Source organism: Novosphingobium sp. ST904, from assembly GCF_001298105.1.
Lineage (GTDB): Bacteria > Pseudomonadota > Alphaproteobacteria > Sphingomonadales > Sphingomonadaceae > Novosphingobium.
The window spans coordinates 109,762-151,356 of sequence record NZ_LGJH01000156.1; the positions used below are offsets into that span (position 1 = coordinate 109,762).

Here is a 41,595-nt window from a genome sequence, read left to right on the forward strand (position 1 = left end):
GCCTGCGTGACCAGATCGCGGCGCTCGAATGGGTGCGGGACAATATTACGGCGTTCGGCGGCGATCCGGGGCGGGTTACGATCTGCGGACAATCGGCGGGGTCGATGTCGGTCTCGCTGCTGATGGTCTCACCGCGGGCGAGGGGGCTGTTCCACGGCGCGGTGATGCAATCCGGTGCGGTGAGCCTCATTCACGATCGCGCGCGTTCGATCCGCGACGCGCAGCGTTTCGCGGCAGTTCTCGGGCTGGACCAGTCGAGCCTCGAACGTTTGCGGACGATGGACCTTGCGGAACTGATCGGCGCGCAGGCTACCGTGAGCGGGCAACTCAGCAACGCCATTCCGGCGGCGCCCTGGTACGACGGCGACGTGCTGCCGGCCTCCTTCGAGGAAACCCTGTCGGCCCCCACCGCGCCGGTGCCGCTGCTTGCGGGTGCTGCGCGGGACGAGATTCGCCTGTTCGACCTCATGCCCGGCAATATCCTGCCGTCGAAGTGGCCCGATCTCGAAGCCCTGCTGCGCGAGCAGCTGGGCGAGGCCCATGCCGCCCGCGTGCTTGCGGCCTATCCGCGCAACCGCAAGGGGCGGATCGCGCTGGGATCGGACCTGACTTTCATCATGCCGACGCGGCATTTCGCCGAGCGCCATTCCGCCGCCCAGCCGACCTGGTTCTATCGTTTCGACTATGCGCACCCGATTGCCGGGGCCACGCACGGACTGGACCTGACGGTGTTCTGGCCGTTCAAGGGCTTCAAGATGGCGCTTGCCCGCGGCGGGCCGGATGCCGGGCGCCGGGCGGAACTGGGCCGCCGGATGCGCGCGCATGTCGCCCATTTCGTGCGCCATGGCGATCCGGGCGACATCTGGCCGCGCTATGACCGCGCGAGCCGGAAACTGCGGGTCTACGATCTGGCCGACCGGATCGAAGCCGACCCCCTGGCCGCGCGCTACGCCGCCTGGGAAGGACGGGACGTGCAGCCGGGGCTCGGGAAGTAGATCAGCCCAGCCCGAGGAACAGGCCGGCCAGCGCGGCGCTCATCAGGTTTGACAGGCTGCCCGCGCAGAGCGCGCGCACGCCGAGGCGGGCGATGATCGGGCGCTGGTTGGGGGCGAGTCCGCCGGTTACCGCCATCTGGATGGCGATCGAGGAGAAGTTGGCGAAGCCGCAGAGCGCGAAAGTGACGACGGCCACGGTGCGCGGGCTGAGCGCCGACATCTGTCCGAGGTCGATGAAGGCGACGAATTCGTTGAGGACGATCTTGCTGCCGAACAGGCTGCCGGCCTGCATCGCCTCATGCCAGTCGGGCGTGGCGAGCAGGTAGAAGATCGGCGCGAAGAGGTAGCCCAGCAGGCCCTGGAAGGTCACGCCGGAGAAACCGAACAGCGCGCCGATCCAGCCGACGATGCCGTTGGCGAGCGCGATCAGGGCGACGAAGGCCAGCACCATGGCGCCGACGGCCACGGCCAGCTTCACGCCGGTCTGCGCGCCCTGCGAGGCGGCCATGATGATGTTGGCGGGCTTTTCCTCGTCGTGCTCGACCGCTTCGGGTTCGTCGACGTGGACGCCCGGCAGGTGAGTCACGTCGGCGCGGTTGAGCGCGGCGGCGGCGGCGCCGGCGGGCGGCAGCGTGCCCTCATGGACTTCAACTTCGCCGGACGCGGGGTCGACCGGGGCGGGGCGCGGGTCGGGCATGATCATCTTGGCCATGAAGATGCCCCCCGGCGCCGACATGAAGGCAGCGGCGACGAGATAGTCGATGCGGATGCCCATCGAGGCATAGGCGGCCAGGATCGTGCCTGCCACGCCGGCAAGGCCCACGCTCATCACGCAGAACAGCTGCGAGGGGTTGAGCGAGGCGAGGTAGGGGCGGATCACCAGCGGGGCCTCGCTCTGGCCGACGAAAATGTTCGAGGCGGCGCAAAGGCTTTCGACCTTGCTGATCCCCGTGAGCTTTTCAAGCCCGCCGCCGATCCAGCGGACCACCAGCGGCATGATCTTCAGGTAATAGAGGATCGAGATCAGCGAGGCGAAGAAGATGATGACCGGCAGGGCCGAGATCGCGAAGCTGTGTCCGCCGATTTCCGGGCTGGCGAGGGGGCCGAACAGGAAATCGACACCGGCATGGGCATAGCCGAGCAGGCTTTCGACGCCCGAAGCGGCCCCGCCGAGCAGGTCTTTTCCGAAAGGCACATAGAGCACGAGCGCAGCCAGACCGGCCTGCAGCGCGAATGCCGCTCCCACCACGCGCAGGCGGATCGCGCGGCGATTGGTGGACAGAAGAAAGGCGGCAGCCATGATGAGGACGATGCCGAGCAGGCTGTAGGCGACGTGCATCGTCCCCATTTCTCCGAAAAACGTGCTGAATCTGTGCGCAAACCTAGAGGCGCGCATTCGTGACGGCTAGTGCAATTGTTTCGCGCCCGTTAGAGCATCGTCATGGAACCGCAAGCCCCTGCAAGCGCGCAATCCCGCGCCGTCGCCATTCCCCGCTCGATGTTCGTGTTCTCGACGCTCTATGGCGGGCTGGTCGTGCTGGCGGGCGTGCTGGGCATCAAGATCGCCTCGCTGGGCGAGTGGCCCGTCGTCGGCAATCTTGCCGTCGAGTCGGGAATCTTCGCTTTCCTGCTGCTCGTCGTCCTTTCGAGCGCGGTGGCCGAGCTGCACGGAACCGCCGTGGCCAACCGGCTGGTGCGCTTCGGCTTCATCCCGCTCATCGTTTCGATGAGCCTGCTGACACTGGTGATCCACGCCGTGCCGCCGGCGCCGTTCTGGCAGGATCAGGAGGCCTTCGCCCGCCTCCTCGGTCAGGGCGCGCGGATGCAGTTCGCCGGCCTTGTCTCCTACGGCGTGTCGCAGACGCTCAACGTCACCGTGTTCTCACGGCTTGCCGCCGGGCGCGAGGGCGGAATGCTGCTGCTGCGCGCATGGATCGCCAGCCTGCTTTCGCAAGTGGTGGACACGCTGATCTTCATCACGATCTCGTTTGCCGGTGTGCTGCCGCTCTGGGGCATCATGGAGGGCCAGATCATCTCCAAGCTGCTGCTTTCCACGATCATGGTGCCGCCGTTCATCTGGCTTTTCGTGAAGCTCGGTCGCAAACTGGACGGCGAATGAAATATTCGGCCGTCAGGGGCCGAAAACTGGGTTTTAATTCTGCGCAAGGGGTCTAAAGCGCGCCCATGCCGATTCCGCACGATCCCGCCATGCTCTCGAAGGCCGAGACGCTCGTCGATGCGCTGCCCTACCTGCAGCGTTATGCCGGTCGCACGTTCGTTGTGAAATACGGCGGCCACGCGATGGGCGATCCCGAACTGGCGCGAGATTTCGCGGAAGACGTGGTCCTGCTCAAGGCCGTGGGCATCAATCCGGTGGTCGTCCATGGCGGCGGTCCGCAGATCGGCGCCATGCTCAAGACCATGGGCGTCGAATCGCGCTTCATCGACGGGCTGCGCGTAACCGACAAGCAGACCGCGCAAGTCGCCGAGATGGTGCTGTCGGGCGTCATCAACAAGGAAATCGTCGGCTGGATCGCGCAGGCGGGCGGCAAGGCCATGGGGATTTCCGGCAAGGACGGCGGTCTCGTCACCGCCGCCAAGGTGCAGCGCACCGCCAAGGACCCGGACAGCAATATCGAGCGCGTTGTCGACCTCGGCTTCGTGGGCGAGCCTGCGACGATCGATATCGGCGTGATCGAGACGATCTCGTCCGCGGGCATGATCCCGGTGATCGCGCCGATCGCACCGGGAGAGGACGGGCAGACCTACAATATCAACGCAGACACCATGGCCGGCGCCGTTGCCGCCGCGCTGGGTGCCTCGCGCCTGTTCCTGCTGACCGACGTGCGCGGCGTGCTGGACAAGCAGGGCGAACTGCTGACGGACCTCACCCCTTCCGACATCGTGAAGCTCCAGCAGGACGGCACGATTTCGGGCGGCATGATCCCCAAGCTCGAAACCTGCATTCACGCGGTAGAAGCGGGCTGCGAAGCCGCCGTCGTGCTTGACGGGCGGGTTTCCCATGCCATGTTGCTGGAAATATTCACGCAGGAAGGTGCCGGCACGCTGATCCGCGCCGGCTAAGCCGAACTGCCCGGGGGAACTTTCCTGCTGAAAGGCAATTCGACCCACATGCGTAATACCCTCGTTCTCGCCAGTGCCGTTTCGGCCATCACGCTCCTGCTTGCCGCGTGCAACAAGGAGCCTGCAGCCGAGCCCGGCAATGGCGCGACGACGGAAGCGAGCGAGGCAGCCGTCACGACTGACGGACCTTCGGCGGAAGCCACGGGCGCTGCCAGTGCCGGTGTCGGTGCCGGTGTCGCCAGCCCGCTCGATCAGGGTGCGCTCACCGAACGGCGCGACCCCGAGCGCCTGCTGCGTTACTACACCAACGCGCTGCGCATGGGTGCATGGGACGAGGCTGTGAAGGCCTGGACCCTGGACGCGCAGATGACCTCGGAGCGACTGGCTAGGGAATTCGGCGGCGATGCCGGTCCAAAGATCGCGGTCGGCAAGGGCGACTTGGCCAATGCGGCCGGTTCGCTCTATTACGAGGCCCCGCTGGTGATCGACTTTGCCGATGGCCGTCCGTCACGCCGGGGCACCATTGTCCTGCGGCGCGTCAACGATGTGCCGGGCGCCAGCCAGCAGCAGCTCAACTGGCGGATCGAGCGGACCTCCACGCTGCCTCAATAAGGCAGTTCACGACCTGAGAGCGCACGGTGTGTAACCGCGCGTTGCTCGCAAGCGGGCCGCGCTTGCCCCGCCTGCCCTGCCTCGGCTATCAGGCGGGCGCTTCATTCCTCAGAAAGGCCCCACGCCCATGCTCGGCGGTGTGATCAACGCCCTTATCTATCTCGTACAGATCCTTACCACGCTGGTGCTTGTCCAGTTCGTGCTGGGTCTGCTGATCTCCTTCAACGTGGTGAACCTGCATAACCGGTTCGTCGAGGCGATCTGGCGGGCGCTCAATGCGTTGCTCGATCCGATCCTCAGCCCGATCCGGCGGATCATGCCCAATACGGGCGGGATCGACTTCTCGCCGATGGTGCTGATCATCGGCCTGAACGTGCTCATCATGATCCTCCAGCCGATGGCCTACTGACATGACCACCGAGAACCAGATCATCGACGGCAAGGCGTTTGCCGAGGGCCTGCGCAGCCGCATCGCGGTTGCCGCCGCGGCATTCGAACGGCAGGCCGCCCGCAAGGCAGGCCTCGCGGTCGTGCTGGTGGGCGAAGACCCGGCAAGCCAGGTCTATGTCCGCAACAAGGGCAAGCAGACCGTGGCCTGCGGCATGGAGAGCTTCGAGCACAAGCTGCCCGCCGACACGTCCGAGGACGATCTGCTGGCGGTTGTCGAGCAGCTCAATGCCGATCCCGCCGTGGACGGCATTCTCGTCCAGCTTCCCCTGCCTTCGCATATGAACGAGCAGAAGGTCATCGCCACGATCAACCCCGACAAGGACGTTGACGGCTTCCATGTCGTCACGTCGGGCGCCTCGCCACCGGGCTGCCGGGCTTCGTGCCGTGCACGCCGCTGGGCTGCGTGATGTTGCTCAAGGACCGGCTGGGCTCGCTTTCCGGGCTGAACGCGGTGGTGATCGGCCGTTCGAACATCGTCGGCAAGCCGATGGCGCAGCTCCTCATCGCGGAAAGCTGCACCGTCACCGTGGCGCACAGCCGCACCAGGGACCTGCCCGAAGTCGTGCGCGGCGCCGATATCGTGATTGCGGCCGTCGGCCGCCCCGAGATGGTGAAGGGCGATTGGCTCAAGCCCGGCGCGACCGTGATCGACGTGGGCATCAATCGCGTGCCGGCGGCCGAAGAGGGCAAGAGCAAGCTGGTGGGCGACGTGGACTTCGCCTCGGCCGCGCAAGTTGCGGGCGCTATCACCCCGGTTCCGGGCGGGGTCGGCCCCATGACCATCGCCGTCCTGCTGCGTAACACGATCGTCGCCGCGCATCGCAATGCGGGTCTGTCGCTGGACGAGAGCGCGCTTTGAACCGCGCGCTGCTCGGCGCCCTTGGCGGGGTCGCGGCGCTTCTGCTGATCGCCGCTCCCGCCGTGGCCGAGCGGCGCCCGCCGCGCGCTCCCGGCGTAGGCACCGCCAATCCCAGTGCACTGATCGCGTCCGAGATCGCCTTTGCGCGCATGGCGCGCGAGAAAGGCCAGTGGAAGGCCTTCGACGAATTCGCGGATGACGCGGCAGTGATGTTCGTGCCGCAGCCGGTCCGTGCCAAAGAGTGGCTGAGCGGCCGAAAGGAACCGGCCGCCGCCGTGCAGTGGCAGGCTCACCAGGTCTGGATGAGCTGCGATGGTACGATGGGCGTGACCAGGGGTGCCTGGCAGCAACCGGACGGTTCGGTCGGCTATTTCACCACGATCTGGCAGCAGCGCAAGAAGGGCGATTTTCGCTGGGTGCTCGACCAGGGCGATACGCTCGACCAGCCGATGCAGGAGCCGGAGATGCTGTCTGCCTCCGTGGCGGACTGCGCGCGGGGCGGGAACGGCGCCTCGCCCGGCGATGAGCTGCTGGTCGAGCGGGATTCGGCCAAGGCGGCGCCGGGCATGGATGGCAAGGGGCGTTCGAAGGACGGCACTTTGACCTGGAGCTATCACGTGAACGCCGACCATTCGCGCTCGCTGGTCGTCTCGCTGATGAAGAATGGGGGCATGGCCGAAGTTCTGCGCAGCGATGTAGCCGCCCCGAAGGGACAATAACCGGCATGTACGAGCTTTTTCTCAGCGCTTTCGTCACCCTCTTCGTGGTGATCGATCCGCCGGGCTGCGCACCGATCTATGCCGGGCTCTCGGCCGATGCCAGCCGGTCTCAGGCGATCTCCATGGCCGCGCGTGCCTGCGTGATCGCGACCGCCATTCTGGTGGTCTTCGCGCTTTTCGGCGCGCGGCTTCTGGGGGCGCTGCATATCGAACTGAATGCCTTCCGCATCGCGGGCGGCATCATGCTGTTCATGATCGCCATCGACATGGTGTTCGAGAAGCGCACCCAGCGCCGCGAGGAGCGGGCGGAGAAGATCATCGCCCATAATGCCGAAACGCCCGAGGTGGACGATGTTTCGGTGTTCCCCATGGCCATGCCGATGCTGGCGGGGCCGGGCTCGATCGCGACGATCATGCTGCTCACCTCGCGCGCGCACGGCGCGGAGCAGACCATGGCGATCCTCGCGGCGATGGTCGCGGTCATGGTGCTCAGCTTTGCCGCTCTGGCGGCTGCCGGCCCCCTGATGCGCATTCTGGGCGACAAGGTGGAGGCGGTTATCACGCGGCTTCTCGGCGTGTTGCTGGCGGCGCTCGCGGCGCAATACGTGATCGACGGCGTCAAGGCCGTGCTGCTGAACTGACCTTCCCGCAGCAAGCCGTGAGCAGGCAATGAAAAGGCCCGCCGGATCGCTCCGGCGGGCCTTTTTTGTCGAAGCCCCTAAGCCTCAGCGCAGGCGCAGCGGTACGAAGGCGGCGGGCTGACCACGCGGCTGCACGCGCAGCAGGATCGCCGAGCGGCCATCGGCCTTGGCGGCCTTGATGGCATTTTCGAGGTCGGCCTGCGTCGAAACCGGCGCATTGTTGGCCGAGAGGATTATGAACCCGCGGGCAAAGCCCTTCTGGCCGGCATCCGAGCTCGGATCGACGGCGACGATGACGAGGCCCTTGGTGCCTTCCGAGGCCCCGAGCTGCCGCGCGATCTGCGAAGTCAGCGGCGTTACCGAGAGACCCAGCGACTTTTCGACAACGCTCTGGCCCTGTTCCTTGGGCGGATTGTTGAACGGATCGCTGTCCTGATCGGTGCTGGGATCGAAGGTCTGCTGGAGTTCGTCCTCGCTCGGGCGCTTGTCTACCGTGGCGGTCAGCGTCATGCGGCGGCCGTTGCGGATCAGCTCGATCGGGATGCGCGTTCCCGGCGCGGTGTTGGCGACGAGGAACGAGAGGTTCTGGTCGCGCGTCACTTCCTTGCCATCAACCTTCACCACGACGTCGCCCGCCTGGATTCCGGCCTTGGCCGCGGCACCGTCCGGCACGACGGCCTGGATGAATTCGCCCTTGTTGTGTTCGAGGCCCATCGAATCGGCAAGATCCTCATTGAGGGCCTGGATGGTCACGCCAAGGTAGCCGCGCTCGATCGCCTGGCCCTTCATCAGCTTCTGCACGATGGGAGCGGCGGTTTCGGCGGGAATCGCGAAGCCGATGCCGACGCTGCCGCCGGTGGGCGAGAAGATCGCGTTGTTGATGCCGATGACCTGGCCGTTCATGTCGAACATCGGCCCGCCCGAGTTGCCGCGGTTGATCGCCGCGTCGGTCTGGAGGTAGCGGTCATAGGCGCCCGAGCCCGAGCCGGTGTTGCGGTAGACGGCCGAGATGATGCCCGCCGTCACCGTTCCGCCAAGGCCGAACGGATTGCCGATGGCGATGATCCAGTCACCCACGCGGGCCTTCGAGCTGTCGCCGAACTTCACGTAGGGCAGCGGCTTGCTGGAAGTGATCTTGAGCACCGCGAGATCGGATGCGGCGTCCTTGCCGATCAGCTTGGCGGGATACTCGGTGCCGTCCGGCATGGTCACGGTGATCGATTCGACCTGACCCTTGCCTTCCGCGGTGATGACGTGGTTGTTCGTCACGACATAGCCGTCGGCCGAGACGATGAAGCCCGAGCCGAGCGACTGGGCTTCGCGGGTTTGCGGGCTGGCGCCGCCACCGCCGCCGCCGCCGAACAGACCCTCGAACGGGGTTCCGGCGAAGGGATTGCCGCCGCCCTGCACCTGGACGCGCTGGCGCGTCGAGATGTTGACGACCGCAGGCTGAAGCTGCTCGGTCAGGTCCGCAAAGCCGCTGGGCGCGCCGGCGCGGGGCACCACGTTGGCCATCTGGCTGGCTTCGTTCTGGGCAACCTGGGCCCCTGCGGGATAGCCGGTCACCAGCGTGGCGGTGGCGCCTCCCAGCAGGAGCGCTGTGGTCAGTCCATAAGCGTATCGCACGGGCTTCACGTCCTTTGATTCCTCCGTCTTGGCGGTGCAGCGTCACCATCCGCCGACTGATGCCGATTGAAGCTCTGGGAGCTTAACCGGATTTGAATAGGCGGCCTTTCAAGCGCTTCGCGCCGGTCACGGTTCCCTGAAGTGGTTGAGATAGGCATTGTCGGGCGAAAGCAGGATGGTCTTCCCGGCCTCTCCCTTGGCGAACGAAATTCCATAGCTCTGCATGGAGCGGTAGAAATCGTAGAACTGCGGGTCCTTGCCGAAGGCGGCGGCATAGATCTTCGAGGCCTGCGCTTCCGCGTCGGCCTGAATGATCTGCGCGTCCTTCTGGCCCTGCGCGGTGATCGTCTTGGCTTCCTCGTCGCGCGAGGCCTGCATGCGGGTGAAGGCGCTTTCGAGCGCGCCTTCGGGAAGATCCGCGCGCTTGATCCGCACGTCGACGACTTGCGCACCATATTCGCGCGCCTCGCGGTCGAGCCCGTCGCGGATGTTCTCCATCGCCTTGCCGCGTTCGGCGGTCAGCAGCGACTGGAACGTGCGCTTGCCCAGTTCCTGGCGAAGCACCGAGGAAAGGATCGGTTCGAGCTGTTCGGTCACGCGTTCGCTGGTGCCCGCGGTTTCGACCATCTTGACCGGATCGATGATGCGATAGCGCGCATAGGCATCGACGTTCAGGCGAAGCTGGTCGGTCGAGAGGACCTGCTGCTGCTGCATGTCCACGGACAGCAGGCGCTTGTCGATGCGGATCACGCGGTCCACCATCGGGATGCGGAAGTGAACGCCCGCGCCGGTCTGGCCGTAGTCGGCCTTGGGCACATAGGGGTTGTACACCGCAATGGGCCTGCCGGTGCGAACGATGACCGCCTGCTCCGTTTCCGGCACCACGATCATGCTGAGCATCAGCCCGACAACGGCGGCCCCGCCCAGGAACCAGGCGGCCTTGTAGTCCTGCCAGAGGCGATTCATCACTGGCCTCCCTTGGATGCGTCGACGGTGGCGGCCGGCGCGGGCGCGGCAACCACGGTTTCCTCGGCGGCCGGGGCCCGGCGCTTCATCTCGGAAAGGGGGAGGTACGTGTTCATGTTCTTGGCTTCGGCGACGACGGTGTCGTTGTCGCGCAGCACCCGCTCCATCGTTTCGTAGTACATGCGGCGCTTGGTCACTTCGGGCGCGAGCTTGTACTGTTCATAGACCTTGTCGAACGAGGCGGCCTCGCCCTGGGCGCGGGCAAGCGTCTGCTGCGCCCAGGCACGAGCCTTGGAGCGATCGCGGTCCGCTTCCTGCTGGGAGACGTTGACCTGGTCGAACGCTTCCTTGGTCTTGGCCGGGGGATCGGCCTTCTTGATTTCCACGCCCTGGATCGAGACGCCCGAGCGATAGTAATCGAGAATGCGCTGGGTCCGGTCGCGCACGTCCTGTTCGACCACGGCGCGGCCGGCGCCGGACAGCGTCTCGTTCAGCGTGATCTGGCCGATAGACGCGCGCATGGCCGCTTCCGCCACTTCGCGCACCGTTTCGTCAGGATCGGCGAGGCGGTAGGTGTAGTCTTTCAGGTTCTTGATGTTCCAGCGCACCAGATAGCTGAGATCGACAAGGTTCTTGTCGCCCGTCAGCATCAGCTTTTCGCCTTCGCCCTCGGGGATCGTGTAGACGGTGAACGAACGCACGTCCTTCACGTCGACCTGTTCGATCGGCCAGGGAAGGGTGAGCGAAAGGCCGGAATCGATCGTGCGGGAATACTGGCCCAGCCGCGAAACGATGCCCTGCTCCTTGGGGCCGAGCATGTGGACCATGGAGATGCCAAGCATCGCGGCAACCGCGATGCCGATGCCGAGCGGCAGCCACGACTTGCCGTCGGGGCGGCGCGGCAGATTGGGGAATCCGCCGCCGGGTCCGAAGCCGCCGCCTCCGCCGCCGGGGCGGCGCGGATCGCGCGGGCGGAAGATGTCCTCGATGCCGGCGGCGCGGCGCGGCGGGGTTTCACTGCCGCTGGGAAGCCACGGGTTGCGAGGGCCCTTGCGATCGTCGGGACGGCTTTCCGGCGGCTTGCCCTGTTCGCCCCTGCTGCCGGGGGCTTCGCCTGAAGGCTCGTCGTTACGGCCTTCGTCCTGACCCTCGGGCACGCCTTCGTTGCCGCCTTCGCCGGGTTCTCCCGCAGGACCATTGCCGTCATTTCCGCCGCCACCCCAAGGGCTTTGACGTCCGGTCATGGCGAGGCCTGCGCGCGTGATTGCACCACCAATAGCTTTCATAGGCTTATCTATAGGTGCGCTATTCGCACAAAAACAGTGCCTCTCTTGCCCTTTTTCCTCGACTGCTCCACCTGAGCGGCAAATTCACCATCATGTGAAAGGACGAAATGACAAGCCCGGATGCCGATCGACTGAAAGCGCTCCTGCCGCCGGAGGTGGCTCGAAGAGTGCAGTCGTTGCGGCTCGCCGACGGCAGGGCGAGCGTCGTGATCGATGCCACCGGCCTTTCCGTGCAGGACCGCGCCGGGCTTGAGCAGATCGTATCCGGTGCGCTGGAAGGCAAGCCGGGCGTCGCCAACGTGCGCGTGGCGATCACGGCCGAAAAGCCGGTGCAGCGCATTCTCGCGGTGGGCTCGGGCAAGGGCGGGGTCGGCAAGTCGACGCTGGCCGCAAACCTGGCGGTCGCGCTTTCGCGCATGGGGCGCAAGGTGGGGCTGGTCGATGCGGACATCTACGGGCCGTCGCAGGCGCGGTTGCTCGGCATCGAGGGGCAGCGTCCGGTGGCGCACGAAAGCCGGCTGGTCCCGGTCGCCAGCGCCTTTGGGGTGCCGGTGCTGTCGATGGCCAATCTGCTGGAGCCGGGACAGGCGATCGCCTGGCGCGGGCCGATGGTTGCAGGTGCGCTGACCCAACTGCTCGAAGGGCACTGGGACAACGCCGAAATCATCGTCGTCGACCTGCCGCCCGGTACCGGCGACGTCCAGTTGACCATGCTCCAGAAGTTCAAGCCGGCGGGCGCGGTCATCGTGTCCACGCCGCAGGACCTTGCCCTCATGGACGCGACCCGCGCCATCGAACTGTTCGAGAAGAGCGGGGTGCCGATCGTCGGCGTGGTGGAGAACATGGCCGGCTATGCCTGCCCCCACTGCGGCGAAGTGAGCGACCCCTTCGGCGCTGGCGGGGCCGAGGCTGCTGCCGCGGAGATGGGCAAGGCCTTCCTCGGCCGTATCCCGCTGGATATCGCGATCCGGCGTGAAAGCGACGCAGGCACGCCTCCGGCCGCCGGACAGGGGCCGCAAGCGGAGGCTTTCGCGGGGCTTGCGCTCAAGGTCGCCGATTGGCTGGACCGCCCCTGATGGCGGTCACGCGCCGGGGTATCCTGATCGGCGCGCTGGCAGGCGGCGGGCTGGCAGTGGGATATCTCCTGCGCCCGCGCCGCTTTCCGATGCCCTTGGAACCGGGCCGGGACGAATATGCGTTCGGGGCCTGGATCAAGATCGCCGCTGACGGGGTGGTGAGCGTGGCCGTGCCCCAGGTGGAAATGGGGCAGGGAATAACCACGCTGTTGCCGCAAGTGGTGGCCTACGAACTCGGCGCCGACTGGCGGCAGGTGGCCGTCGAGCCCGCGCCTGTAAGCGCGATCTACGCCAATGCCGTGCTCGCCGCGAAATGGGCGCCGCTCTGGCTCCCGTTGTTGCCGGAGATCGCCGAGAATCCCGATGGCTTCGCCGCGCGCCGCTTTGCGCAGGACCATCGTTTCAACGTCACGGCCGACGGCACCTCGCTGGCCGCATACGAGGGTCCGGCCCGCGCCGCCGCCGCTTCGGCCCGCGCGCTGCTCGTGCAGGCGGCGGCTGCCCGCTGGGGCGTTGCCCCGGAACAATGCGAAGCGGCGAACGGCCTTGTCCTGCATGAGGGCAAGCGCTTGCCCTTTGGCCCGCTCGCCGCCGAGGCAGCAGGGTTCTCCCCGCCCGATCCGCCGCCCCTGCGCGCGGATGCCATGGCGGAGAAGCCCGGAGAGTTTCCGCCCGGTGCTCCTTTGCGCTGGCCCCGCCTCGACCTGCCGTCCAAGGTCGATGGATCGTGGACTTTTGCCGGAGACGTGCGCCTGCCGGACATGTTGCGCGCGGCGATCCGCCAAGCGCCCATCGGCAAGGCGGAACTCTCGGGTTTTGACGAAAGCGCGGGGAAGGGCCTCAAGGGTTTCAGCCGTTTCGTGCGCGGGCCTGACTGGATCGCCGCGCTGGCGGGCGACTGGTGGACTGCCGAAGCCGCGCTAGACCGCGCCAGGCCGCGCTTTCGCGTCGCCCGCGGAAGTGACAGCAGCGAGGCCGACAATGCGCTGGACGAGGCCATGCGCATGGGCACGCCCACCCGCCTTCACGCAGAGGGCGACATGGCGGCGATCGAGGGGGGCTTGCCGGTCCAGATCCGCTACGAGGTCGCCCCGGCCGTCCATGCTGCGATCGAGACCGGGAGCGCCACCGCGCGCTTCGAGAATGGCCGCCTCGAACTCTGGATCGGGACCCAGGCGCCCGAGGCGGCGCGCGAAGCCGCCGCTACCGCGCTGGGACTGCGTGCGGCGGATGTCGTCCTTTATCCGATGCCGATCGGTGGCAGCTTCGACCGGCGGCTGGAATGCGCCCACGCCGCACAAGTCGCGCTGCTGGCGAAGGAGGCCGGCCGCCCGGTGCAACTCACACTCTCGCGGCGGCAGGACCATTTCGCGGCTTATCCGCGCACGCCGGCCGTGGCGGTCATGGCGGCGCGAACCGACGCGGAAGGGGGCGTGGCAGGCTGGCGCGCCCGCATCGCCGTGCCCGCTACCGCGCGGGAGTTCGGGCGTCGGTTCTTCTCCGGCGAAGCCTCGTTCGGTGCACTCGACGCGGTGGCCGATGTCGCCGATCCGATGGCGCTGGAAGGTGCGGTCCCGGCCTATGCAGTGCCCAGCCTGGCTGTCGACCATGTGCCCGCCAATATCGGTCTTCCGACCGGGCGGATGCGCGGCAATGCCCATGGCTATACCGCCTTCTTCAACGAGAGCTTCGTGGATGAACTGGCGCACCGCGCCGGACGCGAGCCCCTGGCCTATCGCATGGCCATGCTGGGGCACGACCCGCGCCTTGCCGAATGCCTTCAGCGCGCGGCGGGGCTTGCGCAATGGGGCGGCGGCGGGGACAGCAGCGGGCAAGGCATCGCGTGCCACCTGATCGGGGAGGGGCGCATCGCCGTGGTCGCCTCGGCCCGGCGTGACGAGAACGGGGTGCGGGTGGAGAAACTCAGCGCCGTTGCCGACATCGGCCGCATCGTGAACCTCGATATTGCCCGTCAACAGATCGAGGGCGGGCTGGTCTTCGGTCTCGGCCTCGCGCTGGGATGCAGTCCAAACTATACGGGAGGCAGGCCTGACAGCGAACGGCTGGCCGAACTTTCCCTGCCGACGCTGGCTGACTGCCCTGCCATAGAGGTGGACTTCATCGAAAGCACCGACGATCCTGCCGATCCGGGGGAACTGGGCGTAGCCGTGGTCGCCCCGGCTGTCGCCAACGCACTCTATTCGGCTACGGGATTGCGATTCCGCCGCCTTCCGCTTTTTGCCGAGGACATGTGATGCCCCCCAAAGACAGAACTTCCGCCGCCGCGGGCGAGATCGGCGTGCTGCTGGTCAACCTCGGCACGCCCGACGCTGCCACCCCTGCCGCAGTCCGTCGCTATCTCGCGGAATTCCTCTCCGATCCGCGCGTCGTGGAGATTCCGGCCATCGCCTGGAAGCCGATCCTGCACGGTGTGATCCTGCGGACCCGGCCTGCCAAGTCCGCTCATGCCTATCGTCAGGTCTGGACCGAAAAGGGCTCGCCGCTCGCTGCGATCACCGCCGCGCAGGCGGCAGGGCTTCAGGCCTTGCTGGGGACTCGCGCGAAGGTCGACTGGGCGATGCGGTACGGCAATCCTGCCATTCCCGCGCGTCTGCAGGCGATGAAGGATGCAGGCTGCGACCGGATACTCGTCGCGCCGCTCTATCCCCAATACTCGGGGGCGACGACGGCCTCGGTGATGGACAGGCTGGGCGAGGCGCTGCGCGCCATGCGTTGGCAGCCCGCGATCCGCACCCTGCCGCCCTATTTCGGCGATGCCGTCTATATCGGCGCGCTGGAGGATGATCTGGTCCGTCAGATCGGGGGGCTGGACTTCGTGCCGGAAGTGCTTCTGCTGTCGTACCACGGAATGCCCCAGCGAACCGCGGATCTCGGCGATCCCTATCACTGGCACTGCCGCGAGACCTCGCGCCTGTTGACCGAACGCCTGAATCTGCGCGTTCCGGGATTACGGATTGAAACGAGCTTCCAGTCGCGCTTCGGCAGGGCAAAGTGGCTGGAGCCGTCCACCGAAGACGTGCTGGCGGCAGAGGCGAAAGCGGGCACGACCCGCATCGCCGTAGCGGCGCCGGGCTTCTCGGCAGACTGCGTGGAAACGCTGGAGGAACTGGCGATTCGGGGTAGGGAGGTCTTCGAGGAGGCCGGAGGCCGCGAGATGGCCGTACTGTCCTGCCTGAATGATGGCGCGTCGGGCATGGAGATGCTGCAAGCGCTTGTTAATCGGGAACTTTCCGGTTGGTGACAAGGATTTAACAGCCGCGTTTCTTGACTATCGATGGCTTCGTTCTACTCCTGTTCCTGATTGTTGGAATGGGGCGAACGGTCATGTGGAACACCGATGCCACCGATTTTTCCTATGGAACGTCGCAAGACGTGTCCGGAGGAAGATCGGTTTCACTATCAATCTTTGCGGATCGGGCACACTTGCGCTCGACCATGCAGGAAGATGCCGCGGGTGCCGGCCTCCACGTCGCTTTCGCTGGATCACTCGGCGATCTACCTGCCGCGGAGGGGCGCTCGCTCGGCGATGTCGTCATGCTTGATTGCCCCGTCATCGATGCTGCAACCCTGGCGGCGCTTGCACGGCTGGACCTGCGTGCAGCGGGCGGTGACACGCGGTTGATCGTATCCACCAGCGTCGAGATGCTGGATGAGGTATTCGCCTGCATGGACATGTCGATGCCGGTGCTGCTGGTCGATCCCAACCGCGCGGAGCGGGTGATCGCATTGGGGCAGGTCATGGCCGGTTTCCCCGCTGCCCGGCTGCGTGAATTGTCTGAAGACGATCGCTTGATGCTGCTTCGTCTGAGCGAGCAGGTCGGGCAGATCGCCGGCCATATGGACAGGCTGGCGCCTGCAGGACCGGCGCGGGCAGGGCGATCGGGCGCTTCTGCCGAGGCCCCGGATTTCGCGGGCAATGGCCCTCCTTACGCGGCGAAGGACCCTTCCTTCCTGTCCGACGCGCGCATGCTGCGCAGGATCATCCGGCAGCGCCAGTTGCGCGCTCGCTTCATCGAGGGAGACCTGTTCGCAGACCCTGCCTGGGATATGCTTCTGGATCTTGCCGCCGCGCGGGCCGAAGGCAAACAGGTGTCGGTCACCTCGCTCTGCATCGCTTCGGCCGTCCCGCCCACTACCGCGCTGCGCTGGATCGGCCAACTGGTGGAGGCGGGCCTGTTCCAGCGTGTTTGTGACGAGAACGATCGCAGACGAGCGTTCATCGAACTGACGGACCAGGCGGTTGACCGGCTTGCCCGCTACTTCGGGGAAATCGCGCTTACCCAGCCGGTCCCGGTCTGAACCGGCGCTTCAAACGGCCATCTTGCGCGGGGCATGCGTGGCCGGCGGAAGGTGCTCGCAGTCATCGACGAGGCGTGTGGCGAGCACGATCTGCAAGGGCAGCGGTTCGAAGAACGCAATGCCGCAATGGTTTGAGCGACACCAGATCACTTCCCCGAATCCTTCATGGCCCGGCGCGTCATGGCCGAGGATATGATGCTTCGCCCATTCGACGACCACTTCGCATCCGGTCCTGAGTTGAGCCTGGACGTGCAGTCTGGCGCCTGAGGCCGACAGGTCGAGCAGCACCGCCTGATGTGTACTCCCGAGCGTGACGAGCCTTGCGGGGAGTCGTACATGAAGGCGGCTCTGCCGGCGCGCCCATAAGCGGTCAGATTGCATGGCGGCGGTTCATCCTGCGGGAGTTCGTGGCTTTCCATGGGCACGATCTTCCGCAACCGATGCTAGCGCAGGGTTTCGAACGTCTAGCGACTTCAACCTAGGCCCGTCTGAAGGAAGTGGCTGCCTGTTCTCCTCCTGCCGGACAAGCTTCGCCACCAGACCCGTCAGACCACCACACTGCCGCCGGGATCGATCCGGTTCAGGCGGGTTTCAGGCCCGGCTTCTCCAGGTTCCGCGCTTGATCCGCCGAATGCCGGTGCCGCAGTGAAGGCACTCGCTTTCATACTCGATTCCCGTCCAACGGGTCTTGTTGCCTCGGCTGTGCCGGTCGAAAATGCAGAAAATTCGCTTAATGCGAGAAATCATGAAGGCCCCCCTCCACCCCCCAATGGATGGCGGCCGGACTATATGTTCACTTTTCACACTTCCCAGCCCCGATTTTCTATATGTTATATAATCGGACATACTGAAAAACGATATCGCTGTGGCGGTGCAGAGCGGGGAGCCGAATTACCAGGCGGGACACTGGTTGTCCGCTTCGAAAGCCGCGGCCAGAGGGCCCTTCGCGGAAAAGATCAATTCGGCTCTTATTTTGGTCAAACTTCGCAGAAAACCTTCGATCCGGCGCAAATTGTAGTTAAATTGTTGCAATGGGTTGGTAGCTTGGCGATACCGCGGGAAAGGGGAGCGACTGGCGATATCTGCCTGACCCCTTTTTTCTCGCAGGGGTGCCCGAGCAGAATGCGCAAGTATTACAACGCCATAGATTTGATCCGGTTCGTTGCGGCCTGCCTGGTTCTGATCCACCACATGGCGACGAAGGCCTGGTTCCGGCCCGAGGAGTTTCCGGCCAAAATTGCGCATATGTCCGGCCCCGTTTCCTTTTTCACTCAATATGGCGGACCGGGCTGGGTCGGCGTGGAAATCTTCTTCGTCATATCCGGCATCGTGATCGCCAATTCTGCATTCGGACGTGGGCCTGCGAAGTTCGTGATCGGGCGCGCCTCGCGCCTTTATCCTGCGGCTATCCTGTGTGCGCCGCTTGCCGCGGTCCTTCTCTATCTGACCGGGGCATTACCGGCGGGTTGGCCATTGATGGTCATCAAATCGATGGTGCTGCTGCCGAAAGGTCAGTGGATCGACCCGGTCTTCTGGACCCTGGGCGTAGAGATCGTGTTCTATGGCCTGGTCGCGCTCTGGACGATGCAGAAGCGCGTTTCCCTTGAGCAGGTGGCGGTGGGGCTGACGCTGTGGTCCACGATCTGGACCATACTGGCGCTTGGCGGCGTGGAATTCTACGTTCCCGTGGAACGGGCGCTGCTTCTGCGCTTCGGCTCGTTCTTCTCTCTTGGCATTTTCATGTGGTTGCGCTCGGAACAGCGCGCGACGCTGGCAACTCGGATTTTCATGCCGCTCGCGGTATCGCTGGGCGCCATCGAGATCGTCCTCAACAGCAAGACCTTGACCGTTGTGAGCTACAACAGCGTTGCTCCGCTGTGCCTTTGGGGGGCTGCGGTTTGGGTCATGGCAGATTCGCTGGCAAACGCATCCACCGCGCGTTCCGGATGGATGACCGGGCTCGGTAAGCTGACTTATCCGCTCTATCTCAGCCATACTACGGTCGTGGGTGCGGCCATGTACGGCCTCGGGTTGATCGGCTTCAACGCGACGTGGGCGTTCCTGATTGGCTCCGGCGTCGCGATCTTCGTGGCCTGGGTCATTGCGAACTACTGGGAGCCGCCGGTTTGCGCGGCAATCAAGGCAGCGCTGACAAACTGGCGCGGCCGGTTGTCGCGGTCGATAGCGTAGGCTGCGCAAGGCATGCGAGCCGGAAGATGTCCGGTTCGCATGTGCCTGGCAAGTTCGGCGGATATTTCAGCAACGGAAGAAGCCTGCAGCGCCGGCAGTGATTGGCTCTGCAGAGGGCAGGGGAAAAAGCCATTGCCGCGCCCGAAATCGTCGGCTGCGGTTGGATATTCCGAGAGCGCTTTCGACCTAGTATCGGGCAGATCGACGCCGCGCTCGGGGATTTGCCCATTCACAACACCCGCAAGAAACGGTGGTGTCCGCTTTGGACATGAGGCCGGCGATATCTGAATTCTACTATATTTGAGATGGTCGCGCGCGATTGGCCATCCTTGCGGCAAAGTAGAGCTGCATTGCCGATGTGCGGACAACCCCGCTGATATCTCAGGGATAACCCCGATCCCTCTCCCCCCCGGTGATGCCTTAGCACATGGGGCCTGATGTTCAGCATTTCACGAGACCGATTCTATTCTCATGGGAAGCCCGTTTTCAGACCACGCGTGAGTTGGAAATTATGGCAAAGCGTCCCAATATCCTTGTCATCTGGGGTGACGACATTGGCTGGCAAAATGTCAGCGCCTACGGCCTGGGAACAATGGGATACACCACGCCCAACATCGACAGCATCGGCTATGGCGGTATCCGTTTTACCGACCACTATGCCCAGCAGTCCTGCACGGCGGGCCGTGCGGCCTTCATCACCGGCCAGTACCCGATCCGCTCGGGCATGGTGACGGTGGGGCAACCGGGAGACCCGCTCGGCCTGCAGAAAACCTCGCCATGCCTTGCCGAAGTGCTCAAGGCCGCGGGTTACCGCACCGGCCACTTCGGCAAATCCCATCTCGGCGATCGCAACGAGCATCTGCCGACCAATCACGGCTTCGAGGAATTCTTCGGCAACCTCTACCACCTCAACGTGTCGGAAGAGGACGAGCAGCGCGACTATCAGGCCTTCGCCAAGGCTTACGCGGGTAGCCTCGAGGAATACGAGAAGAAGTTCGGCGCGCGCGGCGTAATCCACTCGTGGGCGACCGAGGAAGACGATCCCACCGAAGACCCCCGCTTCGGCAAGGTGGGCAAACAGAAGATCGTCGACACCGGGCCGCTTCACCAGGAGCGCATGCACGAGATCGACGAGAAGGAGTTCATTCCTCCCGCGCTCGAATTCATGAAGAAGGCGAAGGACAGCGATGAGCCGTTCTTCGTCTGGCTCAACACCAGCCGCATGCACCTCTACACGCGCCTCAACGACAAGTGGCGCTATGCGGCCGAGAAATACACCTCGGAAGCCGACCTCCATGGCTCGGGCATGCTGCAGCACGACCATGACGTGGGCATCGTGCTTGATTGGCTGAAGGAAAACGGGCTCGATGAAGATACCATCGTCTGGTACTCGACAGACAACGGCCCCGAGCATTCCTCATGGCCGCACGGCGCGACGACGCCCTGGCGCGGCGAGAAGATGACCACTTACGAAGGCGGCGTGCGCGTCATCTCGATGCTCAAGTGGCCCGGCGTGATCGAGCCGCTGCAGCTCAAGAACGGCATCCAGTGCCACCAGGACATGTTCACCACACTCGCCGCCGCAGCCGGGGTAGAGAACGTGGCCGAGAAGGTCATGGAAGAGAAGCAACAGTACATCGACGGCGTGAACAACCTACCCTACTGGAAGGGCGAGGCTGAGGACTCGGCGCGCAACCACGTGTTCCACTACAATGAATCCAAGCTCACCTCGATGCGCATGGGCCCGTGGAAGTGGCACTTCTCGACCAACGAGGACTACTACGGGAACATGGTCGGCCGCTCGAAGCCGCTGGTCTTCAACATCCGCATGGACCCCTTCGAGAGCTACGACAACTCGGACAGCTACGGGCACCTCATCCAGAAGGTCTCCTGGCAGACCGGGCCTATGGGCGAAATGATGAAGGACCACCTCATGACGCTCGCCAAGTACCCGCCGGTACAGGGCGGCAAGAGCTTCGACATGTCCAACGTGGTCGAACAGTTCATGAGCAAGGGCCACGACTGACGACTCCACCACGGGCGACATCATTCGCGCCTGCATCTTTCCATTTGATCCGGATTCAGGGTTTCCCGCAGTGGGACAAACCCTGGATCCGGAAATTCTGGCAGTGTGAATGGAGCGGTGGGCAGCCGCGCCTGTGCATCCATTGAGGCAAGGGGATACCCATGAATCACGAAGACGAGGCTGGATTGAACAGGGTCGATAATGGGATGGAGGCTGGTGCCGACAGCCGCGTCTCACGCCGCAAGCTGCTGCTGGGATCGAGCATGCTGGCCGCGACTCCGGCACTATCCTCGTTGATCGGTTCGAACCCGGCCCAGGCACAGACGGTTTCCGGCAGGCGCCCGAACATCCTCGTTATATGGGGCGATGACATCGGGTGGCAGAACGTTTCGGCCTACGGCATGGGGACCATGGGTTACCGCACCCCCAATATCGATCGGATCGGCAAGGAAGGGATCAAGTTTACTGACCACTACGCGCAACCTTCCTGCACTGCAGGACGCGCGGCCTTCATTACCGGTCAGTATCCGATCCGCTCAGGCATGACGACAGTGGGCCAGCCGGGTGCTGCGCTCGGCCTCCAGGCGGCTTCGCCCTGCCTTGCCGAGGTCATGAAGTCGGCGGGATACCGCACTGGCCAGTTTGGCAAGAACCATCTCGGCGACCGTAACGAGCACCTGCCTACCGTTCACGGCTTCGACGAGTTCTTTGGCAACCTCTACCATCTTAACACCCAGGAGGAGTCCGAGCAGCGCGATTATGAGCGTTTCGGCAAGGATTTCTCGGGCGATCTGGAAACATATGAAAAACGCTTCGGCACACGAGGCGTCCTCCACTGCCGTGCCACAACCAAGGACGATGCCGCAGTCGATCCGCGCTTCGGAAAGGTGGGCAAGCAGACCATTGAAGACACCGGCCCGCTCACGCAGGAACGCATGAAGAACTTCGATGCGGGAGAGGTAATCCCCAAGGCGTTGGCATTCATGGGCGCTGCAAAGGCGGAAAACGAGCCGTTCTTTGTCTGGCTCAATACCAGCCGCATGCACCTGTACACGCGCCTCAACGACGAATGGCGCTACGCCGCCGAAGAGGACACCAGCGAAGCCGACTTCCACGGCTCGGGCATGAAGCAACACGACCACGACATCGGCCTCGTACTGCAATGGCTTGAACAGCAGGGCATGCTCGACAACACGCTGGTCTGGTATTCGACCGACAACGGCCCGGAACATTCCTCTTGGCCCTATGGCGGTACCACGCCCTTCCGTGGCGAGAAAATGACCACCTATGAAGGAGGTGTGCGTGTAATCTCGATGGTGCGCTGGCCGCAAGGCCTCCCGCAGGGTGTCGAACTCAACGGCATCCAGGGGCACCAGGACATGTTCACCACCCTTTCAGCGGTTGCCGGGGTGCCTGATGTCGCAAGCAGAATGCTGAGCCAGAAGAAGCAGTACATCGACGGAGTCAACAACCTCCCGTACTGGACCGGACAAACCAAGAAATCGGCGCGCAGCCACATCTTTCATTACTACGAAAGCAAGCTCACAGCGGTGCGTATGGGGGTGTGGAAAATGCATTTCTCTACGAAAGAGGACTACTACGCCAACGTCATTCCGCGCACCGTGCCGCTCTTCTTCAACATCCGCATGGACCCCTTCGAGAGTTATGACAACTCGGACAGCTACGGACATCTCCTGCAGAAAGTCAGTTGGCTGATCCAGCCGATGAGCGCGCTCATGCAAGAGCACCTGAAAACACTTTCCGCCTATCCGCCAGTCCAAGGCGGCGCCTCGTTCGACATGTCGAACATCGTCAAGGAATATCTCGAAGCCGGCAACCAGTAGCTGTTCGGTGCGGCAAGTGCCTGCATGACCAATGCGGTGCTTATCAAGCTGAAGGTCAGCCTAGGCGGCGTGGACAAGTTCGACAGACCAACCCCTTCGGGGCCGTAGCCAAAAGCCATCCCTTCGGCGTCGGCTCGGTTGGAAATATCGACATATTCCGTCGCCTCGCCTTCTTGAATTGACGGCTCTTGGCTGCGGCCGTGGCTACACCGAACTTGTCCACGCCGCCTAACCCCGGAAGCGATTGACCGCTCGCTTCCACACTGGCTCATCCGGCATGGGAAGGCTGATCGTCGGCGTAGCGCGTCACATCAACTCGCGCCCTGGCGCTTCGCCAGCACGGTCGCGCAGGCGATGGCACCGGTCATCTAGGGGCCACCTGGGGCAATGTTGGGAAAAGTGAGTGGTGCCGGCTGGAGGGTTCGAACCCCCGACCCCCTGATTACAAATCAGGTGCTCTACCAACTGAGCTAAGCCGGCCCGGCGCGTCGGCGATGTGCGATGCGCGAAACAAGTCGCGCCCTTACCGCGAGGGAGGGGCGCCGGTCCAGTGCTTTTGTATCTATCTGCGTTCAGGCTCAGAATACCGCGTGCGGCGCGGCTTCCTTCATCATTGCCTGACGGACGAGCGGGACCGGTGGGCCGCCGTAGCTCAGGAATTCGTCATGGAATGGCTTCCACGCAGTGCGGCCGCCACGCGTGGCTGTCCAGTCTTCGCGCAACTTGCGAATCATCAGCTTGCCGAGCGTGTAGTTGAGGTAGGCCGGGTCGTATGTGCCGCGCGCGGCCTGCTGTTCGGCCGTGCCTTCGTCCTGATAGCATTCGTCCATGAACATGCGCTTGGATTGTTCCTGTGTCATGCCCCGCGCATGCAGGCCGATGGCCGACAGATAGCGGCAGTTGCGCAGCAGGGCATTGGAAAGCTGGCCGACGTGGACCCCCGCGTCTCCGTTTCCGAGCCCGGCGTCCCACATCATTTCCTCGGCATAGTGCGCCCAGCCCTCCGCGAAGGCGTAGCCGACCCACAGGCGCCCTACCCAGGAAGGCGAGCGGTTCGAATGCAGGAATTGCAGGAAATGGCCGGGCATCACCTCGTGGACTGAGGTGAACAGCAGGTCGTCCTTACCGGGGATATAGTCCTGCTGCATCTGCTGGGACCACGATGGGTCGGGCGGCGAGATGTAATAGACGGAGGGGATGCCCTTTTCCAGCGGACCGGCCGGATCGATATAGGCGGAGTTCTGGCGGTTGTAGGGCGGGCTTTCCTCGACGAGGGCCTGTTCGGTGCCGGGTATAGTGGCGATGTCGTGCTGCCGCACGAAGGCGGTCAGTTCAGGAATCTGCAGGCGCGCTGCGGCAACGGGGCCACCTTCCGGCTTGTCGGCGCGCATCTTGTCGAAGCAGCCCTGGATGTCCTTGCCCGGCGCATATTCCGCGCAGGCGGCCTTGAGGAGATCCTGGTTGCGTTTGAGATCGGCGCGCCCCACCGCCTCCAGTTCATCCAGTGACGCGTCCACCGCCTCGGTGGCGGCCACCATCCGGGAAAAGCGGGCCGCGCCCAATGCGAAGTCCTGCGTCGGCTTTGCCTTGCCGAGCCAATCTGCCAGATCCTGCATGGATTTCGCGGCCGCTTCGGAACTGGTCCTGAATTCCGCCTGCAGCCTTGCGTCCTTCACGTCGGCGAAGGCGGTTCGGGCATCGCCGCGATAGTACTCCGCAAAACCGCCGAAGCCTGCGACCCCGAGCTTGATGAAGCTGGCGGGCATCTGCGTCTTCAGGTTGCCGCGAATCTGGGCAGCAGCCTTGGGTACGGCCTTGAAGAAGGCGATCATGGCTTTCATGCGGGTAGGCTTGTCGGCATAGCCGCGGCTCACGTAGACGTTCGGGTCGAGGCCGTTCTCGATGTAGTAACCGGGATTGGTATGGGGCTTGTCGGCGTCTTCCAGCCAGAACAACTGCCCTTGGCCACCTGCACCAGATAATCGCGCTCGAACCGGTCTTCGGCGGAAAGGGCGTTGAAAGCGCCGGCCTGCGCGATCACCTTGCGAAGGAAATCCCCTCTAGCCTTGAGGCCCGCGGGGCTCCAGTCAGGAAGCCTGCCGTCGAACTGGTGAGCGCCCTGATAGACCGCGAAAGAAGGGTCCTGGGCCATCCAGGCCTCGATGGTGCGGTTGACGAAGGCCTTCCACGGCGTTGCCGGCTTACCGAGTTCGGCGGCCACCGATGTGGCTGCGGGTGCGGCGAAGGCGGAAGGCATTTGCGCGCCGAGGCCGAGGGCAAGGCAGGCAATGCCTGCCAGTAGCGTGTTCTTCATAGCGGGGCAGTCCCTGTCAGTCATGTTGGGGGCCATGGCGTTCGAAATCTCGCCGGGTCCCGATGGCGCAGGTTGTGAGCTAAGGCGCGCCGAAGGTCCAGCCCTCGGTACGGGCCAGTTCCTCCGTAAGATCAGTGGGTTTCCACAAGTCCGCGCGCGGGGCGGCGATGCGTAGCCAGGCGGCGGTGAGGAGTGCATCGGCGCTGTGATCGTCTATCGGGCCATCGCCCTCGACCGGCGGAGAGCCAAGTCCCGCAAGGGCGCCGTTCAGCGCATCATGGTCGGTCATCTTGGCCCGGCCTGCTGGGCGTCCTGCGGCGACGGCAGCGAGGGTCGTGTAGATTTCGGTGACCACCGATCCCGCCTTCGGGAGCGGATCGACCGGCCATACCGGCAGGGATCTGCCAAGGCGGTGCAGCAGCCGCATGCCGGTGAGGCTGGACTTACCGACTTGCGCGGCTCCGACCAGGTTGAAGTTGGAGTAGGGCCGGCAGCCGGCACGTGCCTGCGCCCGTTCGGTCACGCGCATGCGCCCTCTTCGATCCGGCGCATCCGGCAGATGGAAGTGCACGCCTTCCCGGCCGCCGTGACGGCGGAAGAATGCGCTGAGTTCCGGGTGATCGACGAAACTGGTCGCCGCGAGATGGCCGTCAGTCGCGCAGATGGCATCGACCAGCGCCCATAGCGCGCGGGCATCGGGAGGGCTTGCCGGCCAGCCGGGAAAGAATGAGCCGGCATCGGCGAAGGGAAGTGAGATGCCAAGGTCCAGGCCGATGAGCGTGTTTTCCGGCAGGCCCCGTTGCAGGAGGTCAAGCGCATCCTCGCGGGACCAGTGGACATGACCTTGCGGACGCAGCAGGACGGGCGGACCTTCCGGTCCGCAGAGGGCCACCGCGATGCCCTTTTGCCGCGGTCCCAGTGCACCGGACCAGTCGATTGCCATGAAATGCCGGAAGCGCGGCATGAGTTTGCCCTATTCCGCGCGGCGTTCGGCGCGCTTTCGGTCCCACCATTCCAGGCGCTTGAGGATTTCCCGTTCGAACCCGCGTTCCACCGGCTGGTAATAGGTCTGCGGTGCCATGTCTTCGGGCCAGTAGTCGTCGCCCGAAAAACCGTCAGGCGCGTCATGGTCGTAGGCATAGTCCTTGCCGTAGCCGATGTCCTTCATCAGCTTGGTCGGCGCGTTGAGGATATTGGCGGGCGGGGCGAGGGAGCCGGTTTCGCGGGCGCTCTTGAACGAGGATTTGAACGCGGTGTAGGCCGCGTTCGATTTCGGCGCCGTGGCGAGGTAGAGGCAGGCCTGCACGATCGCCAGTTCGCCTTCGGGAGAGCCGAGGAATTCGTAGGCATCCTTGGCCGCAAGGCATTGGACCAGCGCCTGCGGATCGGCCAGTCCCACGTCCTCGCTGGCGAAGCGCACGAGGCGGCGCAGCACGTAAAGAGGCTCTTCGCCCGCCGTCAGCATTCGCGCCATGTAGTAGAGCGCGGCTTGCGGATCGGAGCCGCGCAGCGACTTGTGAAGCGCGGAGATGAGGTTGTAGTGCCCGTCCCGGTCCTTGTCGTAAACCGCCACGCGGCGTTGCAGGAACTGGCCCAGTCCGGCCGGATCGAGCGGCTCGGGGATTTTCGCGGAATAGAGCGTCTCGGCCTGGTTGAGCAGGAAGCGTCCGTCCCCGTCGGCCGATGCCACCAGCGCGGCACGCGCATCGCCATCGAGCGGAAGCGCGCCTTCGAGCGCTTCGCCTTTGTCGAGCAATGCACCGAGCGCCTCGGGGCCGAGCCGGTGCAGGATCAGCACTTGCGCGCGGCTGAGCAGCGCGGCGTTGAGTGCGAAGCTGGGGTTCTCCGTCGTGGCGCCGACAAGAGTGACGGTCCCGCGCTCGACGAACGGAAGAAAGCCGTCCTGCTGGGCGCGGTTGAAGCGGTGGATCTCGTCCACGAACAGCAGCGTGCGCTGGCCGGCCCGCGCGGCGAGATCCGCTTCGGCGAATGCCTTCTTGAGGTCTGCCACGCCCGAAAATACCGCGGAGACGGCGGTGAAGCGCATGCCCACCGCATCGGCGAGCAGGCGTGCGATGCTGGTCTTCCCGGTGCCGGGCGGACCCCAGAGGATCATCGAGGACAGGCGGCCCGCCGCGACCATGCGGCCGATCGGTCCTTCCGGCCCGGTCAGGTGTTCCTGTCCCACGACGTCGGCAAGCGTGCGCGGCCGCAGGCGGTCGGCGAGCGGGGCATCCTCGCGCGGGGCGTCAGGCGCGGGGGAGGGCGGAAGATCGTCGGCGAAAAGGTCGGCCATGGGATCTATCTAGCGATTATGGCGCGCAATTGCATCGGTTCGGCGGCAGGAGTAGCCTGCCTGTCCATAAAACGGGACGAAAGGGACGGGAGATGATCGGATCCACGCGCGTCAGGGCGCCTTGGCAGTTGTGGGTGGTAGGACTCGTCTCGCTGCTGTGGAATGCCTTCGGCTGTACCGATTTCGCCATGACCGTGACGCGCAACCCGCAGTGGATGGCGCCTCTTTCGCCGGAGATGATCGACTGGCTGGACGCCGCGCCGACCTGGACCGTGGTGACCTGGGCGCTGGGCGTCTGGGGTGGGCTGGCGGGATCGCTGCTCCTGCTGCTGCGTTCGCGCTGGGCCGTCGCGGCCTTCACGATCTCGCTGCTCGGGCTTGCGGTGAACCAGCTCTATCCCTTCCTATCCGACGTGCCCGACATGATGAAGGGCGCCGGCAGCATTGCGCTGACGGCGACCATCTGGGCCGTGGCGGTGTTCCTGCTCTGGTATGCCGTCAGGATGCGGACGCGCCGGGTACTGGCCTGACGGGCGCGCGGGGGCCGGTCAGCGCTTCGTGCGCTGCCGGATCAGGCGGACATACGTATCGGCGACGGCCTGGTTGATCCGGTCCCAGCTGAATTCGAGAGCGCGGGCTTCGCCGGCCAGGCCGTGGCTTTCGCGCAGGGCAGGGCTTTCGATATAGGCCTTGAGCGCTTCGGCGAACTGGTGGATCGCGCCGGGCGGGATCAACCTGCCGGAAGCGTGATCGCTGACCAGGCTCTGGCTGCCGGTGGCGGCGGCGGCCACGACCGGCAGGCGGCAGGCCATGGCTTCCAGCGTGACATTGCCGAAGGTTTCGGTGACCGAGGGGTTGAACAGCATGTCCATGCCGGCGACCGCGCGGGCGAGGTCCGTGCCTTGCTGGAAACCGACGAAGGCAGCCTGCGGAAGGCGTGCCTCGAACCATTCGCGGGCAGGGCCTTCGCCGACCACGAGAACCCGGTGCGCGACGTTGCGGCGGCGCAGGTCGTCAAGCGTGTCGGAAAACACGTCGAGACCCTTTTCCATGACAAGCCGGCCGAGGAAGCCGACCACGACCTCATGATCGGCAATGCCGTGGCTGCGACGCCACGCCATGTCCCGCCGGTCGGGGTTGAAGATCTCGCGATCGACCCCGCGTGACCAGATCGACACGTCGTAGTTCATGCGCTGCTCGCGCAGGAGCTGCGCCATCGATTCCGAAGGCGCCACCAGGGCGTCGCAGCGGCGGTAGAAGCGGCGCAGGATCGCCTCGATCAGCGGCTCGCTCCAGGCCATATTGTAATAGCGAAGATAGGTCTCGAAACGCGTGTGCACCGATGCGAGCACGGGCAGCTTGCGGTTGCGGGCCCAGGTCACGGCCTGATGGCCAACCGGATCCGGCGACGAGACATGGACTATGTTCGGCGCGAATTCCTTGAGATCGCGCCGCGCCTTGCCGGCTATCGACAAGGGCATCCGGTATTCCGAACGCGTTGGGATAGGCATCGCGCGGATGCCGACAAGATCTCCGGTCGGTTCGAATGCGGGATTGTCGACGACGGGCGCGTAGACGCGAACTTGCGCGCCCTGGCGCAGAAGGTAGCCGACGAGGCGATTCAGCGCCTGGTTCGCTCCGTCACGGACATAGTTGTAGTTGCCCGAAAAAAGGGCAATTCGCAGGTCGGCGGTTTCCATGGTGGGCAGCCCCATAGCCTCCCTCGCTGCAATTGGCGAGTGGACTTCACGGATGCGTGTGGGAACCTGCGGAAAACCGCGACTGCGTTCATTGCCTTGGGGACGGTCGCCTAGCGGCGCCAATCCCTGCGGCGATCGTCCCGGCGCCGGTCATCCCTGCGCCAGTCCCGCCGGCGATCGTCCCGCCAGCCATCCCGGCCGCGATCCCAGCGGCGATCGTGGCCCCAGCCACGACGATCGTCCCGCCAGCCGCGACGGTCGTCCCGCCAGCGGTCCCGGCCGGCCCAACGGTCGCGGTAGTAGGGGGCATAGTACCGGTCGTAGTAGCGATCGCGGTAGTAGCGGTTGGGCGCGCCCTCATAATAATAGTAATAGCCCGGCCGATCGCGCACGGTAACGTAGCGACGGGAATCGTAATAGCCGCGATCGTAATAGCGACCATCATCCCGGTCGGCGAGCGCCGCCCCGAGAGCCAGGCCGATGATTCCGGCGCCGATGGCCACGGCAGCATCGTTGCCGCCCCGATCGTAGTAATCGCGCGCCATCGCGGGCGCCGATGCGGTCAGGGCCGATGCCGCAAGGGCGGTGGCCAGACCCAGGGTCTTCCAAGTCAGTTTCATGATATCGCACTCCTTTCCGGGCCAACCAAGTTACGGCGGAATCAGCGGGCACGTTGGATTGTCAGGATCGCCTGGGGGCACTGAACTAGGGGTGAACTTTCCGTTCAGTACGGGACGAGGCGAGACGCGCTTTCGCCGGGATGCAAATGAAAGACGCCCGGCCAGGAGGAATGGCCGGGCGTCTCTGGCAGGCGGCGAGGGGTATTGTCCGCCTGCCTCGGTGGCTCGTGGGATCAGTAGCCGCGGCGGTAGTCGCCACGGTCATGGTCGTAGCCCCGGCGATAATCGCCGCGCTGGTTGCGATAGTAATCGTCACGGCTGTGGCGCCCGCCATCGCGGTCCCAGTACCAGCCGTCGCGATATTCCCAGCCGCTGCCGTAGCCGGGGGTATAGGCATAGCTGCTGTCGTAATAGCGATCGCGATCGCGGTCATGATCGTTGCTGTTCGAGGCGATGATCGCGCCGAGAGCCAGACCGATCACGCCCGCGCCGATGGCGACGGCTGCGGTATTGTCGTTGCCGCGATGATAGTCGCGGGCCATCGCCGGAGTGGCGCCGGCAAGCGCGGTGGCGGCAAGAGCGGCGGTAATGGTCGCGTTACGGAAGAAGGTCATTGGTCGAAACTCCTTGCGGGGAAGGTGCTCCGGAGGGGCCGGGGTCTCATCCCTTGTTGAGTTTCTTCTACGCCTCCGCTTCTGAACCGGATCGAAGCAGGTTCAGCAGAATTCGTTCAGGTTTGTACGAGTTTGTATGAACCTGGCACACCTTTTCCGGTCGGCGTTTTCGGCCTGCCCCATCCTGCTCCTCGGCTCGGCGCAAGACCGGCAACTAAAGCGGCGCTCCAGTCTTCGGGGAAGGCAAGACACGAATAGTGACAGGGATATTATCATGAAAACGCTACGCTTTCTCACGTCGGCGGTGAGCCTCGCCGCTGCCGCCGCGGCTCTGCCCGCCATGGCGCAAGAGGATGCCGCCGCGCCGATGGCGACTGACACGCCCGCACGCAACAGCCATTTCGACGGTCCCTACATCCAGGCCTTCGGCGGTCTTTCCGCTCGTGGAAACGATCGCGGCGACAGTCTGCGTTTCGATACCGATGGCGATGGCCGCTACGACAACACCGTGAATACGGCGGGCGGCGCCAATGCGTTCAGTCCGGGCTTCTGCAATGGCCGTGCGCGCGGCGCCACTCCGGCGGATGGGTGCCGCAGTGACAAGGACGGTGCGGAGTACGGCGTCCGTTTCGGATATGACAAGCGCATGGGCAACTTCGTGCTCGGCGGCCTGGTCGAGGGCGTGAAGAGCGAAGCAAAGGATGCGACCTCCGGCTTCAGCACGACGCCGGCGAGCTACTCGATCCAGCGCAAGCTCGACTACGGTGTCTCCGGTCGTCTGCGGGCAGGCTATACGCCCGGCGGCGGGGCGCTGTTCTATGTGACCGGCGGCGGCGGGATGGCCAAGATCGACCATCAGTTCCAGACCACCAATGAAGTGAATTCGTTCGATCCGCAGCGCAACAACAAGATGGTCTGGGGTTGGCAGGCCGGCGGTGGCGGCGAGATCATGGTCGCCCGCAATGTCAGCCTCGGCCTCGAATATCTCTACAATCGCTACAACGACAACAAGTACAATGTCGAAGTGGGTCCGGGCACTGCTCCGGCAACCAATCCATTCCTGATCGATTCGGGCTCGACCCGGATCAAGGGTTCGGACAAGAACTTCGACTATCACTCGCTCCGCGCGACCCTGGGTTTCCAGTTCTGACCATCTGACAAGATTGGGAGAGAGCCGAAAACGGCAACGGGCGGCAACCTTGCGGTTGCCGCCCGTCATGTTTCCGGATCCGGCTTTCAGATCCTGTCCGATCCCGGCGCCAGGGCGCCGAGAGATCAGGCGTCCTTCTTGCGGCTCTGCTTCTTGCGCTCGTTCGGGTCGAGGTAGGCCTTGCGCAGACGGATCGACTGCGGGGTCACTTCGACCATTTCATCGTCGTCGATGTAAGCGATCGCCTGCTCCAGCGTCATGACGCGGGGCGGGGTGAGGCGGATGGCGTCGTCCTTGCCGGTCGAACGGAAGTTCGTCAGCTGCTTCGACTTCATCGGGTTCACTTCGAGATCGTCGGGCTTGGCGTTTTCGCCGATGATCATGCCTTCGTAGATCTTTTCCTGCGGCTTCACGAACAGGATGCCGCGATCTTCGAGGCTGTTCAGCGCGTAGCCCACGGCCTCACCGGTGCCGTTCGAGATCAGCACGCCGTTCTGGCGGCCTTCGATCGGACCCTTGTGGCTGTCGTACTTCTCGAACAGGCGGTTCATGATGCCGGTGCCGCGGGTGTCCGAGAGGAACTCGCCGTGGTAGCCGATCAGGCCGCGCGAAGGAGCCGAGAAGGTGATGCGGGTCTTGCCGGCGCCCGAAGGACGCATGTCGGTAAGCTCGGCCTTGCGGCGCTGCATCTTCTCGACGACCGTGCCCGAGAATTCGTCGTCCACGTCGATCACGACGGTTTCGTACGGTTCGGTGCGGCCACCCTTCTCGTCCTTGCCGAACAGCACGCGCGGACGGCTGATGCCCAGCTCGAAGCCTTCGCGGCGCATCGTTTCGATCACGACGCCCAGCTGAAGTTCGCCGCGACCGGCCACTTCGAAGCTGTCGCGGTCGGCCGATTCGGTGACGCGGATGGCGACGTTGGTTTCCGCTTCGCGCATCAGGCGGTCGCGGATCATGCGGCTGGTGACCTTGTCGCCTTCACGGCCCGCGAGCGGCGAGTCGTTGACGGCAAAGCGCATCGCCAGGGTCGGCGGATCGATCGGCTGCGCCTGGATCGCGGTGGAAACCGAAGGATCGGCGATGGTGTTCGACACGGTGGCCTTTTCGAGGCCGGCCAGCGCGATGATGTCACCGGCGCGGGCTTCTTCCACGGGAACGCGGTCAAGGCCACGGAACGACAGCACCTTGGTGGCGCGGCCGACTTCGATAACCTTGCCGTCCATGTCGATGGCGCGGATCGGGTCGTTGACCTTCAGCGTGCCCGACTGGACGCGGCCGGTGAGGACGCGGCCCATGAAGTTGTCGCGATCAAGCAGGGTGGCGAGGAACGAGAACGGCGCGTCCTGATCGAGGTCAGGGGCCGGAACGTGCTCGACGATCTTTTCGAACAGCGGGGTCAGGTTGCCTTCGCGGGCATCCGGATCGTAGCTGGCGTAGCCGTTGCGGCCCGAAGCGTAGAGGGTCGGGAAGTCGAGCTGTTCGTCGTTGGCGTCGAGGCTGACGAAGAGGTCGAACACTTCGTCCAGCACTTCGGCGTGACGGCCGTCGGGACGGTCGATCTTGTTGACGACGACGATCGGCTTCAGGCCGAGGCCGAGCGCCTTGCCGGTGACGAACTTCGTCTGCGGCATCGCGCCTTCCGACGAGTCCACCAGCAGGACGACGCCGTCGACCATCGAGAGGATGCGTTCCACTTCGGCGCCGAAGTCGGCGTGGCCGGGGGTGTCGACGATGTTGATGCGGTAGCCGTTCCACTCGATCGAAGTCGGCTTCGCAAGGATGGTGATCCCGCGTTCCTTTTCGAGGTCGTTCGAGTCCATCGCACGTTCTTCGATGCGCTGGTTGTCACGGAAGGTGCCGGACTGGCGGAAAAGCTGGTCGACGAGGGTGGTCTTGCCATGGTCGACGTGCGCAATGATCGCAATATTGCGCAAGGGAAGCGGGGCTGACATGCAGTGCCTATCGGTTCGAGGAGTTGGCCAGCAGCGCATGCTGCGCCGCAAAATTGGCGCGCCCTTACCTGATATGCGCGTTTGCGGCAAGCGCTGAGCCGATGGGCGCAACCGTTGCCTGTCTGCCACAGCTGCCCGGAAGACCTGCCGGAACCCTTTTGAGTGATTGTTCAGGCCGCACAAATCGCCTAATGTCCTCCCTGTAATCAAGGCGAGACGGCGCTAACAAAAAAAGTGCCGCCGCATGGAGAGAGGAATGCCGAGGCTCCCCCACACAGGGCGTTTCGCCAGACCTGGTTGAACAAGAATCCAGTCGTGCCTTCTGGGCGCGGCGGCGCGTTGCCGGCTAAAGCTCGGAACGCGAAAGCGCGGACCTGAGCGGCAGGGAGGAGGCGCAAGGGATCGCAAACTCAGCCAGGGGCGCCGGGCTTTGCCTGAGCGCCCCTTTTCCTGTGGCATCCGCGCGGATCGGCTGAAGCGGTCTTTTCGGCAGGTAAACGTGTCATAACATTTGCAATTTTGGCTTCGTCATCGCGGTTTCGATGGCTACGCTGTTTCAGGGCGGCCGTGTCTTGCGGTCGGCAAACATCGTGCTTCGAACAAGGGGATAGCGAAGATGGTGCCATACGGTGGATTCTGGTGGCGGGTTCTCGCCTACTTCATCGATTATTTCATCGTGAACATAGGCATCGGGATTCTCGGCATGTTTACCGGCTTCGGGATCGGTTCGATCATGAGCGGGGGCGCGAACGCCGACATGGCCGCGGGGCTTTCCATGCTGCTGGGGGCCGGCCTCGGGCTCGTCTGTTCCTGGCTTTACTTCGCGGTTCTCGAAAGCTCGCCCTGGCAGGCGACTGTCGGCAAGCTGGCGGTGGGTGTGATCGTTACCGACATGCACGGAAACCGCATCAGCTTCCTGCGCGCGACGGGGCGCTATTTCGGCAAGATCCTGTCGGGGCTGCTCTTGGCGATCGGCTTTATCATGGTGGCCTTCACCGAGCGCAAGCAGGGTCTGCACGACGTGCTGGCAAGCACGCTCGTCTATCGGACCCGCGATCCGCACGAAGTCCGCCAGATCGAAAACAGCGTTTTCGCCTGAACGCTCGATCTGCCGCTGGGGAGGGCTCTACAACTCCCGTAGAGCCCTTGCGGGTTTCGCCCGCAGCAGCGGCAGCGAACCGGCCAGGGCAAAGCTCACGATCAGCACCAGTCCGGCGCCGAGCACGGCCAGGATGCGCGGCCAGTCCGGCAGCCACTCGAATTCGAAGAGCTTGACGATGACCGCCCAGGCCATGGCGCTTCCCGTGGCCAGCGCGATGACTGCCAGCACCCCGGCGATCAGTCCGTATTCGGTGATTTGCAGGAGCAGGAGCTGCCCCCGGCTCGCGCCGAGCACGCGCAGGATCACGTTGTCGTAAGTCCGGCTGGCGCGGGCGGCGGCGATGGCGCCAAGCAGCACGGCCAATCCCGCCAGCACGGCAACAGAAGCGGCGGCGAGAATGGCCAGCGTCATCTGGTCCAGCAGGTCGCGGGCATCGCGCAGCAGGGTTCCGGTCTCGATCACCGAACTGGAGGGAAAAGCGCGGACGAGCATGGGCAACAGGCCTGCCGTGGCCTTGCCGCGCGGAAGCTCGATGGTGGCGGCAAGGTTGTGCGGCGCATCGGCGATGGCATTGGGCGAAAACACGAGGACGAAGTTGAAGCCCAGCGTATCCCAGTCGATCCGGCGCAGTGCGGCGATCCGGGCAGAGCGCTCCACGCCGAGCAGGCCGACGGTCACATAGTCGCCGACTTTGAGGCCCACGGTCTGCGCGAATTTTTCATCGACGGAAACCAGCGGCTCGCCGCGGTGGATCTCGGGCCACCACTTGCCGGACGTGATGGTGCTGCCTTCGGGCACGCCGACCGAATATGTCAGGCCGCGCTCGCCCTTCAGTGCCCAGGCATCTTCGGGAATTTCCTTCAGGTCGGCCACGCGGGTCATGTGATCCCTGGGGCCATAGGCGAGGATGCGGCCGCGCAGGTTGGGAACCATGCGGACAACCGCTCCGGGGACCTGGGCCTTGACCGTGTCGCGAAATGCCCCGGCCTTGTCCTTCGGAACGTCGAGCACGAAGAAGTCCGGCGCCCGGGCGGGGACGGTCCTGCGGATATTGGCGTCGAGGCTGGTTTGGACGGCAGCGATCAGCACGAAAGCGGAGAGACCGAAGCCCAGCGCGGTGACGAGGGCGCCGGTCTGGGCTCCCGGGCGGTGCAGATTGGCGAGCCCCGCGCGCAGCATCGGGTCGCGAGGCCGGGGCAGGCGGGCCGCAAGAGTGCGGATGCCGGTGCCGATCAGTGCTAGCAGTCCCAGCAGGGCGGCTGCTCCGGCAAGGAACCCGAGCGTTACCAGCGGCTGCGCGGCATTGAGCAGCGCCAGCGCGACGATGGCGCAAAGGCCGAGGCATACCGGCAGCAGCCACGCCTTGGAATTGCCTGCAAGTGGAGAGACCCGCGCCCGCATGAGCGCCATCGCCGGAAAGCTGCGTGCCCGCGCAAGCGGCGGGGCAGCGAATACCAGCGCCACCAGCAGGCCATAGGCCATTGCCGTCAGCAATGCCGCGGGCGATACGGTGAAGCCGGTATCGACGGGCAGCAATGCGCCCAGTGCCTGTGCCAGCAGCGGCGTTACCAGAACGCCCGCGAGCAGCCCGGCAAGGCTCCCGGCCAGCGCGGCCGCGCCGACCTGAAGCACGTAGATTCTTGCGATGTCGCCGCTGGTCGCGCCCAGCACCTTGAGCGTCGCGATCGAGCTGCGACGGGCTTCGAGATAGGAGGATACACCGCCGCCGATCCCGATTCCCGCGATCGCCAGCGCTGCGAGGCCGACGAGCGCGAGGAACTGGCCCATCCGGCTGACGAAGCGCTGGGTGGATGGCGATGCGGCGTTACGGGTGCGGGTTTCGAAGGCATCGTCTCCGAACTGCTTTGCCAGCGCATCGATCACGATTTCCGGGTCCCGCTGCGGATCGGCGAAGCGGACCCGTGTGGCGCTGCGGTACATCGCGCCTGCCGTGGTCAGCCCCGCGCGTTCGGGAAGATCGAGCGCGGAGATCGCCGAATCGCCCAGCGCGAAGCCTTCGGACAGCTTTTCGGGGTCGCTGGCGATGATGCCGCCGATCCGCTGGTCTACCCCGCCGAGCGATATCCTGTCGCCGTCCGCGCGCCGAGCCTTGCCGCGGTCCTTCGGAAAGCCAGACGCTGCCGCGGGGCGGCGCGCCGACCTTGCGACCGTCCTGAAGCTCCAGCCGGCCATAGAGCGGCCAGTTGGTGTCCACGGCCTTGAGCGCGACAGGTGCCGTCAATTCGCCCTTGCGGGCGATGGCCTGCAGGCGCAGCCCCGGCGAAACCTTGCCGTAGCGGGCAAGTGCCTTGATCTCCTCCTGGGACAGACTGCGCTGCCAGGTCCTGAGTTCGATGTCGCCGCCGAGAACTTCCCTGCCCCGCGTCGTCAATTCGCGGTCGATGGAGCCGGTCAGGGTGCCGATGGCGGCGATCGCGCCGACGCCGAGGAACAGGCAGACCAGCAGAAGCCGCAGGCCCCTGAAGCGAGCGGAAAGATCGCGACGGGCGAGTGTCCATGCCGTTCGCCACGGCAGCGCGCGGTCAGGCAAGGATGGAATCCGTGCCGCGGGCTGCAAGCGTGTCTCTCGCGATCCTGCCGTCAGCCAGTGCCACCACCCGTTCGCAATGTCCGGCAAGGCCTTCGTCATGCGTGATGATGAGCAGGGTCGCTCCCGTCTCGGCGCGGCGGGCGAAGAGCAGGTCGATGATCGTGGCGCCGGTCGCCGCGTCGAGATTGCCGGTTGGTTCGTCCGCGAAGACCAGCGAAGGGCGGGGCGCCAGGGCGCGGGCAATGGCGACACGCTGTTGCTCGCCGCCGGAAAGCTGGGCCGGGTAGTGCGAAAGACGGTGGCCGAGGCCGACCGCGACGAGTTCCGCCTCGGCTCGCTCGCGCGGATGGTCCAGCCCGGCAAGTTCGAGGGGAGTCGCCACGTTTTCGAGCGCGGTCATGGTGGGGAGAAGGTGGAAGGCCTGGAGCACGACGCCGATCCGCCCCCGCCTGGCGCGGGCCAGCGCGTCCTCGTCCATCGCCGCGAAATCCTGTCCGGCGATGCTCAGCGAACCGGAACTCGCCCGCTCCAGACCGGACAGCACCGCCATCAGCGAAGACTTGCCGGAACCCGAAGGCCCCAGCAGCGCCAGTGTCTGTCCTTGCGGGACGACGAGGTCGATGCCCTTGAGGATTTCGACCGCGCTTTCGCCGCTGCCGAGGGTGAGGCGCAGGTCCTGCGCACGAATTGAAGGGGCGGGGGGCTGGGAAGGATCGCTCACTTGCACCATATGGGTGGGCAAAGCCCCGTAGTTCAAGGAGAAAGCCTTGCGCGCTCACGCGAAAGTCCTGCTCGTCCCGTCGCTTCTGCTGCCGTTCCTGCTCAGCGCCTGCGACAAGGCGGCGCCTCCCGTGCCCGAGCAGACACGGAGCGCGGTCGATACGCCGCCCTCGATTCCCGTGATGGGACCGGAGCGACCGATCCTCGCCTTCGGCGATTCACTGCTGGCGGGTTATGGCCTGGATGACGGCGAAAGCTACCCGGACCGGCTCGAACAGGCCCTTCGCGCACGGGGCGTGAACGCGAAGATCGCCAATGCGGGGGTTTCGGGAGACACGACGGCGGCCGGGCTGGAACGGCTCGATTTCACGCTGAAGAGCCAGTCTCCCAAACCGGAACTCGCGATCGTCAGCCTTGGCGGCAACGACATGCTGCGTTCGCTTCCTCCGGCAGAGACGCGCAGGAACCTCGAAGAAATCCTCAAGCGGTTGAAGGGGGACGGCATCCGCATCGTTCTGCTCGGGATGATGGCCGCACCGAACCTGGGCAAGGACTATGCGGCGAACTTCAATCCGATCTATCCGCAACTCGCACAGAAGTATGGCGCGGTTCTGGTGCCGTTCTTCCTTCAGCCGGTGATCGACAAGCCGGACCTCATGCAGAAGGACCATGTCCACCCGACCGCGATCGGCATCGATGCCATCGTCACCGCCACGGTGGACGACGTGGCGGACGCGCTTCCGAAGACTGCGGAGGCAAGTGCCGACCCCAGGTCGTAAACTCATAAACGGCACCATCGAGGCGCCCAAATGGCGAACGGCTTCGGCCCGAGATGGAAGCCATTTGGGCGTCCCTTCGGGATTTACCTTGCGGTGAACTACGTTTGAGGCAAAATGGCCCAGCGCTGCGTCAGGAAGGCTTGAAATATCGACATATTCCATCGCCTTCCCTTCTTGCGCTGAGCCATTTTGCCTAAAACCTCGATGGTGTCGTTTATGAGTTTACGACCTAGTCCAGTCGGTGCACAACCCGAACTGACTTCCCACACGGCGGCCTCCCGGGCGATGGCGTCAAAGGGGGCGAGTTCCGTGCCTGTCAGCCAGACTTGGGCCGAACCGGCGCGAAGACGGTCGAACAGAGCTTCGCGGCGAAGCGGGTCGAGATGGGCGGCAACTTCATCGAGCAGGAGCAGGCGAGGGCGTTGCTCCACACCGCTTTCCAGTAGCTGCGAATGAGCCAGCGTGATCGCGATCAGCATGGCTTTCTGCTCGCCGGTGGAGCATTCGGCGGCAGGCTGGCCTTTTCCTGCCATGGTTACGAGCATTTCGTCGCGGTGAGGGCCGGTCAAGGTGCGCTGGGCCGCGCGTTCGCGGGGGCGCCCATCGCGCAAGGCGCGGGCAAGGACTTCGGCGTCGATCGGCCCGCCGGGCTGATAGGCGAGGGAAGGCCGCGCGAACGGCGATTCCGGCAGGGAAACCAGGGTTTCCTCAAGCCTTTGCACCAGTTCCGCGCGCGCTGCGGCAACCATTGCACCGGCTTCGGCCAGTTGCGTCTCGATTGCATCGAGCCAGCGCGGGTCGGGCGCGAGGTCGTCCGAGAGCAGGCGATTGCGTTCGCGCAGGGCATTGTCCAGCCGAGTGGCATGGCCGGCGTGATCCGGCCGGACCGCCAGGACCAGACGGTCGAGGAAGCGCCTGCGCGCGCCGGCCCCTTCCACGAAGATGCGGTCCATTGCGGGGGTCAGCCAGCCGATCGACAGCCATTCGGCAAGGCGCACCGCCGGAGCCTCGGCGCCGTTGATCTGCACGACCCTGCGGCCGGGACGTTCGGCCATGATGCCGGTTCCCAGTTGCACGGGTTCCTCCTCGGCCCCCGCGCCGGGCGTTGCCAGAGCGGCGCTTACCGCGAAGCCGCCGTCGAAGTCCTGCCCGGGCATGTCCGCCAGGCTCGCCCGCCTGAGTCCGCGTCCGGGCGAGAGCAGGGAGATGGCCTCCAGCACGTTGGTCTTGCCCGCGCCGTTTTCTCCCACGAGGAGGTTGAACTGCGCCGTGCCTTCCACCGCGGTCTCGCGGTGGTTGCGGAAACGGGACAGGAGGATGCGGTCGAGCATGGTCGCGCCGGACCTACCGGGGCGGGCCGGTCATGCCAAGCGGAAGGCGCGCTTTATTCGGGGGTTGCCGCGGTCTTGCGGGTCTTGGCGAAGGGCGAGAAGTCCACGTTGCTGTCGAACACGTCCACGCCTTCCCGCTTTTTGAGCCAGCCGACGACCACGTAGGTCACGGGGGTCAGCACGACTTCCCAGCCCGTCTTGATGAGCCACTGGGTCAGCGCCAGCAGAGCGATGGAATGAGGGGTGAATCCGGCCACGCCAAGGAAGGCGAGCGGATAGAACAGCGCGCTGTCCACACCTTCGCCGAACACCGTCGATCCGATGGTGCGGGTCCACAAGTGCTTGCCCTGGGTCATGACCTTCATGCGCGCCAGCACGAAGGAGTTGACGAATTCCCCCGCCCAGAATGCGCAGACCGAGGCGAAGACGATACGCGGGGTCTGGCCGAAGATCGAATAGTAGGCCGCCTGATTGGGCGCGGTCACCTCCTTGCCGGCGACCGTATAGGTCGCCGAGGCGAGCGCCCATTCGGCGTTGGCGGGTATTTCCACAACGACCACGCTCATCAGCACCATGAACAGCAGTGCGAAGAAGCCCACCCAGATGCAGCGGCGGGCGTTGGCATAGCCGTAAACCTCGGTGAGCACATCGCCGATGATGTAGGAAACCGGGAAGAACAGCACACCGGCGCCGAATGTGACCGGCCCGATGAAGGGGAACGAGACTTCGGCCTGCTTGGCGGCGCCGATCAGGTTGGAGAGCAGCAGGATCACCACGAAGGCGACCAGCATATAGTCGAAATATCGGAAGTGGCGCCGGGCGCCGGCCATGCCGTCGATACGGGAAAGGCCTGAGCCCGAAATGCCGGGGCTTGAAGGGTCTGCTTCGCTCATCGGCTGTGCGTAACCTGCCACTGCAACGTCGCAAAGCACAACTTGCGCCGTCCATGCGGTTTGCGCTGGCGGCGAACCGCGCTATGGGGACCCGGCGCGCGCCCGTAGCTCAGCTGGATAGAGCACGAGCCTTCTAAGCTTGGGGTCGCAGGTTCGAACCCTGCCGGGCGCGCCAATTCTCGCGAAAATAGTCATTCGGCGCCGCGTGAGGCGCGCTGCTGGGCCGGCGATCCGTAGTCAGAGATGGCCGGTGCAATAGGCCAGCAGCAGAATGATCGGAATGGGCACGCCTATCAGCCACAAAAGTCCGGAACGCATGGTAGATCCTTTCCCGAGTTGTTGAGGAGATCAACCCGCCGCCGCGCGACTTGTTCCTCGCAATGAGGCGCTTCGGGGGCTTTTGCCGGGCGCGGCAAGGCTTTAGAGAAGCGGGATGAATCGCCTGCTTTCGCGCCTGAACATCGACCCTTATCTTCTGCTGCTGGTCTCGACGGTGGGGCTGGCCTCGGTGCTTCCGGCACGCGGGGTCTGGGCGGATGTGGCGGGCGGGATGGCCGATGCGGGGATCGCGCTGCTGTTCTTCCTGCACGGCGCCAAGCTCTCGCGCGAGGCTATCCTCGACGGGGCGCGGGCGTGGAAGCTGCACCTGACGGTGGCCTGCCTGATTTTCGTGCTGTTCCCGCTGATCGGCCTTGGCGTGAGTGCCATTCCGGGCCTCGAACCCTCGCTGGCAACCGGGGTGCTGTTCCTGACCCTGCTGCCCTCGACGGTGCAGAGTTCGATCGCCTTCACCGCGATTGCGGGCGGCAACGTGGCGGCGGCGGTGTGCAGCGCCTCGTTCTCGAACCTTGCAGGCATTTTCCTGACCCCGGTGCT

Annotated in this window: 34 protein-coding genes, 2 tRNA genes and 2 pseudogenes (1 of these 38 only partly in view); 21 read left to right on the forward strand and 17 right to left on the reverse strand. The window is 64.9% G+C overall.

The genetic code is table 11. The annotated features are described in order from the left end of the window. Positions 1-995: the 3' portion of a carboxylesterase/lipase family protein gene (locus ADT71_RS19675; RefSeq protein WP_054439524.1), read on the forward strand. It extends 466 nt beyond the left edge of the window; only the last 995 of its 1,461 coding nucleotides appear in the window; its start codon lies beyond the left edge, outside the window; the stop codon is at positions 993-995. Between the two features lies 1 nt (position 996). On the opposite strand, the gene ADT71_RS19680 is transcribed toward ADT71_RS19675, so the two are convergent. Beyond that, on the reverse strand, positions 997-2,334 hold the full coding sequence (locus ADT71_RS19680; RefSeq protein ID WP_054439526.1) for a NupC/NupG family nucleoside CNT transporter: 1,338 nt from the start codon (positions 2,332-2,334) through the stop codon (positions 997-999). 102 nt (positions 2,335-2,436) lie between these two features. On the opposite strand from ADT71_RS19680, the gene ADT71_RS19685 reads away from it, so the two are divergent. From ADT71_RS19685 to ADT71_RS19715, 7 genes and pseudogenes are all read left to right on the forward strand, one after another. Then, complete coding sequence (locus tag ADT71_RS19685; RefSeq protein WP_054439528.1) at positions 2,437-3,114, forward strand: queuosine precursor transporter; 678 nt, start codon at positions 2,437-2,439, stop codon at positions 3,112-3,114. A gap of 65 nt (positions 3,115-3,179) precedes the next feature. Beyond that, positions 3,180-4,079 carry an acetylglutamate kinase gene (gene argB / locus ADT71_RS19690; protein ID WP_054439530.1) on the forward strand — a complete coding sequence of 300 codons (900 nt, stop codon included), beginning with the start codon at positions 3,180-3,182 and terminating at the stop codon, positions 4,077-4,079. 48 nt (positions 4,080-4,127) lie between these two features. Further along, on the forward strand, positions 4,128-4,691 hold the full coding sequence (locus ADT71_RS19695; protein ID WP_054439532.1) for a hypothetical protein: 564 nt from the start codon (positions 4,128-4,130) through the stop codon (positions 4,689-4,691). A 127-nt stretch (positions 4,692-4,818) separates the two neighbouring features. Further along, on the forward strand, positions 4,819-5,100 hold the full coding sequence (locus ADT71_RS19700) for a YggT family protein (RefSeq protein WP_054439534.1): 282 nt from the start codon (positions 4,819-4,821) through the stop codon (positions 5,098-5,100). 1 nt (position 5,101) lies between these two features. Next, positions 5,102-6,000, forward strand: a pseudogene (gene folD, locus ADT71_RS19705) (bifunctional methylenetetrahydrofolate dehydrogenase/methenyltetrahydrofolate cyclohydrolase FolD). After that, a complete protein-coding gene (locus ADT71_RS19710) occupies positions 5,997-6,719 on the forward strand; it encodes a hypothetical protein (RefSeq protein ID WP_231636053.1) in 723 nt (240 codons plus the stop codon). The pseudogene folD and the gene ADT71_RS19710 overlap by 4 nt, the downstream one beginning before the upstream one ends. A 5-nt stretch (positions 6,720-6,724) precedes the next feature. Continuing rightward, positions 6,725-7,360 (forward strand): MarC family protein, encoded by a 636-nt coding sequence (locus ADT71_RS19715; protein ID WP_054439535.1) that lies wholly within the window; start codon positions 6,725-6,727, stop codon positions 7,358-7,360. Between the two features lie 84 nt (positions 7,361-7,444). Here the strand turns inward: ADT71_RS19715 and ADT71_RS19720 are convergent, their stop codons facing one another. The 3 genes from ADT71_RS19720 to hflK all read right to left on the reverse strand — a co-directional run bounded on the left by ADT71_RS19720 (position 7,445) and on the right by hflK (position 11,196). Then, positions 7,445-8,986 carry a Do family serine endopeptidase gene (locus ADT71_RS19720; RefSeq protein ID WP_197283087.1) on the reverse strand — a complete coding sequence of 514 codons (1,542 nt, stop codon included), beginning with the start codon at positions 8,984-8,986 and terminating at the stop codon, positions 7,445-7,447. A gap of 126 nt (positions 8,987-9,112) precedes the next feature. Beyond that, positions 9,113-9,952 (reverse strand): protease modulator HflC, encoded by an 840-nt coding sequence (hflC, locus tag ADT71_RS19725; protein WP_054439538.1) that lies wholly within the window; start codon positions 9,950-9,952, stop codon positions 9,113-9,115. Continuing rightward, positions 9,952-11,196, reverse strand: a complete 1,245-nt coding sequence (hflK, locus tag ADT71_RS19730; protein WP_054439540.1) for a protease modulator HflK — start codon at positions 11,194-11,196, stop codon at positions 9,952-9,954. The genes hflC and hflK overlap by 1 nt, the downstream gene beginning before the upstream one ends. Before the next feature lie 149 nt (positions 11,197-11,345). Between hflK and ADT71_RS19735 the strand changes: the two genes are divergently transcribed. The 4 genes from ADT71_RS19735 to ADT71_RS19750 all read left to right on the forward strand — a co-directional run bounded on the left by ADT71_RS19735 (position 11,346) and on the right by ADT71_RS19750 (position 16,634). Next, positions 11,346-12,314 carry an Mrp/NBP35 family ATP-binding protein gene (locus ADT71_RS19735; RefSeq protein ID WP_054439542.1) on the forward strand — a complete coding sequence of 323 codons (969 nt, stop codon included), beginning with the start codon at positions 11,346-11,348 and terminating at the stop codon, positions 12,312-12,314. Further along, the gene (locus ADT71_RS19740; protein WP_054439544.1) at positions 12,314-14,569 is read left to right on the forward strand and encodes a molybdopterin cofactor-binding domain-containing protein; all 2,256 of its coding nucleotides are present in this window, start codon (positions 12,314-12,316) and stop codon (positions 14,567-14,569) included. Before ADT71_RS19735 ends, ADT71_RS19740 begins: the two co-directional genes overlap by 1 nt. After that, positions 14,569-15,576, forward strand: a complete 1,008-nt coding sequence (hemH, locus tag ADT71_RS19745) for a ferrochelatase (protein ID WP_054439546.1) — start codon at positions 14,569-14,571, stop codon at positions 15,574-15,576. The genes ADT71_RS19740 and hemH overlap by 1 nt, the downstream gene beginning before the upstream one ends. 182 nt (positions 15,577-15,758) lie before the next feature. Then, positions 15,759-16,634, forward strand: a complete 876-nt coding sequence (locus ADT71_RS19750; protein WP_369818313.1) for a winged helix DNA-binding protein — start codon at positions 15,759-15,761, stop codon at positions 16,632-16,634. 9 nt (positions 16,635-16,643) lie between these two features. On the opposite strand, the gene ADT71_RS19755 is transcribed toward ADT71_RS19750, so the two are convergent. Further along, positions 16,644-17,015 carry a PilZ domain-containing protein gene (locus tag ADT71_RS19755; protein ID WP_082370459.1) on the reverse strand — a complete coding sequence of 124 codons (372 nt, stop codon included), beginning with the start codon at positions 17,013-17,015 and terminating at the stop codon, positions 16,644-16,646. A gap of 741 nt (positions 17,016-17,756) precedes the next feature. Here ADT71_RS19755 and ADT71_RS19760 point away from each other — a divergent pair. The 3 genes from ADT71_RS19760 to ADT71_RS19770 all read left to right on the forward strand — a co-directional run bounded on the left by ADT71_RS19760 (position 17,757) and on the right by ADT71_RS19770 (position 22,694). Then, on the forward strand, positions 17,757-18,824 hold the full coding sequence (locus tag ADT71_RS19760) for an acyltransferase (RefSeq protein ID WP_054439551.1): 1,068 nt from the start codon (positions 17,757-17,759) through the stop codon (positions 18,822-18,824). A 511-nt stretch (positions 18,825-19,335) separates the two neighbouring features. Beyond that, complete coding sequence (locus ADT71_RS19765) at positions 19,336-20,850, forward strand: arylsulfatase (protein ID WP_054439552.1); 1,515 nt, start codon at positions 19,336-19,338, stop codon at positions 20,848-20,850. A gap of 161 nt (positions 20,851-21,011) precedes the next feature. After that, positions 21,012-22,694, forward strand: coding sequence for an arylsulfatase (locus ADT71_RS19770; RefSeq protein ID WP_231636054.1), 1,683 nt, complete (start codon positions 21,012-21,014; stop codon positions 22,692-22,694). Positions 22,695-23,098: 404 nt separating this feature from the next. Here the strand turns inward: ADT71_RS19770 and ADT71_RS19775 are convergent. The 4 genes and pseudogenes from ADT71_RS19775 to ADT71_RS19790 form a co-directional block, all read right to left on the reverse strand. Beyond that, positions 23,099-23,174 (reverse strand) — tRNA-Thr (locus tag ADT71_RS19775). Between the two features lie 98 nt (positions 23,175-23,272). Then, positions 23,273-25,008, reverse strand: a pseudogene (locus ADT71_RS19780) (DUF885 domain-containing protein). Between the two features lie 79 nt (positions 25,009-25,087). Beyond that, on the reverse strand, positions 25,088-25,972 hold the full coding sequence (locus ADT71_RS19785; protein ID WP_054439554.1) for a hypothetical protein: 885 nt from the start codon (positions 25,970-25,972) through the stop codon (positions 25,088-25,090). A 9-nt stretch (positions 25,973-25,981) separates the two neighbouring features. Continuing rightward, positions 25,982-27,304 carry a replication-associated recombination protein A gene (locus ADT71_RS19790; RefSeq protein ID WP_054439556.1) on the reverse strand — a complete coding sequence of 441 codons (1,323 nt, stop codon included), beginning with the start codon at positions 27,302-27,304 and terminating at the stop codon, positions 25,982-25,984. A gap of 92 nt (positions 27,305-27,396) precedes the next feature. Here ADT71_RS19790 and ADT71_RS19795 point away from each other — a divergent pair, with 92 nt between their 5' ends. After that, entirely contained in the window at positions 27,397-27,834 is a 438-nt protein-coding gene (locus ADT71_RS19795; RefSeq protein WP_054439557.1) for a hypothetical protein, read from the forward strand. A gap of 18 nt (positions 27,835-27,852) precedes the next feature. Here ADT71_RS19795 and ADT71_RS19800 read toward each other — a convergent pair whose 3' ends face one another. From ADT71_RS19800 to ADT71_RS19810, 3 genes are all read right to left on the reverse strand, one after another. Next, on the reverse strand, positions 27,853-29,004 hold the full coding sequence (locus ADT71_RS19800; protein ID WP_054439596.1) for a glycosyltransferase family 1 protein: 1,152 nt from the start codon (positions 29,002-29,004) through the stop codon (positions 27,853-27,855). 110 nt (positions 29,005-29,114) lie between these two features. Next, entirely contained in the window at positions 29,115-29,624 is a 510-nt protein-coding gene (locus tag ADT71_RS19805) for a hypothetical protein (protein WP_054439558.1), read from the reverse strand. A gap of 233 nt (positions 29,625-29,857) precedes the next feature. Beyond that, a complete protein-coding gene (locus ADT71_RS19810) occupies positions 29,858-30,238 on the reverse strand; it encodes a hypothetical protein (protein ID WP_054439559.1) in 381 nt (126 codons plus the stop codon). A gap of 274 nt (positions 30,239-30,512) precedes the next feature. On the opposite strand from ADT71_RS19810, the gene ADT71_RS19815 reads away from it, so the two are divergent. Next, positions 30,513-31,388 (forward strand): outer membrane protein, encoded by an 876-nt coding sequence (locus ADT71_RS19815; protein WP_054439561.1) that lies wholly within the window; start codon positions 30,513-30,515, stop codon positions 31,386-31,388. A 125-nt stretch (positions 31,389-31,513) separates the two neighbouring features. Here ADT71_RS19815 and typA read toward each other — a convergent pair whose 3' ends face one another. Further along, complete coding sequence (gene typA, locus ADT71_RS19820; protein WP_054439562.1) at positions 31,514-33,343, reverse strand: translational GTPase TypA; 1,830 nt, start codon at positions 33,341-33,343, stop codon at positions 31,514-31,516. A 616-nt stretch (positions 33,344-33,959) separates the two neighbouring features. Here typA and ADT71_RS19825 point away from each other — a divergent pair. Further along, a complete protein-coding gene (locus tag ADT71_RS19825) occupies positions 33,960-34,442 on the forward strand; it encodes an RDD family protein (RefSeq protein WP_054439564.1) in 483 nt (160 codons plus the stop codon). 27 nt (positions 34,443-34,469) lie between these two features. Here ADT71_RS19825 and ADT71_RS19830 read toward each other — a convergent pair whose 3' ends face one another. Together ADT71_RS19830 and ADT71_RS19835 are read right to left on the reverse strand one after the other, a co-directional pair. Next, positions 34,470-36,638 (reverse strand): ABC transporter permease, encoded by a 2,169-nt coding sequence (locus ADT71_RS19830; protein WP_231636055.1) that lies wholly within the window; start codon positions 36,636-36,638, stop codon positions 34,470-34,472. A 350-nt stretch (positions 36,639-36,988) separates the two neighbouring features. Beyond that, a complete protein-coding gene (locus tag ADT71_RS19835) occupies positions 36,989-37,726 on the reverse strand; it encodes an ABC transporter ATP-binding protein (RefSeq protein WP_054439566.1) in 738 nt (245 codons plus the stop codon). Between the two features lie 37 nt (positions 37,727-37,763). Between ADT71_RS19835 and ADT71_RS19840 the strand changes: the two genes are divergently transcribed. Next, entirely contained in the window at positions 37,764-38,495 is a 732-nt protein-coding gene (locus ADT71_RS19840) for an arylesterase (RefSeq protein WP_231636056.1), read from the forward strand. A 98-nt stretch (positions 38,496-38,593) separates the two neighbouring features. Here the strand turns inward: ADT71_RS19840 and recF are convergent, their stop codons facing one another. Both recF and ADT71_RS19850 read right to left on the reverse strand, forming a co-directional pair. Beyond that, on the reverse strand, positions 38,594-39,826 hold the full coding sequence (gene recF, locus ADT71_RS19845) for a DNA replication/repair protein RecF (RefSeq protein ID WP_082370461.1): 1,233 nt from the start codon (positions 39,824-39,826) through the stop codon (positions 38,594-38,596). 53 nt (positions 39,827-39,879) lie between these two features. Further along, positions 39,880-40,719 (reverse strand): queuosine precursor transporter, encoded by an 840-nt coding sequence (locus ADT71_RS19850; RefSeq protein WP_082370462.1) that lies wholly within the window; start codon positions 40,717-40,719, stop codon positions 39,880-39,882. 98 nt (positions 40,720-40,817) lie between these two features. Between ADT71_RS19850 and ADT71_RS19855 the strand changes: the two genes are divergently transcribed. After that, positions 40,818-40,894: transfer RNA gene (locus tag ADT71_RS19855), tRNA-Arg, on the forward strand. Between the two features lie 258 nt (positions 40,895-41,152). After that, the coding region (locus ADT71_RS19860; protein ID WP_197283086.1) for a bile acid:sodium symporter at positions 41,153-41,595 on the forward strand (443 nt) is incomplete at its 3' end.

What these genes read in the sequence shown, in the direction of transcription:
- ADT71_RS19680 (WP_054439526.1), bottom strand. Translation starts at nt 2,334, where the DNA reads ATGCACGTCGCCTACAGCCTGCTCGGCATCGTCCTCATCATGGCTGCC.
- ADT71_RS19685 (WP_054439528.1), top strand. Translation starts at nt 2,437, where the DNA reads ATGGAACCGCAAGCCCCTGCAAGCGCGCAATCCCGCGCCGTCGCCATT.
- argB (WP_054439530.1), top strand. Translation starts at nt 3,180, where the DNA reads ATGCCGATTCCGCACGATCCCGCCATGCTCTCGAAGGCCGAGACGCTC.
- ADT71_RS19695 (WP_054439532.1), top strand. Translation starts at nt 4,128, where the DNA reads ATGCGTAATACCCTCGTTCTCGCCAGTGCCGTTTCGGCCATCACGCTC.
- ADT71_RS19700 (WP_054439534.1), top strand. Translation starts at nt 4,819, where the DNA reads ATGCTCGGCGGTGTGATCAACGCCCTTATCTATCTCGTACAGATCCTT.
- ADT71_RS19715 (WP_054439535.1), top strand. Translation starts at nt 6,725, where the DNA reads ATGTACGAGCTTTTTCTCAGCGCTTTCGTCACCCTCTTCGTGGTGATC.
- hflC (WP_054439538.1), bottom strand. Translation starts at nt 9,952, where the DNA reads ATGAATCGCCTCTGGCAGGACTACAAGGCCGCCTGGTTCCTGGGCGGG.
- hflK (WP_054439540.1), bottom strand. Translation starts at nt 11,196, where the DNA reads ATGACCGGACGTCAAAGCCCTTGGGGTGGCGGCGGAAATGACGGCAAT.
- ADT71_RS19735 (WP_054439542.1), top strand. Translation starts at nt 11,346, where the DNA reads ATGACAAGCCCGGATGCCGATCGACTGAAAGCGCTCCTGCCGCCGGAG.
- ADT71_RS19740 (WP_054439544.1), top strand. Translation starts at nt 12,314, where the DNA reads ATGGCGGTCACGCGCCGGGGTATCCTGATCGGCGCGCTGGCAGGCGGC.
- hemH (WP_054439546.1), top strand. Translation starts at nt 14,569, where the DNA reads ATGCCCCCCAAAGACAGAACTTCCGCCGCCGCGGGCGAGATCGGCGTG.
- ADT71_RS19755 (WP_082370459.1), bottom strand. Translation starts at nt 17,015, where the DNA reads ATGCAATCTGACCGCTTATGGGCGCGCCGGCAGAGCCGCCTTCATGTA.
- ADT71_RS19760 (WP_054439551.1), top strand. Translation starts at nt 17,757, where the DNA reads ATGCGCAAGTATTACAACGCCATAGATTTGATCCGGTTCGTTGCGGCC.
- ADT71_RS19765 (WP_054439552.1), top strand. Translation starts at nt 19,336, where the DNA reads ATGGCAAAGCGTCCCAATATCCTTGTCATCTGGGGTGACGACATTGGC.
- ADT71_RS19770 (WP_231636054.1), top strand. Translation starts at nt 21,012, where the DNA reads ATGAATCACGAAGACGAGGCTGGATTGAACAGGGTCGATAATGGGATG.
- ADT71_RS19785 (WP_054439554.1), bottom strand. Translation starts at nt 25,972, where the DNA reads ATGCCGCGCTTCCGGCATTTCATGGCAATCGACTGGTCCGGTGCACTG.
- ADT71_RS19790 (WP_054439556.1), bottom strand. Translation starts at nt 27,304, where the DNA reads ATGGCCGACCTTTTCGCCGACGATCTTCCGCCCTCCCCCGCGCCTGAC.
- ADT71_RS19795 (WP_054439557.1), top strand. Translation starts at nt 27,397, where the DNA reads ATGATCGGATCCACGCGCGTCAGGGCGCCTTGGCAGTTGTGGGTGGTA.
- ADT71_RS19800 (WP_054439596.1), bottom strand. Translation starts at nt 29,004, where the DNA reads ATGGAAACCGCCGACCTGCGAATTGCCCTTTTTTCGGGCAACTACAAC.
- ADT71_RS19805 (WP_054439558.1), bottom strand. Translation starts at nt 29,624, where the DNA reads ATGAAACTGACTTGGAAGACCCTGGGTCTGGCCACCGCCCTTGCGGCA.
- ADT71_RS19810 (WP_054439559.1), bottom strand. Translation starts at nt 30,238, where the DNA reads ATGACCTTCTTCCGTAACGCGACCATTACCGCCGCTCTTGCCGCCACC.
- ADT71_RS19815 (WP_054439561.1), top strand. Translation starts at nt 30,513, where the DNA reads ATGAAAACGCTACGCTTTCTCACGTCGGCGGTGAGCCTCGCCGCTGCC.
- typA (WP_054439562.1), bottom strand. Translation starts at nt 33,343, where the DNA reads ATGTCAGCCCCGCTTCCCTTGCGCAATATTGCGATCATTGCGCACGTC.
- ADT71_RS19825 (WP_054439564.1), top strand. Translation starts at nt 33,960, where the DNA reads ATGGTGCCATACGGTGGATTCTGGTGGCGGGTTCTCGCCTACTTCATC.
- ADT71_RS19830 (WP_231636055.1), bottom strand. Translation starts at nt 36,638, where the DNA reads ATGGCCGGCTGGAGCTTCAGGACGGTCGCAAGGTCGGCGCGCCGCCCC.
- ADT71_RS19835 (WP_054439566.1), bottom strand. Translation starts at nt 37,726, where the DNA reads ATGGTGCAAGTGAGCGATCCTTCCCAGCCCCCCGCCCCTTCAATTCGT.
- recF (WP_082370461.1), bottom strand. Translation starts at nt 39,826, where the DNA reads ATGCTCGACCGCATCCTCCTGTCCCGTTTCCGCAACCACCGCGAGACC.
- ADT71_RS19850 (WP_082370462.1), bottom strand. Translation starts at nt 40,719, where the DNA reads ATGAGCGAAGCAGACCCTTCAAGCCCCGGCATTTCGGGCTCAGGCCTT.